Here is a 57,671-nt window from a genome sequence, read left to right on the forward strand (position 1 = left end):
CACGTCGGCACCGGTCTCGTCGGGGGTCGCGAAGTTGCGGAAGAAGTCCTGGGTTGCCTGACGAATCGTCAGCGTCGGGTCCAGTACGGCCATGCACACGCCCTGCCGGTCGGACGGCGGGCGCATGTCCCGCCGTACCGGAGCGGCGGCCGTCGCGACCGCGCCGGCCGCACTCCGGCCTGTCGAAATCTGCGGGGAGTCCACCAGAGCAGAAAACTTCAAGGGACCGACATCCTTTCCAACCCCCGTCTGTAACCAGAAGTGCACGAGCAATCGAGCGAGGTGGAGAAATCCGGAGAATGAAACACCCCGGACCGCGGAAGGTCCGGTAGCTGCGGGAGAGAATTCCGACCTCCCCGACACATTCGACACTAGGGAGAGGTCCAGACAAGCGTCAACGTCCACCCGGCCCGGTACGGCTAAACCTGTGGTCGCCCTCCGGAGGGGTACGGTCCCGCACCGCTCTTTCGGTCCCCCCGAACACCCCGTACCGTTTACCGCCGGTAAGCCGTACGCGCCACGGCGGACTCAGCCCGCGGCGAGCATCGCGCCCGCACTTCGGGCCACCGGCAACTCGCGCCGGCCCGCCACGCCCAACTTCCGGTAACACGAGGTCAGGTGCTTCTCCACCGCCCGGGTACTCACTCCGAGTTCATCGGCGATTTCCTGATTGGTCAGTCCCTTGCCCACCAGGGACACCACCTTGCGTTCGCTGTGGGTGAGCGACGCGTCCACGCTCGGCGCGGTGGTTCCCAGGGCCGCGTAGGCGCGTTCGGCCACCCAGGGGGCGCCGCAGGCGGTGGCGAGGTCCGCGGCCTCGCGCAGTACGGCCTTGGACTCCTTGCCGCTCTCCAGCGCCCGGCCCAACTGGAGCAGCGTACGCGCCCGTTCGAGGGTGTTGGCGGACTCGCGCAGGACATCGGCGGACTCGCGCAGGGCGGAGACGCCCCCTCCCCCGGGCAACAGGGCTCTCAGCCTCAGGGCCCGGCCCAGCGAGGCGGGGGCCGCCCACTGCCGTGCCCAGGCCAGCTCCTCCTCCGCCAGGGCCAGGGCCGCGCGGGGCTCGCCCAGGCGGTGGTGGAGGGCGATGGCGCGGGGGCGCCAGGGGTAGAGGGCGGAGTTGCGCCAGCCGGCCGCTTCCAGCTGACGCCCACAGCCCAGCAGGGATTCCAGCGCGTGGACGCCACGGCCGCGACGCGCGTCGAGCGAGGCCTTGAGGAGTTGCAGCATGGCCGTCAGCGCGAGGCCGCCCGACCAGCGCTGCCCGGCGTCCCGGAGGAGGTGTTCGATCAGCTGGACGTCGCCGGTCTCCATGGCCACCGCGGCCCGGACGGCGGTGGTGGATTCCCGCCAGTCCGCGTCCGCCAGTTCGGCGGCCAGGTCGGCTTGTTCGCGGGCCTGGGTCAGGCGGCCGCAGGCGAGCTGGACCAGGGCGTTCTCGGCGTGCACGACCGCGTCCGGGCGGCCGGCGTGCTGCTCGCCTGACAGGCGGGTGTTCAGGCCCTCCACGGTGTCGGCGGCGTACAGGGCCACCGCGACCAGCGGGAGCGCTATGCAGGCGCGCGCGGCGGTCACCGGCTCGCGTTCCAGGATCTTTCCGGCCAGGGCGGCGACGTCCGGTGCGGGCAGGGCGCTGGAGAGGGTCGCCGCGTTGGTCAGCACGGCCGCCAGTTCGCGGTCGCCGCCGGTGTCCAAGGGGGGCGGGGTGCCCAGTGCGCGCAGGCGTTCCACCGCTCCGGTCAGTTCCGTCGGGTTCTCGTGCCCGGCGTGCCAGAGCCGCGCTTCCAGGCGCAGGGCGATCTCGCGGGCGGTGCCCCGGTGCGCGGCCGTGGGGTCGAGGTCCTCGGACGCGCGGCGCAGCAGGTCCACCGCCGACGCGGGTGCCTCGCCCAGGAAGGTGGGCGGGATGAGCAGGGTGGCAGCGGCCCGGTCGATAGCCGACGGCAGGAGGCGTACGGCCTGGCCGATGTGGCGTTCGCAGGCGGCGGGGTCGGTGCCGCGTTCGGCGCCGGCCAGCTCGATCAGCAGGCGCGCGCGCTCGAAGGAGCCCGTACTGCCCAGCAGAGCACGCTGGAGATAACGGGCGGCGGTGTCCGGTGCGCCGCGGCGCAGCGCGGCCTGCGCGGCGGTCCGAAGCACCGCCACGGCCCACGGGTGGTGGCTGGCGGTGACGGTCATCAGCAGGTCCGCGACGTGTTCGGCGGGCCGGCCCGCCTGGTGCAGGAGTTCGGCCGCGGCCTCCCGGGAGCGCTCGCGTTCGGCGACGGTGAGGGCGGAGTCGACGGCGTCGCGGACCACGGGGTGGATGAAGTGCGGGGTGTCGCGCGGGGCGAGCAGCCCGAGGTGGTGCAGGGTGCGCAGGGCCTGCTGGTAGCCGACGGTGTCCAGGCGCGCGTGGCGCCGGAAGAGGTCGGCGTCGCCGTGGTCGCCGAAGGCGGCGATGGCCGCGGCCAGGTCGCGTACGGGGCCGGGCTGGGTGGACAGGCAGCCCGCCAGCCGGTCGCGGAACTGGGCAGGGCCCTGCGCACGGACCTCGTCGGCGTGTTCGGCGGTGGGGCGGTGGCCGGCCAGGGCCAGATCGCGCAGCACGGCTTCGAGGAAGAGGGGGTTGCCCTCGCAGGTCTCCTGGCAGGCGCGGGCGTAGGCATCGTCGGCGGGTTCGCCCAGGTGGTGCTGGATCATGGCCCGGGTGCCGTCGGGCGAGAGCGGGGCGGGGCACAGGATCTCGGCGGCGTCCGCGAGGTCGCGGATGAGCGGGTGCTGGGCGCGGGGGTCGCCGTCGCGCAGGGTGCACACGAGGGCGACGCGCAGCCCGTACGGGCGCCGGACCAGGTAGGCGAGCCAGCGCAGCGAGGGCACGTCGGCCCACTGCAGGTCGTCGACGAGGAGGAGTACGGGTGCGGAGGCGCCGGTTTCGGCCAGGACGGAGCGCAGGTCGTGCAGCACGGCCTCGGAGGCGGGGGTGTCCTCGCCGGGGGCCGGGAGGCAGCTGGTGGGGCACGGCCGGGCGGCGCCGTCCGCGCCCGCCCCACCGGGGCCGGTGGAGTCGGCGCACAGGGCGGGCCCCAGGAGCTGGTGGACGATGCCGTAGGCGAAGTCCTGTTCCATGGGTGCGGCGTTGGCCCGCAGCACCCGTACGGTGTCGGGGGCCTGGGCGCCGGCCTCCTGGAGGAGCGTGGACCGGCCGATGCCCACGGGGCCGGTGAGCACCAAGGCACCTGGACGGCCCGCCTCCGCCCGGCGTACTGCGGTATTGATGCGGGCGAGTTCGGACTCCCGCTCATACAGCATCCGTTACGTCCCTTTCCGTCGACCGGCTCCGCGCGCGGAGTTCCTTGCGTGAGGTGATACGCAATTTCCTGTAGGTACTGCTCAACCGGTGCTCGACGGTTCTGCGGCTCACCCCGAGCTGCTCCGCGATCTCGCGGTTGCCCAGGCCGCGGCGGGCCAGTTCGGCGGTCCGCCGCTCGGCGGGCGACAGGGCGGCCCATCCCTCGGGAAGGGCGTCCTCGTCGAGTGCGGCGGGCTGGTCCAGCTGGGCGGTCAGCCACCGGACGCGTTCGGCCAGCCGGCCGGAGGTGCGGGTGACGGTGAGGCGGGACAGTTCGGACAGCAGGCGGGCCGCGGTGGCCCGCTCGCCCTTGGTGACCTCCTCGGTGACGAGGTCCGCGAGGACCCAGGCGTAGGCGAGCCGGGTGGGCAGTTCGCCGAGGTCGCGCAGGGTCCCGTGGGCGCCGTCGGCCGGGTCCTGGTGATCGACGCTCTCGGCGCCCAGCTGGGCCAGGCCCAGTGCGCTGGGGGCGCCCCACTGGCGCGCGAGGGTGAGTTCCTCACGGATCAGGCGCTGGGCCTGGTCCTGGTCGCCGAGCGCGAGACAGGCCCGGGCGGCCATCGAGCGCCAGGGCAGCACGATGGGGTTGGCCCACTGCCGGCGCAGCAGCCAGCGGCCGGTCTCCTTGAACAGTTCGGCGCCCTCGGCCCAGTGCCCTTCCTCGATGGCCACGCGGGCGCGGGCATACAGCAGATAGGGCCAGTAGACGCCGTATTCGGCGCCGGGCGGCATGGGGGTACGGGCCAGGGCGCGGGCCTCGTCGCACCGGCGGTCCTCCTGGGCGATGGTGCTGCGTACGGCGATGAGGTGCGAGGCGGCCAGCGGGTGCCAGGCGGCGACGGGCAGGACCCGTTCGGCGTCGTCCGCGGCGCGGTCGGCGGCGTCCAGACGGCCCCCGCGCAGGTGCAGTTCGGCGGACAGGGCCAGGGCACGGGCCAGGGTGGGGTGGCTCTGACGGCGGCGCAGTTCGGCGATGACGGCGGCGAGCCGGTCCTCGGCCTCGGTGGCGGCGTCGGTGAACCACAGCGCCCGGACAGCGACCAGGCGGGGCAGCGCGGGGGCGGCGTTGCCCGCGTCCAGGGCGCGGCGGGCCAGCTCCGCGACCCGGGCGCGGTGCCGGCCGCGGGCGGCGAGCTGCCAGGCGCGGATGCCGGCCTGGGCGGGTGACAGCGGGTGTTCGGGCAGCGCGGGGAGGTCGGGGGCGGGCAGGTCACAGACCTCGGGAGCGCTCTCAGCGGCATACCAGTACAGCGCGATCAGGTCGTCGCGTTCGCTCCCGTGGGCGATGGCGAGGGCGTGCGCCGCCGCGCAGCGGCCCCAGGCGTCGTCGCCGCGGGCCAGGCCCATGTCCACGGCCCGTACGCGCAGCTGGGCCCAGGGTTCGCCCTCGTCCGGCGCTTGGACGAGGGTGGTGAGCCTGCGGTCGCAGGCTGCGGGAGCGGCCACGGCTTCGGCGCCGGCCAGGTCGAGGCTGATGTGGGCGTGTTGCAGGGGGTCCTGGGGCTCGTCCAGGGCGCGGCGCAGGTAGGTGGCGGCGCGGGCGAAGTCGCCGCGGCGCAGGGCGGCGCCGGAACCGCCGCGCAGGGCGTGCACCGCCCAGGGCTCGCCGACGGGCGGTGCTTCCAGGAGGAGGCGGGCGATGTCCTCGTCGTCGGCCACGATCTGGTAGGCGAGGTGGGCGGCGCGCGCGTGCAGGGCGGCGCGCTCGGCGGCGGGCATGTCCTCCAGGATGCGGGTCCGGACGATGGGCATGCACAGGCGTTCGTAGGAGCCCTCGGGGACGGTGAAGCCGGCCATTTCCAGGGCTGCCCGCAGCCGCGATTCGTGGACGCTGCGCAGCCCGGCCAGGGAACAGATCAGGGGGAAGTCCAGCAGGTCGCCGCCGACGGCCAACGCGCGTAGCACGGCGGTGGCCTCGTCGGTCAGTCCGCGCAGGGCGCGGCCCGCGCGGTCGCCGATGATGCCGGTGATCAGGGTGTGCAGCTGCGGGACGCGGTCGGCGGTCGGCCGGTGGCCGGCGTCGGCGAAGCAGTGCAGGGCCGCGTGCAGGACGGCGGGGCTGCCGTGGGCCGCCTGGGTGGCCGTGGCGGCGAACGCCTCGTCGCAGGAGGTGCCGCAGATCCGCTCGGTGAGGGCGGCGACCGCGCGGGGGCTCAGGGGGCGGACGGTGAGGTGGTGGGTCAGCCGTGGGGAGGGAGCGGCTTCGGCCAGCCAGTCGGGGCCGTACGGGTACAGCCCGGTGCGTCCGACGAGCAGGACGAGGGGGACGTCGTTGGACAGACGGCGCACCAGGGCCTGCAGCCATTGCACGGAGGCCGGGTCCAGCCACTGCGCGTCCTCCACCGTCACCAGCGTGGGTGTGCGGCGGGCGGTGTGCAGGAGCTCGGGCAGGCCCGGCAGGCCGGCCGGTTCCTGGCGCCCGCGCAGGTCCCGCAGCGAGCGTTCGGCCACCTCGCCCAGCAGGCCGAGCAGTTGGGTCACCGCTCCGTGGCGCAGGTCGCGTTCGGCCAGGGAGCCGCTGACGCGCAGGACGCGCAACGAGCGCTCCTCCGCGAGGCGGCCGGCCCAGCGCAGCAAGGCGTTGTGGCCGAAGCCGGGGCGGCCGGTCACGGAGACGACGGCGGGGCGGCCCTCGCCGAGCGCGGCCACCACCCGTCCCAGTTCTGCCTGTTCTTCCTCACGTTCGAGCAGGGGCGGGTCGGCGCGCAGCCGTCCCGCCCGTATGAACCCCGCGTATAGATGCTCGTCCTTCAGCCCTGCCACCGACATCACCCCGGCCGCCTCAGCGCTGTCCGCGCGGCCGCGACGCCTGCCGCGGCACCCGCGCCCCGCGGACGCCCGGGGTGCGCAGGACCGCGGCGAGCTGGGCACGCTCGGTGATACCCAACTTGCGGTACACGTTCGTCAGATGCATCTCGACCGTGCGCACGCTGACGTGCAGCGACTGGGCGATCGAGCGGTTCCTGGCGCCCCCGGCGGCGAGGCCGGCGACCTTGCGCTCCATGCTGGTGAGCAGGTCCAGGGGCGAGCCGGTCATCTTGCGCATGCGGCCGCCCGCCGCCAGCAGGGCGCCGCGGGCGTTCTGTCCCAGCGTGAGGGCGCCGCAGCGCTGGGCGAGGTCGGCCGCGGCGCGCAGGTGCTCGCGTGCGGCACGCCGGTCGTCGGCGGCCAGCAGGGTCTGCCCGAGGACGAGTTCGGCGCGGGCGTGCTCCACGCGGGCCGGCGAGGCGGACAGTTCCCGTACGGCCTCGCCCAGCAGGGCCACGCCCTTCTCGCCGGGGGTGGCCACCCCGCGGGCCAGGGCGGCCAGGCCGAGGACGCGTGGGGTGCCCCAGCGACGCGCGAGCCGGGTGCCGTGCGCCGCGAGGGGCCGGGCCTCCTCGGCGCGGCCGAGTTCCGCGAGCACACAGGCCGCCTCCGCCCACCAGGGCAGATACAGCGCGTTGCGCACTCCGGCTTCTTCCAGGGACCTGCCGCATTCGAGGAACAGTGCCAGCGCGCCCTCGGGATCCCCCAGGGCATGACGGGCACGGCCATGGGCCATCAGGTACCGGTAGAAGGTCCACACGTACTGGTCACGCCAGACGGGATCGATGCTGCTCAGCAGTTTTTCGGCGCGCGTGGCCTCGCCCCGGTCCACCAGCACCCCGGCCAGGGCCAGGCGCGGCAGGGCCACCGTCTCGCTCCACCGTTCCGCGTCGCTGATCTGCACCGCCCTCCGGGCGTCCGCGAGCGCGTCCGGGAGGGAGCCCAGGCCGTGCAGGACCAGGGAACGGATGGACAGGGCCAGGGAGTAGGTCCACACGGCGGAGTTCTCCCGGCCGTGGCGCAGGAGCCGGTCCAGCGCGCGCAGCGCGTCGTCGGTACGGTCGGCGAGGGCCAGGACGAAACCGGAGTTGATCAGGGACCAGTTCTTCACGGGCAGCTGCGGCGAGCGGGCCGCGCGCAGGGCGCACTGCACCGCCGGTTCGGGGTCCGCCACGTCGTCGAGCACCCTCAGTACGGCCATCGCCCCCAGCTTCTGGCGCTGGGCGGGGGTGTCGCCCTCGGGTACGGTCATCGCCGCGGCCCGCTCACGCGCCCCGGCGAACGTACTGCGGCCCTGGGCGCCGACGATCAGGAGCACCGACTCCACGAGCGTGCGCAGTTCCCGGTCGGCGGGCAGCGGGTCGGGGCCGAGTTCGGCGTCGAGGCCGTCCAGGACCTCTTCGAGCATGCGCAGGGCGGCGAAGTTCTCGCGGGCGGCCAGGCAGGTCGTACCGAACTGCGCGGCGATCCGCGCCCTGGTGCGGATGTCCACGCTGGGCGCCAGCGCTCCACGGAGCAGGCGCATGGCCTCGGGCGGGTCGGTCTCGGCGAGCGCCGCGGCCAGCCGGACACGGATCTCCACGCTGCCGGGGTCCACTTCCAGTACCCGGTACAGGTAGCGGGCCGCGGCCTCCGGGGCGCCGCGCGCCCCGGCCCGTACGGCGGCCTCGCGCAGGACGCCGGGCATCCAGGGTTCGGAGATCGAGGGCAGCGCCAGGAGGTGACCGGCGACCTCTTCGGCGGGCCGGCCCGCGTCGCTCAGGAGCAGGGCCGCCCGCGTGCGCAGGCACACCAGGCGGTGGGCCTCCAGTGGTGCCAGCACCTCCGCGCGCACCGTGCCGTCCGCGAAGTGACGGCCGCCGGGCGGCAGCAGCCCGGCCCCGCGCAGCACCGTCAGGGCGTCCTCGACGACATCGGCGGGTACGGCGGCCAGCGGGCCCACGAGGTCGGCGCCCTGCTCGCCGAGGACCGCCACCGCCCGCGCGACCTCGCCGACCCAGGGCGGCCGCCGGTCCAGGAACGTGCGGGCCCAGCGCGCCAGGACGCGCCCGCCGACCTCGGAGATCCGGTCGGCGCCGACCACGCCCGAACCGGCGCCCTCGGCCCGCAGTTCCCGCAGCAGGTGGTCCAGGAGGCACGGGTTGCCGCCGGTCACGGCCCAGGCGCGGGAGACGAAGACGGGCGCGGCGGGTGCCGGGAAGGACTGCCGTACGGCCTCGGCGACATCCGCCTCGGTCAGCGGGCGCAGGCGCAGCGTCGTGGTGCGGCGGTGGGCGGTGAGCTCCACCAGGGCCCGGTGGGCCGGGGCGCCGCGCGCGAGGGCGGTGCCCTCGGCCTGCTGGGTGAGGACGACGAGCAGGGGCAGGCCGTCCGCCCGGCGCAGCAGGAAGTCCAGCCAGCGCAGCGAGAGCTCGTCGCAGTGATGGACGTCGTCCAGGGCCAGGACGAGCGGGCGGCGGTTCAGCTCGTTCGCCGCGAGGCGGTACAGGTCGTGGAACGCGCGCTGGACGGCGGGAGCGTGCGGGGGCTCGTCCGCCAGCGCGCCGGGGGTCAGGGCGAGGAGGGCGCGGCAGGCGGTGTCGTCGCGGGAGGCGTCCCGTACGGTCGGGTCGAGCAGCATGCGCACGGCGGATAAGGAATCGCCCGCGGTGCTCTCCTCACAGGCGCCGCGCAGAACCGTCGCGTGCCGGCAGGCGTCCCCGTCCAGGAAGGCGCGCAGGAGGGCGGTCTTGCCGACGCCGGCCGAACCGGTCACGACCGCTGAGCCCGCGGTTCCCCAACGGGCCTCGCGGGCGAGCCGGTCGAGGGCCCCGATGTCCTCGGCCCGGCCGACCAGGGTGCTGTCCGTGCACGATGTGACGCTCCGGTCTTGCACCATAGAGTTCCTCGCACCTCAGAGACACAACAGATGCGACGGGGCGTCACCACACCGTGTTGTAAATCACCCTAAAGAGTGATGTCCGACGTGCGCCACAGTACATGATCAACAGACTTTGTGGCCAGGGTACCCTTAGCGGGTGAACTCCTCCCCGCGGGCGAGGTGTTCACGCAGCAACGCCAGGACGGCGGGCGCCTGCGAGCTCAGGAAGAAGTGGCCTCCCGGGTACACCTTCAGGTCGAACGCGCCCGTGGTGTGCGCGCGCCAGTCCCCTGCCTCCTCCAGCGTGGTCTTGGGGTCGTCGTCCCCCGTCAGCGCGGTGATCGGCGCCTTGATCGCCGCCCCCGGATCGCAGCGGTAGGTCTCCACCGCGGTGTAGTCGCTGCGGATCGCCGGGAGGATCATGCGCAGCAGCTCCTCGTCGCCGAGCAGTGCGGCATCCGTACCGGACAGCAGCTTCAGCTCGGCGACGATGCCCTCGTCGTCGCGCCGGTGGACGCTCTCCGCGCGGTAACGGGAGGGGGCCCGCCGCCCCGACGCGAAGAGGTGCGTCAGCTCACCGCCGTCGGCCTCCAGCCGCCGGGCCACCTCGAAGGCGACCATCGCGCCCATGCTGTGCCCGAAGAACGCCGTCGGCCGCGAGCGGAGCCGGTCCTTCAGCGCCGCGTACACCAGATCGGCCATGGTCCCGATGTCGTCGGGGCTGGCCTCGGTACGCCGGTCCTGGCGGCCCGGGTACTGCACCGACAGCACCTCCGCCACGGGCGCCAGCTGTGCCGACACGGGGAAGAAGAACGAGGCCGAACCGCCCGCGTGCGGAAAGCAGACCAGTTGGCGCGGGCGGTCCGGCGCCGGGTGGTAGCTCCGGGCCCAGAGGCCGTCCGCCGTGGTCGTCGTCATGGTGCTGGTTCCTCCTCCTCGCGATGGCACCGGGCCGGCGCCGGTGTGCGGCAGCCGGAACCGGCCCGGTGGTCCTCGATGACATTCCACCGTCGGGAACACGGGAAATCACCTAGTCTCCGCGCTCCGCGCGACGGCGCTCCCGCCGCCCCGGAGCCGTACGGGACACCCACCGCCCGGGGGTGTCCCGTACGCCCGGCTACCAGCTGGCGGCGAGCAGCAGGTCGCCGTACTCCCGCTCGCGGGAGGCCTGGCGCAGGTCGGAGTCGACCATCATGCGCATCAGCTCGGGGAAGTCGACGCTGGGCTCCCAGCCCAGCTGGGTGCGGGCGCGCTCGGCGTCCGCGCACAGGATCTCCACCTCGGCCGGGCGCACCAGCGAGGGGTCGATGCTGACGTAGTCCTCCCAGTTCAGGCCCACGTGCTCGAAGGCGATACGGACCGCGTCGCGGACCGAGTGCATCTCGCCGGTGCCGATCACGTAGTCGCCCGGCTCGTCCTGCTGGAGCATCAGGTGCATGGCGCGGACGTAGTCCCCGGCGAAACCCCAGTCGCGTACCGCGTCGAGGTTGCCCAGGGACAGCTTGTCCTGGTAGCCGAGCTTGATGCGGGCCACCGCGAGGGAGATCTTGCGGGTCACGAACTCCGCGCCGCGGCGCGGCGACTCGTGGTTGAACAGCATGCCGGAGACCGCGTACATGCCGAAGGACTCACGGTAGTTACGGGTGATGAAGTGCCCGTAGGTCTTGGCCACGCCGTAGGGGCTGCGCGGCCGGAAGATGGTGGTCTCGCACTGCGGGGTCTCGGCGACCTTGCCGAACATCTCCGAGGAGGACGCCTGGTAGAAGCGCATCTGGCTGCCGTCGGCGCTGCGCGAGCCGTTCAGGCCGCTGACCATGCGGATCGCTTCGAGCATGCGCAGCACGCCCATGCCGTTGATCTCGGTGACGAGTTCGGCCTGCTGCCAGGACATCGGCACGAAGGAGATCGCGCCGAGGTTGTAGATCTCGTCGGGCTGCACCTTGTCGACGGCGGAGACCAGGCTGGCCTGGTCCATCAGGTCGCCGTCGACGAAGTTCAGCTCGGAGACGAGCCGGCTGACCCGCGACTTGCGGGGATTCGCCTGCCCCCGCATCAGCCCCCATACCTGGTACCCCTGCCCGAGCAGGTGCTCGGCCAGATAGGAGCCGTCCTGCCCGGTGATTCCGGTGATCAGCGCACGCTTGGACATCTCATTCCTCTCCTCAGCATGGAACACACCGCCCAAACGCAGAGCCGAGTCGGCTGCTTGACCTCTTGGCTGCTGGGACCCGAAAGGGCACCGGATGACATCGGATATGCCGTGGTCCCGGACGCTGGGTAATCGGCACGTTGGCAAGCGGCCGGTCGCAGTGTCAAGGAATTCCGGGCACTCTAGGGAATTCCCGAGTGCCGCCCACCGGGCGTTCGGAAGCCCTCGTCACCCGGCGCCACCGGCCCCGGCTCGGTTTGCGGCACCCGGCCGGCCGGCACACTAGGGATTTTCCGGTGGGCGGTGCGCTGCACTGTCCGGGTGTGCCCCCTCCAGGCCCGGCCGGCGCTCTCATCCCTGGTGCCGGCCGGGCCTGCCCGTCTCCTGGAGCGTCGTCCGGTGCTGCTCAGCCTCCTGCGAATCCATCTGCGGCCCCACCGGCGTTCCGTCGCGCCGGCGGGACTGCTGCAACTGGCGCAGGCCGCGGCCGCATTGGCCATGGCGACGGGCCGTGATCTGTGCCCGGCCGCCTTCCGGCACATGCCGGACTTCGGTTCCCGGATGGCGCTTCGGGCTCATTCTCGGACGTACGGATCCCTTCTGCGCCCGTATGCAGAATTACCTGGGCCACCTGGATCACCTGGACCGCGCGGGCGGTCTGCAGCGCGAACACAGCACCGGAGTCCGCGTCGTGCGGGCTTTTGTGCGCGATACCCGTTAAGGCGCAGAATTCGGCCGCGCCCATTCCGCATCACATGACATCCCACGGCGCGTCGGCCGGCTGCCGGCGACCGCCGTGCCCGCCCCGCCGTGCCCACCGTGCTGCTGGTCCTGATGCCGGTGCGCGGCGGCGACGCCCGAGCCCGTACGCACCCCGCACGTGTCTCCGCGCCGGCCCGGTCCCGAAAAATTCTTCCGGGGAAGTGCCCCAACCGACGCCTCCCCGCGCCCTCTTCCTTCGACCGGCTCTCACCCCGAGCAGACGAAGGAGAAGGACCATGAAACGACGGCTGGTGCCGGGCGCGGTGCAGGTGGCACTGCTGGGCCCGGTGATGGCTCTGGCGAACCTGTTGCTGCCCCCGGGCACCCCCAGGGACCTGCTGGTGCTGTGCGCCGACGCCCTCGTCGGCGCCCTCGCTCCCCGTCCGCGCCCCCTGCACTACCATGCGCCGTACGTGCCCGCCCGTGCGCCCCGCCCGTGGCGGCTCGCCGTACGGGCCCGCGTGCGACGCTCGTGCTCCGGCCGCGGCCCGGAGCAGACGAACGGGGTGGAACAGTGACCGTACTGTCCGGCATCAGCACAGCGGCCACCGACGAGGACGACGCCACCCTGGTCAGGCGCTTCCAGTCCACCACCGACCCGCAGGCCCGCGGCTTACTCTTCGAGAAGCTCTACGCAGCTCATCGCCAACGTCTGTACGGCTTCTGCCTCAAGCGCTTGCTTCCCGACCGGGACGCGGCCCGGGAAGCGTTACAGGAAACCTTCCTCACCGCCTGGGCTCAGCTGGACAAGCTGGAGCATCCGGAGGCCCTGGAATCCTGGCTCTACCGGATCGCCTGGCGGCGCTGCGCCCAGCAGCGACGGAAGCAGGGCCTGGCCACCGGGGTCCCGGTGGACGGCTGGGAGGAGTCCACCGGCCGGAAGACAGCTCACCGTCTGCGGCAGATCGCGGCGGACGATGCCGACTTCGCGGCCCGGCGCCGCCGTGTCCTGGTGCTCGTCCGGAACATCGCGGCGGCACAGGGCCCCGGCAGGCAGCGCTTCCTCGATCTGTACGTCGGTGAGGAGCTGACCGGCGACACGCTGGCACACCGGCTCGGGCGCGCCACCGGAGCCACCAAGGAGGACAACGAGGCGCTGCGGGCGGCATTCAGGTCCACTGTGCTGGCCACGGACCCGCGCAACCGGAAGGCGTGCGGCCGGCTGGCGGGCATTCTGGCCACCGCGGTGACGTACTGGACCGCGCAGGCGGCGTCCGAACAGCGGGCCGGTCACGCTGCGGCAGCCGACCGGGCGCGGCGGATCAAGGAAGCTCTGGAACGCTTCCTCGCCGATACGGACCCCGACAGCACCAAAGCCCTGCCGGAAGTCGTGTGTCGCACCGTCACCCGGCATACCGGCCAGTGCCCCACGTGCCGGGGCAACGCCGAGCGCAGCGTCGCCCGCTGGTTCCCGGCGGTCGCGCCGTTCGCGTTCACCGATGTGATCATGGACGTGGTCCGGGACGGGTTCGATCTGGTTTCCGCTGACGCACCCGCCGATGGCGGGGCCGTGACGGAGGTCAAGGGCGGGGAGAACAGCCGGACCGTAGGTCGGGCCAACGGTCGCTCCGGAGGTTCGCCCGGCCGCCCGGGCAGGCCGAGCCGTTCGCCGGGCATCGGGCGCCGCATCACGGTGAACACTTTGGTGGCTCTCGCGCTGAGCCTGGGCGTCGTGTACGGAAGCGGCGGCGCCGACCTCCCGATGGCGCAGCTCCTCTGGAGTTCCCCGGCCCCGTCGGGGTCGGACGAACAGCGCGGCACTGGCCCGGTATCCGGCGCCGACCCGGCACGCCGTACGCCTCCCAGCCGTACGAATTCAGCGCATACCGACCCCGCGCATACCGACCCCGCGCGTACCGGCTCCGGGCAGCGGCCGAACAGCTCAGCCGCTACGAGCCCCGCGACCCGGCCCGCCCCGGCGTCGGAAGAAGCGGCGGACCCGGCCACCGGACCGGCGGACCTCTCCCCTCCCCCGGCATCGACGCAAGCCGTCACCGGGCCGCCACCTGCGGCCGACGCTCCCGCCGGGGAGCAGGTGCCGGACGAGGAGCCGACGGGCACCCAGCCGTCCGGACAGCCTCCGACAGACCCGGACCCGGGTTCTGGTTCAAGTTCTAATTCAGGTTCGGGTTCTGGTTCTGGATCTGGAAACGGGAGCGCGCAGATGCAGGCGACGCAGTCCCAGTCGTCATCGTCCAGCCCGTCCGGCACCGGCCCCTTCGTCCAGCATCCTTCCGCCTACCAGGGGCTTCTTTCCCCGTCGACGTCGGCCACCGACGACGAGCCCGGGTAGCGGACGAGCCCGGCTCCGGTGACGGAGCCGGGCCGCGTTCGTCAGCAGTCGGTACGTACGTCAGCAGGAGCCGATGTCCTGCCAGACGCCCCACTCGCCCGTACTGCCGGGCTCTTCGCCCGTCGTCCACCACTTGGCCTTCCAGGTGTGGCCCTTGTGCGACACCTGCTGGCCGGCGGTGTAGACGGTGCCGGCGGCCCAGGGCGCGGCCGTGCACTGGCCGCCGCTGCCGCCGGTGATGGTCAGGGCGTACGTCGCCGTGTGGCTGCTGGAGGGCCCGGTGCCGGTGACGGTGATGTGGTACGTACCGGACGCCGCCGCGGCGGTCGTGGCGAGGGTCAGGGTGGCGGAGCCGCCCGCCGTGACGGAGTCCGGGCTGAGCGAGGCGGTGACGCCCGCGGGCACGCCGCTGACGGTCAGGTTCACCTTCTGGGCCGCGCCCGCGGTCACCGCGGTCCGCACCGTGGTGGTGGCCGTGGCGCCGGCGGTCACCGACCCGGTGGCGGGTGCCGCCGTCACCGAGAAGTCGTTCTGCGGGGTGGTGGAGCCGCTGGTGAACGGGGCGAAGATTCGGGTGAAGTCCCACGGCTGCTGCTCGATGCCGGAGCAGTTGTCCGAGGCCGGGCCGCCGGGGCAGCCCCCGTTGTCGCGCTGGAGCGCCCAGAACGACAGGGTGTTGATCTTCTTGGCGGTGGCCCAGTCGTAGACCTGACGCGCGTTGGCCAGGGTGAACGTCTCGGCCGGACCGAAGTCGTCGACCCCGGGCATCTCGGTGACGCCGATCATGCCCCAGAGCTGGGCGTCGCTCTTGTCCGGGTAGAGGCGCGCGAGCTGATCGTGCAGGCCCTGGGCGGCGGTTTCGGTGTCGTTCGCCATGTTGTGGGCGGCGTTGTCGTAGTAGTCGAACGTCATCAGGTTGACCACGTCGACGCGGGCGCCGTTGCTCACCGCGTTCTTCAGCAGGGCGATGCCGTTGCCCGCCGGGCCGCGGGTGGTCGTCGGCAGGGTGTAGGAGATCTCCAGCTTCCGGCCGTTGGCCGCCGCCCAGTCCTGGACGAGCTTGATGGCCTTGTTGCGCCGGTCGATGCCCGCGGTGTTGTCCAGCGCGTCGACCTCGATGTCCATGTCGAGCCGGCTGACGTCGTAGGTCGTGACGACCTTCTCGTACGCGGCGGCGATCTGCTGGACGTCGGTGCAGCTGTCGGCGATCTCGGTGCCGGTGGTGTCCGCGGTGTACCCGCCGAACGAGGGGATGACGTCGCCGCCCCTGGCCTGGATGGTCTTGATGTCGTCGCCGAAGGTGGCCGGCGAGATCGGCATGCTGGTGCTGCCGTTCCACAGGGGCGTGCAGGAACCCTTCTGGGCTGTCTGGATGAACGCCATCGTCAGGTGCTTGGCGCCCGACTCGGCGGCCATCGCGGCGGGGCTCTGGCCGGTCCACGCCTCGAAGTAGGGCGCGAAGACATGGGCCGGGAGGGGTGTCGCGGCCGATGCGCCGCCGGCACCGGTCACGGCGAGGCCGAGCGCCGCGACCGCGGTGACGGCGGCGGTGAGTGCCGCACGCAGGGAGGGGATGCGTCTCATGGGTGTTGTGTCCAACCGACGAGGGGGGTGACCACTGGTCCCGTACGGGAGACGGGGCCGGGAAGAAATTCCCGCACGGGCAGGAGCATGTCAATGGTCTGGACCAAGATGGGACTAGACCAATTGACCCGGGTCGCCGCCGGCCGGCCGGGACACGCCCGCGGGACAGGCTTCCCGTCTGCCCGCGGAGGCACCGCCGCGTCATACGCACCGCCTGGACCACGTGTTCCACTCACCGGCCCTCCCCCGGTTCGCTACCTCCGGAGTAATCGACGGTGTACGCCGCGCCGGCCGAAAGTCGCCACCACGCAGCAACACCTCACAGCAATCGCACAGCGAGAACCGCACCCCTACCCGGCCCCGGGGCGACACGCCCCGGGGCCGGTCCGGTTCGCCCCGCCGTCAGTTGGCCGAGGCGGCGAACATGCCGGGCTCGTAGGAGCCTCCCCGCTGGTGCACGATCACGGCGAGCCGGTTGGCCGCGTTGACCATGGCGACCAGAGAGACCAGTGCGGCGATCCGGTCGTCGTCGTAGTGCTCGCGCACCTGGGCCCAGGTCTCGTCGGACACGCCGGTGTGGGCGTCGGCAAGCCGGGTGCCTTCCTCGGCGAGCGCCAGCGCGGCTCGCTCGGCCTCGGTGAACACGGTGGCCTCGCGCCAGACGGCGACCAGGCTGAGCCGGACCGCGGTCTCACCGGCGGCCGCCGCCTCCTTGGCGTGCGCGTCCACGCACCAGCCGCAGCCGTTGATCTGGCTGACGCGCAGCGCCACCAGCTCTTGCGTGGACTTCGGCAGCGTCGACTGCTGGATCAGCAGGCCGGTGTTGGCGAACCGCTTGGTGAACTTGGCGGCGAGCTCGTTCTCGAACAGGTTGAACCGGGCTTCCATGATGTCGTCCTCACTCGTGGCGTCGAACCGAACGCCCACAAGATGCCGACGCGCCGCCCCGTGTGACGGGACGGCCGTGTGACGTGCGCCACTGGACAGGTCACTCCCTGCGCCCCCGTGTCACAAAGCCACGGAACCCGGCGTCTTGTGCGCGTAGAACGTCAAGAGCTGGCGTGAGATGGACAGGCAGGAGCACCCCGTGAAGAGCGAGCACAGCGAACGCGTAGCGAACCCGGCCGGTCGGCCCACCGGTGAGGCGGGCGTGGACCCGGCCACCGAGGCGTTCGTCGCCCACCGCAATCTGCTGTTCACCGTCGCCTACGAGATGCTCGGTTCGGCCGCCGACGCGGAGGACGTCCTGCAGGAGACCTGGCTGCGGTGGACCGGGGTGCAGCTCGACGCGGTACGGGACCGGCGCGCGTACCTGGTGCGGATCACCACCCGCCAGGCGCTGACCCGGCTGCGTACGCTCGGCCGGCGCAAGGAGTCCTACGTCGGCCCCTGGCTGCCCGAGCCGCTGCTCACCACGCCCGACGTGGCCGAGGACGTCGAACTGGCCGACAGCGTCTCGACGGCGATGCTGCTCGTACTGGAGACGCTCGCGCCGACCGAGCGGGCGGTGTTCGTGCTGCGCGAGGTGTTCGCCCTCGGGTACGACGAGATCGCCGAAGCCGTCGGCAAGAGCCCGGCCGCGGTCCGGCAGATCGCCCACCGGGCCCGGTCCCATGTCGCGGCGCGCCGGCCGCGCGGCGCCGTGTCCACGGCCGAGGCCCGGGGCGCTCTGGAGGCGTTCCGACGGGCGGCCGAAACGGGCGATCTCCAGGGCCTGTGCGACCTGCTCGCGCCGGATGTCGTCTTCCTGGGCGACGGCGGCGGGGTCAAGCAGGCCGCCCTGCGGCCCGTCGTCGGGTCCGACAAGGTGGCCCGTCTGCTGGCCACCGGACTGGGCCGTGTCGCCGCCGTGGGGTCGCTGCGGCCCACCCAGGTCAACGGCCACCCGGCCCTGATCCTCCGGCTGGACGACGCGATCGACACCGTCGTGACGGTGCGCATCGACGACGGCCTGATCACCGGCCTCTACGCCGTACGCAACCCCGCGAAGCTCTCGCACATGCACCAGGAGACCGCCCTGCGCCGCTGAGTCCGCCCCGGCGGGCACAGATACCGGCGACCCGGCGTACCGCCCCCGTGCCCGCCTAGTTCACCCCTTCGCTGAGTTCGAAGAAGAGCCGGCTCGCTGCCGGAGACGTGAACTGGCGCTCCAGTTCCGCCCGGGCGATCCGCTTGCGGAACTCTCCTTCGTAGGAGGCGTCGCCGGCGTTGTGCATGACCTCGGTGATCCACGCCGCGTATGCCTGGTAGTTCCAGACGTGGCGCAGGCAGGTCTCCGAGTAGCTGTCCAGCAGGCCCGTGTCGCCCGTACGGGCCTGCTCGATGACGGCGCGCGCGAACACCTCGGCGTCGTGGAGAGCGAGGTGGATTCCCTTGGCGCTCATCGGCGAGACGATGTGCGCCGCGTCTCCGAGCAGGTAGAGCTTGCCGTGGCTCATCGGGTCGTGGACCACGCACCGGAGAGGTACGAGCTGCTTGTCGACGATCGGGCCGGTCGGAACGGTGGTCGCGAAGCGTGCCTCCAGTTCGCTCCAGACACGCTCGTCCGGCCACTGCTCCAAGGGCTCGTCGGCCGGGCATTGCAGGTAGATGCGGCTGGCGTGCGCGCCGCGGGGGAGCATGCCCGCAAGACCACGGGAGTGGATGGCCATACCGGACGGGTTCGCCGGGACCTCGGCCAGGACGCTGAGCCACGAGTAGCGGTACTCCTGGGAGTAGCGGGTGAGGGCGCCGGCCGGGACGGATGCCCTGGTGACACCGCGGTAGCCGTCGCAGCCCGCGATGAAATCGCAGCTCACGGCCAGCGTCGAACCGTCGGCTTGCCGGTGGCGCACGGTGGGGCGTTCGCCTCGGAGGCCCTCCAGCGTGACGTCCGCGGCCTCGAAGCGGAGGTCTCCGCCGCCCTGGAGGAAGGTGTCGGTGAGGTTGCGGACGAGAACCTGCTGCGGGCAGAAGATGCTCTCCCTGGCGTCCTCCCCCAAGTCCATCGGGTGGCGCACGCCGTCGATCCAGAAGCCGCTCTCGATGTCCGGGGAAGCATCCTGCTCCACGACGGCTCCGAGCCCCCACTCGCGGAACATGCGCACCCCGCGGGCGTCGATCGTGCCCGCTCGCTGCCGCTTCTCGACGTACGCGCGGCTGCGCCGCTCCACGATGACGCAGTCGATGCCGTTGCGCAGCAGGAAGTTGCCGAGGGTGAGGCCGGCGACTCCGGCCCCGACGATCACGACGGTGGTGTTCTCCCGTGTTTCAGCCATGTGCTGGTGCGACCTTTCTTGACGGTGGCGATGACCGGACACGTCAGGGCGTGCCGGCCTGCCGCTTCGCGGGCGGCGCGCCGACCACCACTGTCGGCCGGACGACACCACGTCGCCCACCGGTGAATGAACACGGAATACGGAAAAGCCGCCAACTCGGAGGGCTACTGCGTGCCGCCCCGCAGATTCGCCTGATAACGGCCGGGAGTCTGGCCGACGACTTCGGTGAAGGCGTCGATGAAGCTGGAGGGGTTGGACCAGCCGCACTCCACCGCCGTCCCGGTGACCGACCAGCCGTTGGTGAGGTGGACCAGGGCGTGGTGGATCCGCAATGTGGTGCGCCAGCGGTGGAAGCTCATCCCCAACTCGGTGTGGAAGAGCCGGCTCAGGGTGCGCTCGCTCGCGCCCGCGATCCGTCCCAGCTCCACCAGGGTGGCGGCCCGGCCGGGATCGGCGTGGAGCAGATCGGTGACGGCGCGCAGCCGGTCGTCGCGTGGTTCCGGCAGGTGCAGGGACTGTTCGGGCGATTCGGCCAGCTCGTCGATCACCACGGCGAGCAGCCGGTCATGGGCGCCGGGGCGGGCCTCGTCCCGGTCGGTCAGCGCCAGAAGCACCTCGCGCAGCAGGGGGCTCACCGCGAACACGCTCGGTCGTGCCACGAGTTCGCCGCACCGGTCGGCCGGTACGGCGATGAGGCGGGCGTCGGTCCTCCCGTACATCCGGTGGGAGTGGACGAATCCCGGGGGCGTCCAGGTCACCCGGTTGAACGGCGCGACCCAGGTACCGCGCTCGGTCGTGGTGGCCAGGGCGCCGGCGGCCGCGTACACCAGCTGTCCCTGGGCGTGGGAGTGCGGGGTGAGGTGGTAGCCGTGCGGGATCCAGCCACCGCCGCGGGGTTTCGCCGGCCATCGCGGCGGCGGTTGGCGGGTTTCCGGCATCGGGCGTCAGCCTACCGGTCGCTGGGGATGTGCGGTGTCCCCGAGAAGCGCCGCGTCACTTGCCATGGGTGTCGGCTGCCTTGTAAATGCTCCGGTACGCGTTGCCGATGTCACGTATTCCTTTGAGGATCTCGTAGAGGGAGGCATTGAAGAGCCGTTCGCGCTCCGCAGGTGTACGGGGTGGACCGCCCTCGGGCGGGATCGTGACCGCTTGGCAGTTTCCGGCTCCGTGGCGCAGTCGGCTCAGCGCTTCCGACCATGGCTTCTGCAAGTCCGGTACGGGTACGGGGAAATAGCCCTCGGCCTCTTGGGAGCGCTTTCCCAAGGTGCCGCACAGGCGGTTGAACGCCTTCTCGTCCGCACCGACCTTTCCGTTCGCGTTCCGTTTCTTCGCGGCGGTCTTGAGGATTTCGGCGTTCAGGGCCAGAGCCGCGCGGGTGACCTGCTGTGCGTGCACGGCGCCGCCGTTGTTCAGCCAGGACCAGGTTTGCCAGGAACGCAGCTTGGGCGCCTCGGAGTTCGGCGGGGCGCGGTCCGGTTCCTTCGTGCCCGGCCGCTTGTCCGGCTGTTTGCCCGGCTGCTTGGCCGACTCCGTCGATTCCCGGAGGAGCTGGTTCGACATGGCCGAAGACGTCGAGGTGGTCATCACGACAGCGGCCAGGAGCACGGCCGGGACGCCGAGCGTCAGGACCGTACCCGCGCCGAGGAGCGCCGAGCCCCGGCGCAGCGGTACGACCGTCGCCCTGACGGGACCGCCCGCAGCCGCCCGCCGCCCCCGCATCCGTCGCACTGCCCCCGCCGCTCCCACCCCCGCCAGAGCCGCGCAAGCCGAGCCGAGAACGGTGCTGACGAAGGTCAGGAGGATGACCGCGCGACCGACGTTCGAGCCGTTGTCGGTATGCCACTGACAGCGGTCGAACACCGTGTTCACGGGCCCGAGGCAGCCGTCGGACGCGTACAGGAGGAACACTCCCGCGTACGCCGTCAGTTGGGTGACCTGCGCGGCGATCAGTGCCCGGACCAGTTGGTGCCGCCGGGAGAAGGCCGCTACGAGTGCGGCGGTCAGCAGGCAGGCCGCCATCACCGCCACGATCGTCCACCACATATGGACGACGAGGAAGGGACCGGTCCGTTCCTTGGGCGTGCCGGGCCGCTGGAAAGAGAGCATCAGCGATGCCAGGGCCACGCCTGCCCAGGCCATGAGTCCGCCCGCGAGGCCGGCGCCCAGCGTCCACCGCACCCGTGGGCGCGTGCCCGCGCGCTGCATGAGCAGCAGAACCAGCGGTACGAGCCACATCAGGATCGTCGCGGCGCCGGCCGGTGGTTCCCGGTGCAACGGCGTGATCAGCGCCAGTCCCCAGGAGAGGCCCGACAGGTCCATGGTGTAGTCGTGCCAGAAGCCCGGGACGGTCCTGGCGTAGTACTTGGCCAGTCCTCCCCCGCCCATGTCGCCGCCGCCCAGCGCGATACGGCGGCCTCCCAGCTCCCACCACCACAGACCGCTCCACAGCACCGCGGCGGTCACGACCGCGCAGAGCACCGCCGCGGCCCGGCGCTGCACCCGCTTGGGCAGGCCCAGGCACAGGCGCAGGGTCTGCGACCACCACACCGTGGGGACGGCCGCGATGAACAGGAACGCCAGCAGGTACTGCGGCTCCGGCAGGAACCAGTCGACCCGGTAGCGTCCGCTTTCGACCAGCTCGCCCACGAGCAGCCCGCAGCCCAGCCAGAGACCGGCGACCACACCGGAACCGGCGCGCCCGGCCGGGGTGTGCCGCGCCCGTACGACCGGCGCTCCCAGGATGAGACAGATCACCGGAGTCACCAGCGCGACCGCGAGCCACAGGGACGTGCTGCCCGCGCCCAGGAAGGTGAGCGTCCCGAGCGAACTGGCCAGCAGCGCCGCCGAGGCACCGGTCAGGAACATCTCCAGCGGGCCGACCCGGGAGAGGCGGCCGGTGTCGGCGAGGACCCGTCGGCGTTCCGCCCAGCCCGGATGGGTGCGCAGCGGCGTGGTGAGGCGGTACAGCAGGGGTACCACGGAAGCTGTACCGGGCGGGTCGGGCCGGTCCCAGTTCGCGGGGTGGGCGCCCCACTCCACGGCCTGGACGTCGGCGTGGAGTTCGCGCCGCCGCAACAGATCGGCCCGGGCCAGGTGGACCAGTCCAGCCAGCAGCAGGCCGGCGCCGGCGGATGCGAAGATCACGGTCGCGGCGTCGGGCCACCACGGTGAATCGGTGCCGGACAGGGCGAGAACGGTGATCCAGGCGTCCACGGCGAAGGTGGGCAGCAGGGCGAACAGGACGAAGACCCGCCACAGCGCCGTGCTGGCGTAGGCGTAGTCCACGTCGCGGTGGTGCACGTGGGCGAGCTCGTGGAGGACCACGGCGCGGAAGCCCTCGGGGTCGGTGCCGCGCCGGGCCAGCAGGCCCGCGTGCAGGCAGACGGTGTAGCTCCCGGTACGGCCGTAGACGCTGGCCCCGGACGTCATGCGGGCCGGGTCGACACGGAAGCGCAGGGCCGGGCGGATTCCGGTGCGCTCGTGCAGCGCGGCCAGCTCCGCGCCCAGTGTGCCGTCGGCGTCGACCTCGCCGACGGCCACGGTCCGGCGCCGCCGGTCGCGTACCGCCGGCAGGAACCAGTACACCAGCGCGGCCAGGACGAACAGCGCCAGGGTCGCGAGCAGCCCGGGGTAGGGCCCTTCCGCGTGCTCCGCGAGGCACTGCGTCAGGAGCCCGCCGCGCCGCATGGTCGCCTGGAGGTTGTCCAGGTCGCTTCCTGTCGGGTCGAACCCCGCCGCGTACAGGCAGCCCATGGTGCCGCGCAGCTGGGACGCGCCCTGGTCGTTCCGGTCCCGGATGTTCGACACGAGGATGTTGAACATGGGCACGCTCGATGCCGTCACCAGCACCATCAGCAGCGCGAAGCGGGCCCCGGTTCCGGTGAGGCTCCTGGGCGCGGTGACGGACCTCATGCGACGTCGGGCGGCCGGGGGGCGTCCGGGGCAGGGGGTGCGGCGGGGCCGTCGGCGACCGCCGGCTGTTCCCCCTCGCCCGTGGCGATGCGCGCCACGACGCTGTCCGCGAGGGCCTCCGCCTCCCGGAGGCCGATGCCACGCTCGGCCGCCCGCTCCAGGATGTGCCGCCGTACGAGCGCCAGCTCGGCGGGTTCCAGCCCGGCCAGCTCGCGGTCGGGAGCGGCCGGGGCCCGCGTTCCCGTCCGGCGGAGCAGCCGGCGCATTCCCGCGCGGCCGCGCGCCGTCGCGCTCTCCATGGCCGCGTCGACGGTACGGCGGGCCGCCTGGTCGAGAACCAGCCAGACCACGGGGGTGACCAGCGCGGCGAGTTCCGCGTACCCGAAGCCGAGCGGTTCCCGTTTCCGTCCCCGGCCGGTGAGGGTGCGGATGACCCGGTCGTCGTCGAGTTTCCGCAGGCTGTCGACGAGCGGCAGCTCGTGCGCAGCGTGCTCCGCCACCACTTCGCGCACCAGATCACGTACGTACACGGTGAGCAACCCCCGGGACTCAGCAGCCAGTTGTGACCATTGGAGCAGTACTTCGCCACAGGGGAAACAGCCCGGAACTCATTCCCGGGCCGTGGCTCGCGCACCGGCTCGCGCCCGCCGGCCGGTCACGGCTGCCAGCCCGGCGACGGCCGACACCACGACCAGGGCCGTCCGGCTTCCTTCCGTGGCCGCGATCTGCGCGGACATCGCCGCCCCCACCGCCGCCCCGGCCATGTCGAGACCGGAGAGCCAGGACATCGTCTCCGTCACCCGGCCGGGCGGGGCGAGGTCGCCACCGATCGTGCGTACGGCTCCGAACGTGGCGCCGATGGCCAGGCCCGCCAGCGGGCACACCACCATGACGGCCGTCGGCGAAACCCAGGCCGCCGCGGCCAGCGTCCCGGCTCCGAGGGTGAAGACGCCGAGCAGTACGGAGAGTCTGGAGCCCCGCGACAGCAGAGCGGGTAAGGCGCCGAGCAGCAGACTGCCCAGGACGCTGCCGACGGACAGGGCGGCGAGGTACAGCCCGGTGTACGAGGCCGCGCCGTGCTCCGTCGCGTAGACCGGCAGGACGACATCGATGGAGATCACCGCGGCGACGAAGAGTCCGTTGGCCGCCAGCAGGCGGCGCAGGGGCGCGGAAGCCGGAATTCCGGCCCGGTGTCCGGACGGGCGGTCCGCGTCGGTGCGCAACGGCATGAAGGCGGGCAGCAGTACGACGACGCAGGTGGTCAGAGCGGCGATGACCACGAACGGCGCGGTCGCCGACCGGGACGCGCTCAGCCAGCCGGCCAGCACCGGGCCGGTGATGAGCGCGACGCCTGTCATGGCAGAGTCGACGGCCATCGCGGTGGCACGTGTCCGCGCGTCGGTCAGCGGCTGCCAGACCGCACGCATCATGACGGCGACGGGCGGGACGGTGGCTCCCGAGGCCGCGGCGAGGAACAGCACCACAGCGGTGGGCTCGTGCCGGAGCACCGCCAGGACCAGCAAGGTGGTGGCTGTCAGATACCCGGCGAGGCAGCCCAGCAGGACCACCCGCGGAGCATGCCGGTCGACGAGCCGCCCGCGCGCCGGGGCGGTCAGCCCCTGGCCGACCGTCAGGCAGCTCACGGCCAGCCCGGCCGTACCGTAGGAGTGGTTCCGGCCGACGAGCAGCAGCAGGCTCAAGGTCAGCATGCTGCCGGGGAGCTTCGACGCCATGCCGAGCGCCGTGATCGGCCAGAAGCCGGGCACCTTGGCGAGGTCGCGGTAGCCGGCGAGAAGCCGGTGCGGTGGTGTTCCGGGCAGCGGTGTGCGTGAAGCGGTGCGCACGGGTTCTTTCCTTACCGGTGTTCGGGGTGGTGGCGGTCCGGCGGTCAACCGGCCGCTGAGGGCGTATGTGCACGCAGGGCACGCACGCTCCAGTCCAGTGCCGGCGCCAGGCTCTCCGGCGCGGGCCGGCCGTTGAGCACCGCGAGGAGTTGCAGGTACCGGTCCCTGCGCGGGTCGTCCATGCTCTCCAGGTGAGTCGCCAGCCGCCGGCGCAGTCCAGGGTCGTCGGCCCGGCCCACGATGTGCGCATAGTGCGCTGCCAGGGCCGAGATGACCGGCTCCGCCCGGTGCGTACGCGGATCGATGCCGGCGGCCAGCGCCGGTTCGACCAGGCACCGTACGGCCTCCGCGAGGACACGGGGCAGGCCCGTGGTGCCGTCGGGCGCCCGGTCGGTCGCCAGGTCCTGGGCCATTCCCCGCATGCTCGCGCGGAAATCGGCGTCCCGGAACAGGCCCGCCAGCTCCACCCATGCCTGGATCTGCGCCATCGACGGGTCGTCGGGCAGCTCGGGCGTCAGGGAGGACATGACCGCCGTGAACGCGGGGTGGGTGTCCAGCCCGTCGAAGACGGTGTCCAGGAACTCACCGGTCAGGCGCCGGCGCTCGTCTTCGGAGAGCGTGGCCAGCTGGTGCATGAGGTCCAGTTCCTCGGGGGTCGAGCCGCGTTCCGCCGCCGCGATGAGCAGCGACCGCTGCAGGCGCAGCGTCTGGATCTGTACGCCCAGCGCCTCGGCGTGTGTCGCGGCGACCCGGGGCAGGGAGACCTCCTGGTCGAGGATCTGCCGGACGGTCGGCAGGTCGAGTCCGAGTGCGCGCAGGGTCCGTATGAGGGCCAGCCGGGCGACGGCACCGTTGTCGTACAGCCGGTATCCGCCCGGGCTGCGGCCGGCCGGCGTCACGATCCCGGAATCGGAATAGAAGCGGATCGCTTTGACCGTGAGGCCGGTTCGCCGGGCCAGTTCACCGATCGGTATGGAGGTGTCGCCGTTCATGGCCTCATCCTTGTGTCTCCCCCTACGGGAGACACAAGATTCATGTCGGATGAGGGGCGCCCGCCTCGCGTCGGCGGGTGCCCCCGGAGCGGAATCGGCCTGTCGGCTAGGAGGCGTGGTCATGCGTATCCCAGGACCTGAACCCCGGGCGGACGGCGGGGTGGGAGCTGTCGCGGCGGCGGGTGGGCTGCACCGGTATCAGCTGTGGCTGCATGCCGAGTACGGGCCCGTGGTGCGGTTCCAGCTGCCGGGGGCGGAGTCGGCCGTTTCGGTGGCGGATCCGGTGCTGCTGGAGGCCACCGCGCACATCGACAAGCGGCCGGAGCGGCTGTTCGAGTTTCTGGCGCCGCTGTGTGAGGCGGGCAACTTGCAGGTGCTGCCGGCCGAGGAGCACACCCCGTGGCGTCGGGTGCTGCTGTCGGTACTGGCCGGACGGCCTTCGCACGAGCGGCACTTCGGGCGGTTCACCGAGCTGGCGACATCGCTCGCGGACCGGTGGGCCGGGCAGGGCGGACATGAGCCGGTCGCGTTGCAGAAGGATCTGACCGCGCTGTCGTTGCGGATGATCGGCGCGTACGCGTTGGGGGGCGATGCGGCGGATCCGGAGAAGGTCGTCGTGGCCTTCGAGGAGGTGCTGACCGAGTATCTGGGGCGGCTCTATCAGGTGCCCGTGCCGGGTACGGAGGAGGAGCGTGCGCGGCGGGCGGAGCAGGCCCTCGCCTATCTGCGGGCGACCGTCGACCGGATGGTGGCGGCGCACGGCCCGGACAGCGGTAGGGACCGGAGCGATCTGATCGGGGCGCTCGTGGCGGCCGGTGAGAGTCCGGCGCGGATCCGTGACACCGTGTTGGTGACGATGCTGGCCGCGCACCACACGACCGGGGTCGCCGTGTCGTGGACCCTGCATCTGCTGGGGCGCCATCCCGAGGTGGCCGGACGCGTCATCGAGGAGCTGGACCGCGTACTCGGTGACCGTACGGTGCCCGACTACGCCGACCTGCGGCGCCTCACGTATCTGGGCATGGTCCTCAAGGAGGCGATGCGGCTGTTCCCGCCCGGTCCGTACGGTGCGCGGGAGACGACCGGGGCGCTGGTCCTGGGCGACTACGACATTCCGGCCGGGACGGTGATCTTCTACCCGTTCTGGGCCGTCCACCTGAACCCCGATCACTGGCCCGAGCCGGAGAGGTTCGTACCCGAGCGGTTCCTCCCGGACGAGGTGGCCAAGCGGCCGAGGCTGGCGTACATCCCGTTCGGGTTCGGGCCGCGCAGTTGTGAGGGCGCCGCTCTGGCCACGGTCGAGGCCCAGCTGGTCCTGGCCGTGCTGCTCAGGCGCTTGCGGTTCCGGCCCGTGCCGGGGCACGAGGTGACGCCGGTCGAACGGTTCGTGCTGTGGGCGGCCGACGACATCCGGATGTTCGTGAGCCCGCGGGGCGCGGGGGCGGGGAAGCCGTGAGCCCGCGGGGCGCGGGGGCGGGAAAGCCGTGAGTCCGCGGGTCCCCGCCCCCGTACCGCTCAGCTCTTCTTCGCCAGGGCCTTCTCGACGTCCGTGAGGACCGCCGCTGCCGCGAGCGGGCCGCCCGAGCTGTTCCAGGCGGAGCCGTCGATCACCACGACGTGGTGCTTCTCGACGGCCTTGAGCTTGGCGAAGTTCGGTACGGCAGTGGCCTCCTTGAGGGCCTTGTCGCCCGCGGCCCGGTCGCCGAGCGCGCCGACGAAGAGCCAGTCGCCGTCGATGGTGTCCAGACGCTCCAGGCTCACCGGTTCGCTGTGGCCGGAACTCGCGCCCTGCTGGCCCTGAGGCCGCTTGAGGCCGAGGGCGGCGAGGGTGTCGCCGACGTGGCCCTTGCCCTTGCCGACCACCGAGGGCGCGCCGTTCTGCCAGCGGATGACGCTGGTGACCGCACCGGCGTCGGGCCCGAGCCCGTCCTTGACGGTCTTGAGGCGGCTGTCGAAGGTGGTGAGCCACTTCTCACCGTCCGCCTTCTTGCCGAGGGCGTCGGCGGTCGCGGTGAAGGCGTCCCGCCAGGGGGCGTTCAGCTTGGCGGTGAGCACGGTGGGGGCGATGCGGCGGAGCTTGTCCTGTACGCGCTTGGCGCCCACCGTCTCGTCGAGCAGGATCAGGTCCGGGCGCAGGGCGGCGAGCTTGTCCAGGTCGGGTTCGGCGGTGTTGGCGACGATCTCGGCGGACCCGGCCTTGGGGGCGAGGTAGCCGGCCACGCCGGACTGGCCGCGGCCGCTGGTGGCGCCGATCGGCCGGGTGCCGAGGGCGAGCGCGGCGTCGAGGGTGGGCTCGCTGAGCGTGACCACCTTCTCGGGGGCGGCGGGCACCTTCACCTTCTCGCCGTTGGCGTCCGTGACGGTACGGGTGCCGGAGCCACCCGCCTTGCCGTCGGCGCCGTCCTTGCCGCCGTCGGCTCCGTCCCCGCAGCCGGCGAGGGTCAGGGCGCCGGCCAGGGCGACGGCGAGCAGGGCGGCGGGTCGGCGGTAACGCATCGGGGGTGCTCCTTGGGTGTGCGGAAGGGATGGGGTCAGTGGGGTCTGCTGGCCGAGGAGGTGCCGGTGGGTGCCGGTGGGGCTCCCGGCCCGAGGAGGGCGATCAGCCCCTGGGCCAGGGCGATGGACCAGCAGGCATAGTCGTGGCCGCCGTTGAAGTCGGTGCCGGTGACGGTGTGGCCGCTGTCCCGGAGGGATCGGCGCAGGTCACGGGTCTGTTCGAGCATGCCCCACTCGTGGAGCCCGACGTCCAGGTGCAGCCGCAGTCCGCGCGGCGCCCCTTCGGCGTAGCGCCGGGTGATCCACGCCGTCTCCCCGGCCTGCTCGCCCGGCGGGTGCCACCACAGGGAAGCGGACTGGGACAGGACGTTGCCGAAGCGGTGCGGCGCGGCGTACCCGGCGTACAGGGCGGTGAGCCCGCCCAGGCTCTGGCCCGCGACGACCGTCCGCGCCGGGTCCGTACCGACCGGCAGATGTCCGGCGGCCCAGGGCAGCAGTTCCCCGGCGAGGAATTCGACGTACGCCGAGTGGCCGCCGAACTCCCGGGCGCGGGTGGCGTTGTCGACGGCGTGCGGGGCGAGCACCGTCAGCGGCGGGACCGCGCCGTCGGCGATCAGGCCGTCCAGGATGTCTTCCAGGCGCAGCTGGCCGAACCACATGTCGCCGTCGAGGAGGACGAGGGTGTGCCCGTCGGCGCGCCCCGCTTCCGGCACGGCCGGCTCGTACGTCCACACCTCGCGTTCCCCGCCGAGCACCGCGCTGGGCACCCGGTGGAGCCGGACCGTACCGCGCGGCGTGCCGGGCCGCGGAGGGACGGGCCAGGGGCGGGCAGGGGCGTCCGGGAGCTCGAAGACGGAGCCGGGCGGGCCGTGCCAGCGGGTGGCGATGGTGTGGGGGTTGAGGGGGTCGCGGACGCCGGTGGCGGCCAGCCGTCCGAGGTCGCCGGGCGGCCGCCCCTCGGCGTCGGGGGCGATGCGGTACGAGCCGCGGTGGTCGGCGCGCAGGCGGTAGGTCAGGTGCCACACATCCGTACCGGGCAGGTGCCGCATCAGGCTCGTGGTGAGGTCGGTACGGTCCATCAGCCGGTTGACCAGCAGCAGCACCTGACGGGTCGCGGTGTCGCCGCGCCACAGGAAGGTGACGGCGCGGTGCCGGGGGTCGCCGTCGAGCGGTTCGACCAGTGGGGTGCCGGTGGCCGCCGCCTCGGCCCAGAACCGGGCCAGTTCGGCGGCGTGCGCGCGGGGTGAGCCGGCCTCGGCCAGCTCGGTGGCCAGGCGGGTCAGTCGCGGGCTCTCCGCGGTCTCGGCCGGGTGGGGCCGGGGCGTACGGGGTGGTGTGGCCGGGGTTGCCGAGGCGATGGGGACAGCGCTTGCGGTACCCACCGCGCCTTCCGTCACGCGCCCCCTCACGTCGCGCCCTCCGCCATAGCCAGTTCCACCAGCCGGTGCACCGTGTCCGCCGGGCTGGGCATGGCGGCCATTTCCTCGGCCGTCTCGCGGGCGGCGGTGGCCAGTGCCTCGTCCTCCAGGAGGCGCCGGACCAGCTCGCGGCCGGGGCGGTCGGGGCCCGCGAGGGCGGACGGGTCCGGCGGGACCAGGCCGCAGCCGCGGGCCTGGACCGCCGCCGCGTTGGCCGGCCGGTCGGCGCCCTCGCCGAGGACGAGCTGCGGCAGGCCGGAGTCCAGGGCGGTGAGGGTGGTGCCGGCGCCGCCGTGGTGGATGGTGGCGTCGCTGCCGGCGAGCAGCGCGCCGAGCGGGGTCCACTCCACGGGGCGTACGTTCTCGGGCAGCGGGCCGAGCCCGGTCAGGTCGGCGCCGCCGAGCGCGAGGACGAACTCGGCATCGGTGACGCGCGCGGCGTCGATGACCCACTCGATGGGCGAGACGCCGTCCACGACCGGGCGGACCGTGCCGAGGGTGACCGCGATCCGGGGGCGTTTGCGCGCGCCGAAGAGCCAGTGGGGCAGTTCGCCGCCGCCGTTGTACGGGACGTAGCGCAGGTAGCGGCGGTGCGGCTCGGCGGTGACGCTCATGCCGGGCGGGGTCACGTCGAGCCAGGCGGCGACCGGTCCGGGCCCGCCGAGGCCGTGGCGGGCGTACCCGTCGGCGAGCGCGTCGTTCATCATCGCGACGTGCCGGCCGGTGTGGCCGAAGCCGACCGCGTGCAGGACCGAGGGGATGCCGAGCGCGGCGGCCACGAGCTGGCCGGCCACTCCGTTGGGGGTGTGCACGACGAGGTGGGGGCGCCAGTGGCGAGCGATGTCGACCATGGTGTCGGCCATCTCGTCGCTGAAGAAGGAGAAGCCCTTGCCCTTGGGCGGGGTGTTCTTCTCCCCCGGGGCCGGCGGCTTGCCCTGCCGCCCCTTCTCCATGGCGGTGTACAGGGCGTCGGGGTCGATGCCGGGCGCGCAGTCGACGGCCGGCAGTCCGGCCGCGGCAGCGTGGCCGACGGCCCGTCCGCAGGTGGCGACGAGGACCTCGTGGCCCGCGGCGCGGAACGCCTGGGCCAGCGGGACCATCGGGTAGAGCAGCCCGAAGAAGGGCGGCCCGGCGAACAGGACACGCATCGACAACCTGCTTTCCTCCCCGACGGGCCGTCAGGCGGCGCCCGGGGGACGGGTGGTGCGGCAATGTGGCGTGGGACGGCGGGTCACCCGGCGGGTGTGGGGCAGGTCACGTGACCGGGGTGGCGACCCGTACTAAGGTAAGCCTAAGCTAACCACGTGCTCAGCAGATCAACAACGTCCCCCGGCTGGCTGCGCAGGCTCGGTGCCGCGTGCCGCCACCATCCGCGACTGCTCTTCGCGGTCGCCGTGAGTTCCGTGTGCGGTACGGGACTTGAGGCGGTCGGACCGCTTCTGGCCCGGCTCGGTGTCGACGACGCCGTGGCCGGGCACACCGGCCGCATCGGCTGGCTGGCCGCCGCGATGGCGGGCCTGGCCCTGGTCCAGTTCGGCGCCGAGTTCACCCGCCGGTACGCCGCCGGGAAACTCGCCCTCGGCGTCCAGCACCGGCTGCGTACCGAGGTGTTCGACTCCCTCCAGCGGCTGGACGGCGTCAAACAGGACGCGCTGCGCACCGGCCAGGTGGTCTCCCGCGCCAACAGCGACCTGACGCAGGTGCAGATCATGCTCGGGATGCTGCCGATCCCGCTGGGCACCTCGGCCCTCTTCCTCGTCGCCATCGGCGCGATGCTGTGGCTGTGCGCCCCGCTCGCCCTGGTCGCACTGACCGTGGTGCCCGCCACCGCGTGGGCCGCCGCCCGCAGCCGGGCCCGGCTGGTCCCCGCCACCCGCGACGCGCAGGCGGGCGCGGCGCACCTCGCCGAGCAGGTCGAGGAGGCCGTCACCGGCGTCCGGGTGGTCAAGGGCTTCGGCCAGGAGGACCGCGAAGTGGGCCGGCTGGCCCGCGCGGCCCGCAGCCTGTTCGGACGGCGGATGCGGGTGGCCCGCATCCAGGCCGGCGCCACCGCCACGCTCGCGGCGCTGCCCGCGCTCGGCCAGGTCGGTGTCCTCGCGTTTGGCGGCTGGCTGGCGCTGCGCGGCACGATCGGTCCCGGCACCTTCCTCGCCTTCGCCGCCTACCTGGCCCTGCTGGCCGGACCGGCCCGGCTGTTCGCGAGCTTCCTGGTCACCGCCCAGCAGGCGCGCGCCGCCGCCGAGCGGGTCTACGAACTCATCGACGCCCGGCCCGACATCACCGAACCGTCCGCCCCGGTCGCCCTGCCCGACGGGCCGGCCGGCCTGGAACTGCGCGACGTCCGCTTCGGGTACGCGCCCAGCGACCCGGTGCTCGACGGCCTGTCCCTGACCGTACGGCCCGGGGAAACCCTGGCGCTGGTCGGCCCGTCTGGCTCCGGCAAGTCCACCGTCTCGCTGCTGCTCCCCCGCTTCTACGACCCGCAGAGCGGCTCCGTACACGTCGGCCCGCCCGGCGCGGCCCCCGACGTACGCGACCTGTCGCTCACGGACCTCCGCTCCACCCTCGGCGTGGTCTTCGAAGAACCCTTCCTGTTCTCCTGCTCGGTCCGCGACAACATCGCCTACGGCCGGCCGGACGCCACCGATGCGCAGGTCAGGGCGGCTGCCGAGGCCGCCGAGGCACACGAGTTCATCGAGGCGCTGCCGGACGGCTACGCCACCGCGGTCGGCGAGCGCGGCCTGACCCTGTCCGGCGGGCAGCGGCAGCGCCTGGTGCTGGCCCGCGCCCTGCTGGCCGACCCGCGGGTGCTGATCCTGGACGACGCGACCTCCGCCGTGGACGCCGGTACGGAGGCCGCCATCCACCGCACCCTGCGCGCCGTCACCGGCGACCGTACGACCCTGCTGATCGCACACCGCCGCTCCACCCTCCAGCTCGCCGACCGCATCGCCGTCCTCGACGAGGGCCGCGTGGTGGACACCGGCACCCAGGAGGAGCTGACCGAGCGCTGCGCACTGTTCCGCGAGCTGCTGGCCGGGCCCGGCGACTCCCTCGACGTACGGGTCACCGCCGCCCCGGACGCCACCGACCGGGGCGTCACCCCGGAGCTGTGGCCGGAGCCCCCGGCCGGTGCGGCCCCGGACGCCGCGGCGGACGAGACCGCCGAGGACCCGCGCCTGGACGAGGCCCGGCTGCGCGCCCCCGACCCCGACGCCCGCTTCCGGCGGCTGCTCGCGCCCGTACGCGCCGCCCTGCTGCTCGGCCTGCTGCTCGTCGTCGCCGACTCCCTCGCCTCCCTCGCGCTGCCCCTGCTCGTACGGCACGGTCTGGACGCCGGGGTCGGCGCGGGCGACGGCGCCGTGCTCGCCGCCACCGCCCTGATCGCGCTGCTCGTCGTCGCGGCCGGCTGGGGCGTGCTGACCTGTCAGGCGCGTGTCACCCGGCGGGCCGGGGAGCGGGTGCTGTACGGACTGCGGGTGAAGACCTTCGCCCATCTCCAGCGACTCGGGCTGGACTTCTACGAGCGGGAACGCGGCGGCCAGATCATGACCGCCATGGTCAACGACATCGACGCGCTCTCCGCCTTCCTCCAGACCCATCTGCTGACCTCCGTCGCCGCCCTGGCCACGCTGTGCGGCGCCGTCGTGGCGATGCTCGCCGTCGACCTGCCGCTGGCCCTGACCGCGCTCGCCCTCGTCCCGCTGATCGCGGTGGCCACCGCTGTCTTCTGGCGGCTGTCATCGGCGGCGTACACCGACGCGCGCAAGCGCATCGGCGAGGTCAACTCCAGCCTCCAGGAGAACGTCTCGGGGCTGCGTGTGGCCCAGGCGCAGACCCGCGAGAGTGAGACGGCCGAGGCGTTCGGCAAGCTCTCCGAGAACTACCGCGCCGCCCGGCTGCGGGCCCAGCGCTACGCCGCCGTGTACTTCCCGTGCGTCAACCTCACCGCCGAACTCGCCAAGGCCGCCGTACTGCTGACCGGTGCGTACCGCGTCGCGGACGGCGCCCTCAGCCCCGGCGTCCTGGTCGCGTTCACGCTCTTCCTCGGCATGTTCTTCTCCCCGATCCAGCAGCTGTCGCTCGCCTTCGACAGCTACCAGCAGGCCTCGGTCGGCCTGCGCCGCACCCTGGCCCTGCTGCGCGTGACGCCTTCCGTACGGCCCGCCGCCGCGCCGGAGCCCGTACCGGACCGGCTGCGCGGCGCGATCGAGCTGCACGAGGTCACCCACCGCTACCCGGGTGCCGAGCGGCCCTCGCTGGACCGGGTCAGCCTGCGGGTCGCGCCAGGCGAGACGGTCGCGCTGGTCGGTGCCACCGGGGCCGGCAAGTCCACCGTTGTCAAGCTCCTCGCCCGCTTCTACGACGCCACCGACGGCCGGGTCCTGGTCGACGGCACGGACGTCCGCGCCTACGACCCGCCCGCCTACCGGCAGCGGCTCGGCGTCGTCCCCCAGGAAGCCCACCTGTTCACCGGCGACATCGCCGACAACGTCCGCTACGGCCGCCCGGAGGCCACCGACCGCGAGGTCGAGGAGGCCGTACGGGCGGTGGGCGCGCTGCCCGCGGTGGCCGCCCAGCCGTACGGCTTCCGCCAGCCCGTCGGCGAGCGCGGCCAGCACCTGTCGGCCGGACAGCGCCAGCTGATCGCGCTGGCCCGCGCCCACCTCGTGGACCCCGGGCTGCTGCTCCTCGACGAGGCCACCGCCGCCCTCGACCCGGCCACCGAGCGCGCGGTGCTCGACGCCGGGGACCGCCTGGCCACAGGGCGTACCACCGTCCTGGTCGCGCACCGCCTGGCCACCGCCGCCCGGGCCGGCCGGATCGTCGTGCTGGACGGCGGGCGGATCGCCGAGGAAGGCACCCACCAGCAGCTCCTCGCCGCCGGCGGCCCGTACGCCCGGTTGTGGCACCACCACTCGTCCGCCGAACCCGCGCCCCTCACCCCCCAAGGATGACCCGCTCATGAAGGCACTTGTCCTCTCCGGAGGCACCGGCAGCAGACTGCGCCCCATCACCCACACCGCCGCGAAGCAGCTCGTCCCCGTCGCCAACAAGCCGGTGCTCTTCTACGGCATCGAATCCCTGGTCGCGGCCGGTGTCACCGACATCGGCATCATCGTCGGGGACACCGCCGCGGAGATCCGCGCGGCCGTGGGCGACGGCTCCCGCTTCGGGGCCCGCGTCACCTACCTCCCCCAGGAGCAGCCCCTCGGCCTCGCGCACGCCGTCCTGATCGCCCGCGACTGGCTCGGCGACGACGACTTCGTGATGTACCTCGGCGACAACTTCGTGGTCGGCGGCATCACCGAACTGGTCGCGGAGTTCCGGCAGTCGCGCCCGGAGGCGAGCATCCTGCTCACCAAGGTCGCCGATCCCAGCGCCTTCGGCGTCGCCGAACTCGGCCCCGAGGGGGGCGTGCTGCGCCTGGAGGAGAAGCCGCGCGAGCCGCGCAGCGACCTGGCCCTGGTCGGTGTCTACCTGTTCACGCCCGCCGTGCACGAGGCCGTACGGGCCATCCGGCCCTCGGCCCGCGGCGAGCTGGAGATCACCGACGCCCTCCAGTGGCTGGTCGACGCCGGGCGCACCGTGCGGTCCACCGTCATCTCCGGCTACTGGAAGGACACCGGCAACGTCACCGACATGCTGGAGGTCAACCGCACCGTGCTGGAGGGCCTGCCGTCCGCCGTCCTGGGCGAGGTGGACGGCGACAGCGAACTGGTCGGCCGGGTCCGCATCGAGGCCGGGGCCAGCGTCGTACGGTCCCGGATCGTGGGCCCGGCGGTCATCGGCGCGGGCAGTGTCGTCCGCGACTCCTACATCGGCCCGTCCACCTCCGTCGCCGACGGCTGTGTGATCAGCGGCAGCGAGGTGGAGTTCTCCATCGTCCTGGACGACTCCCGGATCGAGAACGCCGGCCGGATCGAGGGTTCGCTCATCGGCCGGATGGTCCGCATGAGCGGCGCCGCCCGCGCGCCCCGCGCGCACCGCCTGGTGCTCGGCGACCACAGCCAGGTGCAGATAGCGCCCTGACCCGCGCGTCCACACACCCCCGTCCCCCCTTCCTTCTTGGACTGACGCCTTGAGAATCCTCGTCACCGGCGGAGCCGGCTTCATCGGCTCCCACTTCGTCCGCACCCTGCTCGGCCCCGAAGCCTCCGAGGGCCCCGGCAGCGGGCCGTACGTCACCGTCCTGGACGCGCTGACCTACGCCGGGAACCGCGCCAGTCTCGCCCCCGTGGAGGGCGACCCGCGGTTCTCCTTCGTCCACGGCGACATCCGCGACCGGCCGCTGGTGGACTCCCTGCTGGCCGGGCATGACGCGGTGGTGCACTTCGCCGCGGAGTCGCATGTGGACCGGTCCATCGAAGGCGGCACCGAATTCGCCGCCACCAACGTCCTGGGGACGCAGATCCTCCTGGAGTCCGCCGTCCGGCACCGCATCGCCCGCTTCGTGCACGTCTCCACCGACGAGGTGTACGGCTCGATCACGGACGGCTCCTGGACCGAGGACGAGCCCCTGGCCCCCAACTCGCCGTACGCCGCATCCAAGGCCGGCTCCGACCTCCTCGCCCTGGCCCACCACCGTACGCACGGCCTGGACCTGTCGGTGACCCGCTGCTCCAACAACTACGGCCCCTACCAGCACCCCGAGAAGGTCATCCCGCTGTTCACCACCCGGCTGCTGACGGGCGGGCGCGTGCCGCTGTACGGCGACGGGCTGCACGTCCGCGACTGGCTGCACGTCGACGACCACTGCCGGGCGCTGCGCCTGGTCCTGGAAGGCGGCCGGCCCGGCGAGGTCTACAACATCGGCGGCGGCACCGAACTGAGCAACCGGGAACTCACCGAACGGCTGCTGACCGCCTGCGACGCCGGCTGGGACCGGGTCGAGCACGTCACCGACCGCAAGGGCCACGACCGGCGCTACTCGGTGGACTGGACGAAGATCCGCACCGAGCTGGGCTATGTCCCGCGGCACTCCTTCGAGGACGGGCTCGCCGAGACCGTCGCCTGGTATCGCGACCACACCGACTGGTGGGCCCCCGCGGCCCCGGTCCTGGGAGGTGCGGCCCGGTGAACCGCTGGCTGATCACCGGCGCGAGCGGGATGCTCGGCCGCGAGGTGTGCCGTCTGCTGGCCGCCGAGGGCGAGTGCGTGCTCCCGCTGGACCGCGGGTCCCTGGACCTGACCGACACCCGCGCCGTGGAGTTCACCCTGCGGCGGGCCCGGCCGACCGTGGTCGTCAACTGCGCCGCCTATACGGACGTGGACGCGGCCGAGACCCACGAGCAGCAGGCGTGGCGGGTCAACGCCGACGCGGTGCGCGGGCTGGCGCTCGCCTGCGCCCGCCGCGGTGCCCGGCTGCTGCACGTGTCCACCGACTACGTCTTCGCGGGCGACGCCACCACGCCGTACGCGGAGGACGCGCCGACCGGCCCGCGCACCGCGTACGGCCGCAGCAAGCTGGCCGGCGAGCGCGCCGTGCTGACCGCGCTGCCGCACACCGGCACGGTCGTGCGCACCGCCTGGCTGTACGGCGCGCACGGCCGCAATTTCGTGCGGACCATGGCCGACCGCGCGCTCCGGGGCGCCACCGTCAACGTCGTCAACGACCAGACGGGGCAGCCCACACCGGCCCGCGACGTGGCCGAACGGCTGCTCGCCCTGGGGCGCGGGCCCGTCCGCCCGGGCGTCTTCCACGCCACCGCAGGCGGGCTGACCACCTGGTACGACCTGGCCCGCGACGTCTACCGGCTGGCGGGCGCCGACCCGGACCGCGTCCGGCCCACCGGCAGCGCCGCCCTGGACCGTCCCGCCCGCCGCCCCGCCTGGAGCGTGCTGGGTCACGACCGCTGGGCCGCCGCCGGGCTGCCCGCGCCCCGGCACTGGCGCGTCGCGCTCGCCGACGAGTTCGCCGCGGTGACCGCCACGCTGGAAGGAGCCGTATCGTGCGCCCGCTGAGCATCGAGGGAGCCTGGGTCCGGGAAGCGCGCGTCCACCGGGACGACCGGGGCTCCTTCCACGAGTGGTTCACCCGGCCGGAGTTCAGCGGCGCGACCGGCCTCGCCCCGGTGCTGGCGCAGGCCAACTGCTCCGTCTCGCGCCGCGGTGTGCTGCGCGGCGTGCACTTCAGCGAGGTGCCGCCCGGCCAGGCCAAGTACGTCACCTGCGTACGCGGTGCCGTACTGGACGTGGTGGTGGACCTGCGGACCGGCTCCCCCACCTACCGCGCATGGGAGGCCGTGCCGCTGGACGGGGACGGGGCGAGCGCGGTGTACCTGTCCGAAGGGCTCGGGCACGCCTTCATGGCCCTGAGCGACGACGCCACCGTGGTGTACCTGTGCTCCACCGGCTACCAGCCGCAGCGCGAACACGGAGTCCATCCGCTGGACCCGGACCTGGCCATCGACTGGCCGACCGGTGCCGGCCCGGTGCTGTCCGCGAAGGACGCCGCCGCGCCGACGCTGGCGGAGGCCGAGCGGCTGGGACTGCTGCCCTCGTACGAGGAGTGTGTGCGCCACCGGACCGCCCGGGAAGGCAGCGCCGCGTGACGACGACCGCGACCGCGCCGCGCACCACCCCGCCCGTCCCGCCCGCCCTGGCCGCGCCGCCCGCCGGGCGCCGGGCGGTGCGGGCCGGCGGGCTGCTGCTGGGCCTGGCGCTGCTGGCCGCCGTGGTGCTGGCGAGCATCGCCGTGGGCGCCAAGGCCATCCCCCTCGACCAGGTGTGGCACGGCCTGTTCGGGTGGACCGGCACCGCCGACGACCGGATCGTGCGGGAGCTGCGGCTGCCGCGTACGGCGCTGGGTGTCGCGGCGGGCGCCGCGCTCGGGCTGGCCGGCGCCGTGATGCAGACCCTCACCCGCAACCCGCTGGCCGACCCCGGGCTCCTCGGCGTGAACGCGGGCGCCTCGGCCGCCGTGGTCACCGCGATCAGCGTGCTGGGCGTCACCTCGTTCACCGGCTACCTGTGGTTCGCGCTGGCGGGCGCCGGTGTGGCGGCCGTCCTGGTCAACGCGCTCGGCGGCAGCCGGGCGGCCACCCCCGTACGCCTGGCCCTGGCGGGCACCGCCGTCAACGCCGCCCTCTTCGGCTACGTCAACGGGCTGCAACTGACCGACCTGGGCGCGCTGGAGACCATGCGGCACTGGTCCGTCGGCACGCTCGCGGGCCGACGCGGCGACCTGCTGCTGACCGCGCTGCCGTTCCTGCTCGCGGGCGCCGTCCTGGCACTGGCGGTGGCCCGCCCGCTGAACGCCATGGCCCTGGGCGAGGACACCGCCCGGTCCCTGGGCGCGCGGCTGGGCCGGACCCGGGTGCTGTCCATCGTGGCCATCACCCTGCTGTGCGGCGCCGCCACCGCCGTCTGCGGTCCGATCGGTTTCGTCGGCCTGATGATCCCGCACGCGGTCCGCGCCTTCTGCGGTCCGGACACCCGGTGGCTGTTCCCGTACTGCGCCGTCTTCGCGCCGGTCCTGCTGCTGGGCTCCGACATCGTGGGCCGGGTGCTGGCCCCGCCGACCGAGATCGAGGTCGGGGTGGTCACCGCGTTCTGCGGCGGCCTGGTGTTCATCCATCTCGTCCGGCGGCGCAAGGTGGCCCAGCTGTGAACGTCGTCCGTACCCCCGCCGTACGCCGTACCGCACCCCATCCCACCGTGCTGCGCACCCGTGGCGGGCTGTCCCTGCGGCTGGGCCGCCGCGCCTTGCTGGTCTGCGGGCTCCTGGCACTGACCGGCGCCGTCGTGGCCGTCCTGTCCCTGGGCATGGGCAGTTACCGCCTCACCCCCGCCGAAGTCCTCGCCACCCTCTTCGGCGACGGCCCGCCCGGCGCCGACTTCGTCGTGACGGACCTGCGGCTGCCCCGGGTGCTGGACGGCCTGCTGGCCGGCTTCGCCATGGGCATGAGCGGCGCGGTCTTCCAGTCGCTGGCCCGCAATCCGCTCGGCAGCCCCGACGTCATCGGCTTCGGCAGCGGCGCGTCGGCCGGTGCCCTGGTCTCCGTGATCCTCCTGGAGGCCGGGACCGCGCAGATCGCCCTCGGCGCGGTGCTCGGCGGCCTGGCCACCGCCGCCGCCGTCTACCTGCTGGCCTGGCGGCGCGGCGTGCACGGCTACCGGCTGGTGCTCGTCGGCATCGGCGGCTCGGCGGTCCTCGGCTCGCTGACCAGCTATCTGTACGTACGGGCCGACCTCGGCAAGGCCGCCGAGGCGGCCACCTGGATGATCGGCAGCCTCAACGGACGCGGCTGGTCCGACGTGGGCGTGGCCGCGCTCGGCGTGGCCGCCCTGACGCCCGCCGTACTGGCCATGACCCGTCGGCTCACCCTCCTGGAAATGGGCGACGACACGGCGGCGGCACTCGGCGTGGCCCCCGAACGCAGCCGCCTGGCCCTCCTCGCCACCGGCACCGGCCTGACGGCCCTCGCCGTCGCCGCCGCCGGTCCCATTCCCTTCGTCGCCCTCGCCGCCCCCCAACTGGCCCGCCGCCTCACCCGCTCCCCCGGCCCCAACGTCCTGCCCGCGGCGTGGATGGGCGCGGTCCTGGTCACCCTCGCCGACTGGACGGCCCAACGCGTCTCCGGCACGGGCATCCTGCCGGTGGGCGTGATCACCGGAGTGGGCGGGGGCGCGTACCTGGCCTGGCTGCTGTTCCTGGAGCGGAGGGCGGGGAAGCTGTGACGCGCGGGATGGCCGGAAAGGGGAGCGGTGCTCCGGCGCGGGCGGTGCGAAGGTGTGCCGGTGTACCCCGGTGCGGGGCCGGGGACTGCTCGCCGGGGGGCGCCATGGGTGGCAGGAGACGTACGGGCCTCGGAGCCGCGCTGGTCGCGGTACTGGTCGCGGCAGCCCCGGCCGGAGCGGCCGCTCAGCGGTACGCCGGCGATCCGCCGCGCATCGACCGGATCAGCGTCGCCGCGAACGGCGCCCAGGGAGACGGCAGTTCGTACGCCCCCTCCCTCAGCGCCGACGGCCGCATCGTCGCCTTCGCCTCGCAGGCCACCAACTTCGCGCCGGACAGCAAGAAGTACCGGCCGCAGGTCTTCTGGAAGGACCTGCGCACCGGCTCCCTGCACCGGGTCGGCGCCCAGCACGCGGACGCGTGGACGGACGAGCCCGCGCTGAGCGCCGACGGCCGCCACCTGGCGTTCGCGTCCGTCTCGCACACCGACGACGGGCGGCCCGGACCGCCGGGCGAGGTCGCGGACGTGTACGTACGGGATCTGCGCACCGGCCGTACCGTCAAGGCGAATGTCGGCCTGGACGACGGCTACGGCATCGTCTCCCGGAGCCCGTCCCTCAGCGCGGACGGCCGCTTCGTGGTCTTCGTGGCGGATGACGAGCCGTGGTACCCGCTCGGCGTGCGAGGTGAAGTGCGCATCTACGTCAGGGACTTGGTCAAAGGGGTCACACAGCGGGTGAGCGCCCCGCCGGCCGACTGGGCCCGGGCCGCCACCGACCCGAAGATCAGCGCGGACGGCCGCTTCGTGGCGTACGGGATGTACGTCTCGAAGGTGTCCGGGCCGCCGGTGCAGGACGTGTACGTCACCGACCGGGAGACCGGGCGGACGCGGCAGGTCGACGTACCGTACGACGGAGCCGGGCCCTCGGACCGGATGTCCACCCTCACCGGCATCGGCCCCGACGGCCGATACGTCCTCTTCCAGACCCGCTCCGACAAGATCACCCCGGGTGACACCAACCAGGGGTACAACGTCTTCGTCCGCGACCTGCGCCGCGCCACGACCTGGCGGCTGGACGCCACCGGGCCCGGCGGGAGCACGTCGGCGGGCACCTTCAGCGCCGACGGCCGCCACCTCGTCTTCCGCGACGGTACGGGGATCAGCGTGCGCGACCTCGGAACGGGCCGCACGCGGCAGGTGGTGGCCCCGGGGACCGGGCGGCACGGGCCGCCCGCACCCGACGCGCACGCCCGGCGGATCGCCTTCTCCTCCTGGGCCACGGACCTGGTGCCCGGCGACACCAACGACACCGAGGACGTGTTCCTGCTGAGCCGGTGACGCTCGCCTCCCCCGCAGGCGAGCGGCCCCGGATCACCTTTTCCGTACGGCTCGGAAGCGGAACCTCCCCTTCGTTACTGTGATGTCGACCTGCCCGAACCCGGCGGCGCGCAGCCGGCCCGGCAGCGTGTCCGGCGGTACGGGCACGTACGTGTCGCCCAGGTGCAGCAGCCGGAACTGCACACTCGCGCAGCCGTCGCAGCCCGCGAAGACGCCGCCGGGGCGCAGCACCCGCCCGGCCTCCGCGAAGAGGCGGTCCTGCTGTTGTGGGGACGGCACGTGGTGCAGCATGGTGAAGCAGACGACGGTGTCGAAGCCGCCGTCGGGGAACGGCATCGACGTCCCGTCGCCGTGCACGACCTCGACCCGTTCCCCGTACGTCTCCTGGAGGTCCTTCGCGAAGTCCGCGTCGACTTCCAGGACGCTGAGGCGGCCGGGCACGCGCCGTTCCAGCACACGTGTGGTGGCGCCGTAGCCGGGGCCGATCTCCAGGGTGGCGGCGCCGGGCTCCACCCCGTCAAGAGCCCACGGGAGCAGGCGCTGTTCGACCCCGCGGGCCCATTTCCCGGAACTGCAGATCCATTGGTGCAACCGATTCATGGAGGTCATGCGGCGATGCTAAAAACCCCGGAGGACGTCCACCACGAGGTAGGGGGACATGTCCTGTCGCGATACGGACAGCTGACGCCGCGCGCCGGATATCCGCAGGCCGCCGTCGTCGTCGGCAGCCACGCGGTCGACGACGGCCAGTGGTACGGGCGGCACTGGCACACCACCCACCAACTGGCCTGGGCCGAGCGCGGGGTAATCGCCGTACGCGCCCGGGGCAACACCTGGGTGCTGCCGCCGACCATGGCGCTGTGGATACCGGCCGGCACCGAGCACGCGACCGGCGCGTCCGGCCCGGTGCTGGGCCGGAGCCTGTGGTGCCGGCCCGACCGCTGCCCGGTGGACTGGTCCGTGCCCACCGTGGTGGGCGTCCCGCCGCTGCTGCGCGAGCTGATCACGCATCTGGCCGACGACGGTCTGAGCGCGGGCGCCAGGCAGCGGGCCGAAGCGGTCGCGCTCGACCAGTTGGCGCCGCTGTCGGTGGCGACCGTACTGGCGCCGCTGCCCAGGGACCCGCGGGCGCGCCGCGTCGCGCGTGCGCTGCGCGCGTGTCCCGCGGATGACCGGACGCTGGCGCGGTGGGGCGCCGAAGTGGGCGCGAGCGCGCGGACGCTGGCCCGCGCGTTCGCCGCGGAGACGGGGCTGACGTTCGGGCAGTGGCGCACCCGGGTGCGCCTCCAGGCCGCGATGCCGCTGCTGGCGGGCGGCGCGACGGTGGCGGCCACGGCCGCGCGGGTCGGCTACGCGTCACCGAGCGCGTTCGTGGCGGCGTTCCGGCGGGTGGTGGGGGTGCCGCCGGGGGCGTACTTCTCGCCGTGACGGTCGCGTCGTAACGGTCCGGCCGTGACGCTCCGGCCGGGTCACGGCATCAGGTGCAGGATCGCCTCGGCGGTGGCCCGCGGCGCCTCACGGGGCGGGAAGTGCCCGACACCGGGCAGCACAACGCGTTGGTAGGGGCCGGCGAACAGGTTCTCCTGCCCCTCGGTGGTGTCGGGGCGGTTGTCGCCGTCCTGCTCGCCGTGCAGCACGAGCGCGGGGACGCGCACGGGTGGCGGGTCGGCGAGGCGGTCCTCGATGTCCTGATAGGCCGGGTCGCCGGGCGCCTCGCCCCAGCGGTGCAGATAGGCGTGCACGGTGATGTCGGCCCAGTCGGGGTTGTCCCAGGCCGCGGCCGCCTGCCCGAAGTCGGTGTCGGCGAAGTCCCACCCGGGTGACCAGGTGGTCCACAGGTAGCGGCAGAAGCCTCGGCGGTCCTCGGTCATCGCCCGGCGTCCCCGGGCGGTGGCGACGTACCACTCGTACCAGTAGGCGTGGGCCAGCGGGTACGGCACCGCGCTGTCGGGCCGGTTGGTCGAGTAGCCCGCGGAGATCGCGACGAGCGCGCTGACCCGGTCGGGGAACAGCGCGCCGACGACGTATCCGGCGCGGGCTCCCCAGTCGTGCCCGGCCACCACCGCGTCGTGCAGGTCCAGCGCCTCGACGAAGTCGGCCAGGTCGCGGCCGAGCGCACCGATCTGCCCGCTGCGCTGCCGCTCGGCGGAGCGGAAGCGGGTGGGCCCGAAGCCGCGCAGGTACGGCCGGTACACCCGGCAGCCGGCCCGGTGCAGGTACGGCAGCACCGCGTCCCAGCAGTGGATGTCGTCCGGCCAGCCGTGCACCGCCACCACCGGCCGCCCGTCCGCCGGGCCGCTGACGTCGTAGGCGATCCGCAGGGTGTCGGTGTCCGCGTAGTCGTTCATCCCGGGTGGGTAGCCGGAGCGGTCCGCCCTAAACGGCGGGCGGTGGCGGGTCCGGAGCGGTCACCCGTCCGGGCGCGGGGCGCGGAGTTCCCAACTGGGCCCGCCCGGCCGCCGCGTGGGTGACGAGGCCAACCCGACCCCGCCCGCCGCCGAAGATCATCGGGGTGCAGAATGACCCGTATGTCGATAACGAACACGCCGACGACGGCGACGCTCGACGATGCCCCGATGATCAGTCGCACCCTGGCCCGCGCCTTCGACGACGATCCGATGATGCACTGGTTCCTGCCCGGCGAGGACGCCCGCGAGGAACGGCTGGGCCGCTACTTCACCACGATCTTCACCAAGCAGTACGCCCAGCACGGCGTGTGCGAGCGCACCGGAGCGGCGGCGGCGTTCTGGGTGGCGCCGGAGGCGCGGGACAAGGCCGTTCCCGGCGAGGAGACACTGCGGGAGCTCGATGGCCTCCTCGGCGACCGCGGGCCCATGTTCCGGAAGATCGCCGGAGCCGCCGCCGAGCACGCGCCCCAGGAGCCGCACTGGTATCTGGCGGTGATCGGCGCCGACCCGGCCGCCCGGGGCCAGGGGCACGGGGCCGCCCTGCTGCGCTCCGGCCTGGCCAAGGCCGACGCCGCGGGCCTGCCCGTCTACCTGGAGTCCTCCAAGGCGTCCAACCTGCCCTTCTACGAGCACTTCGGCTTCACCGTGCTGCAGGAGGTGCAGCTGCCGGAGAACGGGCCGACGCTGTGGATGATGCGGCGCGCGGAACGATAGGACACGAAACGATAAGGTAAGGCTCGCCTTACCTTATCGACCGTCCAACCACCCGCGCCCCGGACACGGAGACCGCCCCGATGACCGCAGCCGCCCCGCCCGCCGACACGCCGCGCCACCCGCCCCGGGTGCCGCGCCCCTCCCCCGTGCCACGCGTCACGGACGAGCGTGTCGTCCGCCGGGCGGCCGGAATGTCCGGGGCGGACTTCTGGCGGGCGGTGGAGCGGGACGGCACGCCGCTGGTCGGGCCGGATCCGCGGGGCGCGGCGGACCACGCGCTGGTCACGTTCCTGTGGCGCGGCTCCGCCGCCACCCGCGCGGTCCTGGTGTCGCCCAACAAGCTCGCCGATCCGCGCGACCCGGCCGGCAACCTCATGGACCGCGTCCCCGGCACGGACGTGTGGCACTGGTCCGTACGGATGCGCCGGGACTGGCACGCCACGTACACGCTGTGTGTGGACGAGGGCGACGGTCCCGCCGCCGACGACGAGGCGTACTGGCCGTGGCTCCGCGGGCAGCGGCGCCTCGACCCGCTCAATCCGCGGACGCTCACGAGCCGTTGGGGCGGGCCCCCGGCCTCCTGCGTCACGCTGCCCGATGCGCCGCGCGGCGAGGAGTGGCGGGAGCGGCCGGGCGTACCGCGCGGCAGCGTCTCCGTGCATACGGTCCACAGCGACCGGCTCGGCAACGCGCGCCGGGTATGGCGGTACGCGCCTGCGTCCGGCGCGGAACCGGGCGCGGAGCTGCCCGTGCTCGTCCTCCTGGACGGCGAGATGTGGCAGCCGGGGCTCGGGGTGGCAACCCTGCTGGACAACCTCATCGCGGACGGCCGGATCCCGCCGCTGGCCGCGCTGCTGCCGGAGTCCCTGGGCGCGGACACCCGCTGGGCCGAGATGACCTGCGATCCGCGGTTCGCCGGGTTCCTCGCGGACGAGCTGCTGCCGTGGGCCGCCGCGGACCTGCCGCTGACCGCCGACCCGGCCCGTACCGTCGTGGCGGGCCAGAGTCTGGGCGGCCTGACCGCCGCGTACGCCGCGGTGACCGCGCCCGGCCGGTTCGGCTGCGTCCTGGCGCAGTCCGGTTCCTTCTGGTGGCCGAACGGGCCGGACGCCCAGTGGCTGACCGGCCGGATCGCGGCGTCCCCGAGGCTGCCGGTGCGGTTCCGGCTGTCGGCGGGCGAGCAGGAGTGGGTCGCCCTGCCCGCGAACCGCCGGCTGCGCGACACCCTGGCGGCCAAGGGGTACGAGGACGCGGTCTACCGCGAGTACAACGGCGGCCACGACTACCTGTGCTGGCGTACGGAGCTGGCCGACGGGCTCTGCGCGCTGCTCGGCCCGGGGGCGGCGGCCGGGTCCGCCGACGGCTGACGGGGTTGCGCCGGGGCCGCGTACAGCACCCGTAGGTGGCGGACCAGGGCAACCGAGGCGAGAGCCGCCGCAAGCGCGCACACGCCCCACCACCCGGCCCGGCCCCAGGCGCGTACCCCGAGCCAGGAACCCGCGCTGCCGCCCAGGTAAGCGCAGGTCATGTAGGCGGTGTTGAGCCTGTTGCGGGCGTCGGGGCGCAGTGCGTAGACCCGGGCCTGGTTGGCGACCATGCCGGATTGCATCGCGACGTCGAGGAGCAGGGTGCCAAGGACCAGCGCGGCCAGGCCCGGGGCGCCACCGACGGCGCCCACGGCGAGGATCGCGACCGAGACCAGGACGGCGACCAGGCACACGGCGTTCACCGGGTCGGGGCCGCGGCGGTCCACCAGGCGGCCGGCGAGCGGGGTGCAGAACATGGTCGCCGCGCCGACCAGGGCGAGCATGCCGACGGCCGGCGCGCCCAGCCGGTAGGCCGGACCGGCGAGCAGGAGCGCCAGGCAGGTCCAGACGGCCGAGAATCCGGCGAAGACGGTCGCCTGGTACAGGCAGGAGCGGCGCAGCTCCGGCTCGGTGCGCAGCAGGCGCAGCGGTTCGGCCAGGAGCGCGGGGTAGGACTGCCGGGAAGCGGGCGGCGTAGCGGGCACCGCGAACGCCAGGACGGTGGCGAGGAGCAGGGCCAGAGCCGCGGCCACCAGGTACGGGGCCCGCCAGCCCAGCCATTCGCCGAGCGTGCCGCTGAACGTGCGGGCCAGCAGCATGCCGCCGGTGGAACCGCTCAGCAGGGTGCCGATCACCGCGCCCCGGCGGTCGGGAGCCACGAGACCGGCCGCCAGTGGGCCGACGACCTGCGCGGCCACCGTCGTCAGGCCGACGAGGGCGCTGAGCGCGACGAGGGGTTGCAAGGCTGGTGCGCAGCCCGCGGCGAGCAGGGCCAGCCCGGTGAGGACGAGCAGGACGACGAGGAACGAGCGGTGCGCGACCCGGTCGCCGAGGGGCACCAGCAGGACGATCCCGGCCGTGTAACCGATCTGCGTGGCGGTCACGGCCAGGGCTGCCGCGTCGGACGGCACGTGCAGTCCGGCCGCGAGCAGCGGGGTGACGGCCTGCGGGAAGTAGATGTTGCCGACGGCGACGGCGCAGGTGACGGCCAGGAGCAGGACCATTCGGCGGCTCACCGGCCGGCCCCGGGGGTATCGCCGGGGGTATCGGAAAGCGTCATGGCCCGCAGTCCACGGCACCGTCGGCCCGGCGCCCATTGATGTAGCGTATGGCTTAATGATCAGCTTCGCGCTCGGCGTCGAGGACCTCGCGGACACCCGGTTCGCCATCTCGCCCCTGAGCGAAACCGTGTTCAGCCTGCGGGTCCTGCACAGTCCGGGCCTCTTCGCGCTGCACCTCCCGTGGCGCCGGTCCGTGCTCGGCCGCCTCGGCACGATGGACACGGAGCTGCTGCTGTCCCTGGTGGCGCGCAGGCTGACGCTGCCGGACTTCCTGACACCCAGGCCCGCGGGCTTCGCCCCGGCCTTCGAAGAGGAACTGGCCCGCGTCCGCGCGACTCCCCCGGACGAGGTGCGCCGCGACCTGCTCGCCACCCACGCGCCGGACCCGCTCCCCGAAGCGCTGCGCGATGCCGCCTCGGCCGGCGACGCGCCGGTCGTCCGGCTGCGGGACACCGTCTGTGATCTCCTGCGGGACTACTGGGAGATCGCCGTGCGGCCGTGGTGGCCGCAGCTGCGGCTCGTGGTGGAAGCCGACATGACCTACCGCGCTCGGCAACTGGCCATGGGCGGCGCCCGTCTGCTGTTCGCCGACATGCACCCCAACCTGCGGTGGTGCAACGGCGTGCTGCACATCGACAAGATGATCAGCAGGCACCACGCGGCGGCCTCGGGCCGGGGACTGCTCCTGCTGCCCTCGGTGTTCGCCCACAAGCCCGCGCCGCCGGTCAGCCCGGAGGCGCCCCCGTCGCTGGTCTACCCCAGCCGCGGAGTGGGGACGCTCTGGACGGCGGCGCCCACCACCGACACGCAAGCTCTCGCGTCCCTGCTCGGCGCCCCCAGAGCGAGGCTGCTCGCCCTCCTGGAGGAGCCGCTGCCCACCGTCGAACTCGCCCGCCGCCTCCGGGTGACGCCCAGTGCCGTGTCGCAGCACCTGCGCGTCCTGCACGCGACCGGACTGGTCGCACGGGCACGCCACGGACGGCAGGTCCTGTACCGGCGCAGCTCCCTCGGCGATCAGCTGACGGGTAACACCCGGCAGCGGTGAAGGGCCGGGCGGTTGCCACCGCCCGGCCCGGACCTCAGCGCGAGCGGGTGAGGCTGATGCGGTGCATCGAGTCGACGCGGTCCGCGCCGGCCGCGGACTTGTCCACGACGTAGGCCGTGCCGCGGCGGACCGTGACGTGGTTCGGGTTGGGGCCGGTGGCCAGGTCGGCCAGAACGGTGCCCTTCTTCGGGTCCACGACGGTCGTGGTGCCGCTGCCCCGGTTGGCGACGAAGACCCGGCCGGAGCGGTGGTCGGCGGCGACGGAGATCGCGCCGGCGCCGGTGGTGACGGTCCGGGTGACGGTGCCCTTGCGCAGGTCGACGACGGAGAGGGTGCCCGCGGCCTGGTTGGCGGTGTAGGCGGTGCGGCCGTCGGCGGACAGGTCGATGCCGATGGGGGCGTCGCCGGTGGGGATGAAGCGCGGCTCGGTCTTGTACGGGCTGACCGCGATGATCCGGTCGTTGGTCAGGTCGGTGGCGTAGGCGGTGCCGGTGTGCGTGTCGACGGCGAGTCCGGCGGTGCCCGCGCCCTCGACCTTGACCCGCTTCTTCTCCTTGAACGTACGGGTGTCGAAGGCGACGACCGAGCCGTCGCCGAAGCCGCTTGCCCAGGCGAGGTCGTGGCGCTTGTCGACAACGATCTCGCGGGCGTGGGCGACGCTGGGCAGGGTGGCGAGGTGCTTGCCGGTGCGCTGGCTGTAGACGGCCACCGAGTTGTTGCGGGTGTTGGTGGTCCACACGGTGTCGTGCTCATCGTCGACGGCCACGCCGTAGACCGCCTCGACCGCGCCGGTCGCCTGGTCGGTGACCGGCGGCGTGTACGCGGCCTTGACCTTGAGCGACTTCGGGTCGACCTTCAGCAGTCTGGACTGGGTGACCGGGGGACGGCCCACGGCGGTCGTCGCCCACAGCACGTGGTGCCGCCCGGAGTAGGCCGACTGGTAGAGCCCCGTGGCCAGTTGGGCGGTGTCCACGCGGTACGGCGCCTGGTGCGCGGTCCCGCCGTGCGGGTGCCGGTCGTGCGCGACGGCGGTGCCGCTCACCGCCAGGACGCTGCCCGCGGCGACGGCGAGGGCCGTGGCGCGGCGGACGAGGGGACGGGAAAGGCGGCGGGACTGGGGCGACTTGAGGGCGCTCATGGTCATCACTCCTCGTGGAGAGGCAGGCGGGAGGGAGGCCGGGGGCATCCCCTCGGCACGATCACAGGTTAGCTTAGCCTTACCTAAGTTGCGCACTACGGGCAGGGGCCCCACCCGGAGCCGCGCCACCGTCAACGCCCGTACGGTTCGGCACCGTTGAGCAGCCCAGCGCGTCCAGACGCGCCGCGACCACCGCCGCGATCCCGTCCATCCAGCGCGGCTGCGTCATCTGCGGGTGCAGGCAGTCCACGTCGCGGTTGGCCAGCTCGCCCTTGACGTACGGCGTCCACGCCTCGCGGGTCAGCCAGTCCTCGGCGCGCGGGGCGGCGGCGGTGAAGAACAGCACGTCGCCGGTGAACACCCGGTGCCGGTGTTCCCGCATGAGGCGGGCGTTGTTGACGACGATGTCCACGACGGCGGACAGCGTCCGGTCGGACAGCCCGGCCAGCGCGCTGCCCTCGCGGCGCAGCGTCTCCAGGACGTCCTCCCGCGTCAGCTCGTGCGTCCGCTCGAAGCCCGCCATCCGCAGCAGGGCGGTCAGCGCGTCGGCCTCCTCGGGTACGGCCTGGTCGCGCCATTGGTCGGAGGGGTAGGCGTCCAGCAGGGCGAGGAATTCGACCTCCTCCCCCGCCTCCTGGAGCTGCACGGCCACGGTGTGCGCCAGGACGCCGCCCACGGACCAGCCGAGCAGCCGGTAGGGGCCATGTGGCCGGACGGTGCGCAACTGCCGTACGTAGTCGGCGGCCATCTCCTCCATCGTCGCCGGAAGGGGTTCGTCGCGGGCCAGGCCGCGGGCCTGCAGGCCGTACACCGGCTGCGCCGGATCGAGCCGGGACAGCAGGCCCGAATAGCACCAGCTGATGCCGCCCGCCGGGTGCAGCACGAACAGCGGTACGCGGTCGCCTGCCGGGCGCAGCGGCAGCAGGACGTCCAGGGCGTCACCGCCCGCCCCGTCGCCGTCCAGGCGGGTGGCGAGCGCGGCCGGAGTACGGTCCTGGAAGAGCGCCCCGATGGCCAGTTGCGCGCCGAACGTGTCGCGGATCCGCGCCATCAGGCGGGCCGCCAGCAGTGAGGTGCCGCCCAGGTCGAAGAACGCGTCGTCCACCCCGACCCGGGGCAGGCCCAGCACCTCGGCGAACAGCCGGGTCAGGGTCTCCTCCCGGTGGGTGCGCGGGGCGCGGCCTTCTCCCGTGGTGAAGGCAGGGGCCGGGAGCTGCTTGCGGTCCAGCTTGCCGTTGGGACTGAGCGGGAACGCGCCCAGCACGAGCACGCTGTTGGGCACCATGTGCTCCGGCAGCGTGCGGGCGAGCGCGTCACGCAGTTCCTCCGGGTCGGGCGGGGGCGCGTCGTCACCGCTCCCGGGCGTGACGTAGCCGGTCAGCCGCTGGTCACCGGGCCGGTCCTCGCGCACCACCGCGCAGGCCGCGCCGACGCCGGGCAGGGCGGCCAGCGCCTCCTCGATCTCGCCGAGTTCGACGCGCTGGCCGCGCAGTTTGACCTGGTGGTCGGTGCGGCCGAGATAGAGCAGTTCGCCGTGGTCGGTCCAGCGGGCCAGGTCGCCGGTGCGGTACATCCGGCTGCCGGCGGGCCCGTACGGGTCGGCGACGAAGCGGGCCGCCGTCAGGCCGGGCCGCCGCAGGTAGCCGTCGGCGAGCTGGGTCCCGGCGAGGTACAGCTCGCCGGGGACGCCGGGCGGGCAGGGGCGCAGGGCCGCGTCCAGGACGTACAGGCGGGTGTTCCAGACGGGTGCTCCGATAGGCACCGGGCCCTGGTCGTCGGGCGCGCAGGCATGGTGGGTGACGTCGACGGCCGCTTCGGTGGGGCCGTACAGGTTGTGCAGTTCCACGCCGGGCAGCGCCGTCGCGAAGTCCCGGGCCGTCTCGCGCGGCAGCGCCTCGCCGCTGCAGAACACCCGGCGCAGCCCCGTACAGGCCGCCGCGTCCGGTTCGGCGAGGAACACCTGGAGCATGGACGGGACGAAGTGGCACGTGGTGACGGCTTGTTCGCGGATGACGCGGGCCAGGTAGGCGGGGTCGCGGTGGCCGCCGGCGTCGGCGACGACCAGCGTGGCGCCCTGGCGCAGCGGCCAGAAGAACTCCCACACGGACACGTCGAAGCCGGAGGGCGTCTTCTGGAGCACCCGGTCGCCCGGTTCCAGACCGTACTGCCCCTGCATCCAGCGCAGCCGGTTGTCGATGGCCCGGTGGCCGACCACGACGCCCTTGGGGCGGCCGGTGGAGCCGGAGGTGTAGATGACGTACGCGGGGTGGTCCGGCGTGAGCGGGCGCGGCGGGACGGTGCCGGGGTACGCGGTCAGGTCGAGGCCGTCCAGGACGACCACCGGCACCTGCCCGTCGCCGGGTACGCGGTCCTCCCGGTCCGTGATCACGCACACCGGCCGGGCGTCGTCGAGCATGTACGCGAGCCGGTCTGCGGGGTAGTCGGGGTCCAGCGGCAGGTAGGCGCCACCCGCCTTGAGTACGGCGAGCAGGGCGAGGACGAGGTCGGCGGAGCGCGGTACGGCGACGGCGGCCAGTGCGCCGGGGCGCACGCCCAGGGACGCCAGGTGACGGGCCAGCCGGTTGGCGCGGGCGTCGAGTTCGGCGTAGGTCCACGCGGTCTCCCCGTGGACCAGCGCGATGGCACCGGGGGTGCGGAGGGCCTGGGCCTCGATGGGGCCGATGAGGGTGGTGGGCGGCAGGGGACGGGACGTGGCGTTGAACGTCTCCAGCACCCGGGTCCGTTCGGCCGCCGTGGCGATGCCGTGCGCGCCCAGGGGCTCGTGCGGGTCGGCGTGCGCCAGCCGGGAGAGCAGGTCGAGGAACCGTTCCTGGTGGCGGTCGAGATCGACCTCCTCGTACAGCGCGGGGTTGGCGTCGTAGTCGAGGCGCAGGCCGCGGCCGTCGGCGCGGTCGTAGACGTTGACGGTCAGCTCGTCCACCGGGCCGGTGGACAGGTTGTGCGCGGTGGCCGGGGCGCCCGCGAAGTCCAGGCCGTAGTCGAACGGCATCACGTTGACCAGCGGTCCGACCAGCGCCCGGTCCGCGCCGAGCAGTCCGAGGTCGCGGCGGATGTCCTCGTACCGGTAGCGCTGGTGGCGGCGGGCCGACCGGATGCCGAGGACGACCTGGCGGGTCAGTTCGGCGAAGGTGGCGGCCGGGGGCGCGGTCAGCCGCAGCGGCAGTACGTTCATGACCATGGCGGGGACGCGCAGCGCCACCGAGCCCATCCGGCCCATCATCGGCAGCCCGAGGACGACCTCCTCGGCGCCGGTGGCCCGGGACAGGTACAGCGCCTGGGCGGCGAGCAGCACGTCGGGCCAGGTGGCACGGACCGAGGAGGCCAGCTCCTTGAGCCGGTCGGTGGCCTCGGGACCCAGGTGCGCGGTGCGGCGCAGGTGGGTGCGGGAGGGCAGGGCGGTGCGCCCGGCCAGGTTGACGGCCTCGGGCCGGTCCGCGAACGCCTCGTTCCAGTGCCGCCGGTCGGCCTCGTACGCGTCCGAGGCGCGGTACGCGGCGTCGTCGGCCACCAGGTCGGCCAGCCGCCCGAAGGGGCTCGGTCCGACGGGCTCGCCGGCCGCGAGCGCCGTGTAGGCCTCGGCGGTGCGGCGGGCCAGCAGCGAGTAGCCGAAGCCGTCCATGACGACGTGGTGGACGCGCTGGTACCACAGCCAGCGGTCCTCGCCGACCCGGAACAGCGCGTGCGCGAACAGCGGCCCGGCGGCCAGGTCGAACGGCTCGGCCAGGTCGGCCCGCATCCAGGCGCGCGCCGCGCCGTCGGGGTCGTCCTCCGCGCGCAGGTCCGCCAGGTGCAGCGGCAGCGGCGCGGGGCCGGTGGTCAGCGGGAGCTGGCGGGGGCCGTCGTCGGTCTCGACGATCCGGACCCGCAGCGCGTCGGCCTCGGCGACCACCTGGTGCAGCGCGTCGGAGAACAGCGCCGGGTCCACCGGCCCGTGGATCTCCAGGTATTCGGCGGTGTTCTGCGCGGGGCTCGCCGGGTCCAGGGCCTGCGCGTACCACAGGCCGGTCTGCGCGGCCGTCAGCGGCAGGCCCTCGGCGGTGCCGCGGCCGTCCGCGCCGGTGCCCGTGCCGTGGTGCGCACCGGTGTCCGCGCCGGTGTCGAGCAGCGCCGTCACGAGGCGACGCCCAGGACGCGGGCCCACGCCTCGATGGCGGGCTGCTCGGCGAGGTCCACGAAGCCGGCCCGGGTGTCGTGCTCGCGCCGCCATCGTTCCAGGAGCGCCATGATGCGGACCGAGTCCATGCCGTAGTCCACGAGGTTCTCGTCCACGGGGATGTCGGCCGGGTCCTCGCCGAGCACGTCGGCGACGTCCGCGCGCAGGTGGTCGATGGTCAGTGCCATGGCGTGTCGTTCTCCTTGGGCGTGTGGCCGGTGGGGTGGTGGGGCCGGCCGGGAAGGGGCCGTACGTCGGCGGACGGCCGCGGGGCGGGCATCCGGCCGGGCGCTGTCCCGGCCGGTGGTGGCGCCGTCCGTTACCCGGCCATGGCCTTCTGGATGTCCTCCAGGACGGACATGGCCGCCAGACCGCCGCCGAGGCTGGTCCACTTGGAACCGTCGATCTCGGTGGCGTGGCCGTCGCGGACGGCGCCGAGCTGCCGGTAGGCGGGCTTGTTCTTCAGCTCGGCGAACAGGTCGGCGTCCTTGCCCTTGGCGGCGAGGGTGCCGATGAACAGCCAGTCGCCGTCGATCTGCTTGATGTCCTCGTCGCTGATGGGGGTGGAGTGGCCCTGGCCGCGCTCGTTCTGGATGCCGGGCCGCTTGAAGCCGAGGTCCTTCAGGACGTCGCTGATGAAGACGCCCTGCTGCATCACGGCGGTGCCCTTGGCGGAGTAGCGGGCGACGGAGACGGTGCCGCCGGCGTGCGCCCCCAGCTTCTTCTTCAGCTCGGCGGCCTTGGCGTCGTAGCCCGCGACGAAGCGCTTGGCCTCGTTCTGCTTGCCGAGGGCCCGGCCGGTGAGGTCGAGCGCCTTCTTCCAGTCCTTGTCCTTGCCGATGGTGACGACGGTCGGCGCGATGGCCTTCAGCTGCTGGAGCACCTTCTGGTCGGCGAGCTGCCCGGCCAGGATGACGTCCGGCTTGGCGCGCAGCACCTTCTCGATGTCGGGGCCGGTGACGGCGCCGACGACCGGTATGTCCGCGGCGCGGCCGGCGAGGTATTCGGGGGCGCCCTTCTGGCCGCGGCCCGCGGTGAGGCCGATCGGCTTGACCCCGAGCGCCAGCGCGGAGTCGAGGTCCATCTCGCTGAGCGCGACCACCTTGGCCGGCTTGGCGGGCACCTCGACCTCGGCGCCGGTGGCGTCGGTGACGGTGACCTTGCCGCCGTCGCCGGTCTTCGCCTTCTCCGAGCCGCCGCTGTCCTTGTCCCCTCCGCAGGCGGTGAGGGCCAGCGCCAGGGCGGTGGTGACGGCGGCCGCCACGGTCAGGCGGACGCGCGGCGAGGAGTGCGTGGACATGTCTGTAGTCTCCGAGAGGTGAAGTCCGGCGCCGGAGCGGCGTTTGACGGAACGGTTGTTTCGGGGCATGCCGGAAATACCAAGGCGTTCGGTCCTGTCGGGCGACAGAAGCCCCGATCGAGCCTTAGGTTAGGCTAACCTTATGTTGGTTGCGCAAGAGACCGGGGCCCCCGTGGGCGGCACCGAGCCCCCGTTGTCCCGGCCGCCCGGACCCGGCAGGCGCTTCCTGACCGCCGCCGTCGCCCTGACCGTGCTGCTGGCCGTCCTGGCGGTGCTGTCCCTGCTCATCGGCACCGGCTCCAGCCCCGTCGCCCGCGCCTGGGACTTCCTCATGGGCGACCCGTCCGCGCGCGCCGACGCCCAACTCCGGCTCGCCGTCCTCGACGTACGGCTTCCGCGCACCCTCGCCGCCGTCCTCGTCGGCATCTCCCTCGGCGCCGCGGGCTGCCTCCTCCAGGCCGTCACCCGCAACCCTTTGGCCGAAACCGGACTGCTCGGCGTGAACTCGGGAGCTGCGCTCGGCGTCGTCATCGGCCTCACCTACTTCGGGGTGCAGTCCTCGTACGCACTGCTGGGCTGGGCGCTCGCCGGGGGCATGACCGCCAGCGCGGTGGTCCTCCTCCTGGCCGCCTCGGGCCGGGCCGCGGCGTCACCGCTGCGGCTGGTGCTGGCGGGCTCCGCGCTCGGCGCCACCTTCCACGGCATGACCTCCTACGTCCTGCTCAGCACCCAGTCGACCTTCGACACCTTCCGCTACTGGACCATCGGTTCCCTGGCCGGCATCAAGACCTCCGACACCTACCCGCTGATCCCGCTCATCGTGGCCGGCCTGCTGGTCGCCTTCGGCTCCGCCCGGCCGCTGGCCGCGCTGGCGCTCGGTGACGACGGCGCGCGGGCGCTGGGGCACCGCCCGGGCCTGATCCGGGTGGTCGTCGCCGGGGCGGTGACGCTGCTGGCCGGGTCGGCGGTGGCGATCGCCGGGCCCATCGCCTTCCTCGGCCTGCTGGCCCCGCACGCCGCCCGCGCCGTCACCGGCCCGCGCATGGCCGCGCAGCTCGCCCTCTCCGCCCTGATCGCCGCCGACGTGATGATCGCGGCGGACATTTTCGCCCGCGTCGCCATCCGCCCCTGGGAGACCCCCGTGAGCGTCCTCCTCGCCTTCGTCGGCGGGCCGTTGCTGATCTGGATCGCCCGCTCCCGGCGGCTGTCCACGGCGGGAGGCACGGCATGACGGACCCGACGGCGGAGAGCCGGGCGGCCGTCCCTCCCCCCTCCCCCACACCGCACGTCACTCCGCCTTCCGCACCGCACATGGTCCCGGACGTCACCCCGCCCGACAGCCTCGTCCTGCGGACCGGTGCCTTCTCCTGGCTCTTCCCGCGCCGCGGCTCGCTGGTCGCCGTGGCGCTGGCGGCGCTGATCCTGGTCCTCATCGCGCTGGGCACGTTCGCCAGCTCCACCGGCATGGGCTTCTCCGAGACGCTCTCCGGCCTGTTCGGTACGGGCGACCCCGCCACGGTGATGCTGGTCCAGGACTTCCGGCTGCCGCGGATCGCCGTCGGCGTCATGGTCGGCGCGGCGCTGGGCATCGCCGGCTGCCTCACCCAGACGCTGGCCGGCAACCGGCTCGCCACCCCCGACATCATCGGCGTGAACGAGGGCGCCACCGCGGCCGTCGTCGCCTCCGTCGTCGGCTCGTCCACCGGCATGATCGGCGAGTGGTGGCTCGGGCCCGTCGGCGCGGTGCTGGCCGCCGCGCTGGTCGTGCTGTGCGCGGGCGGCGCGGGCCACCGGGGCCACCGCGTCCTCGTCGTCGGCATCGGCGTCTCGACCGTCGTCGGGGCCGTCACCGACCTCGTGATGTCCCGCCAGAACGACAACACCGCGGGCGGCGTCTTCCTGTGGACGGTCGGCAGCCTCAGCGGGCGCGACTGGTCGGTCGGCACACCGCTGCTGCTGGTCCTGCTTGTCCTGCTCCCGTTCGCCCTCGCCGCCGGGAACCGGCTGCAACTGCTGCGCTTCGACGACGACACGGCCGCCGGGCTCGGCGTGCCCGTCCGCCGGATCCGCGCCCTGGCGCTGGCCCTCGCGGTGGTGCTCTCCGGCGCGGCCGCGGGCATCGGCGGCCCCATCGCCTTCGTCGCGCTGGCCGCGCCCGTGCTCGCCGACCGCCTCGGCGGCCGGTCACGGGTACCCGTCCTGGCCTCGGGGCTGGTGGGCGGCGCCCTGATCGCCGGGGCCGACGCGCTGGGCCGGGTGATCGCCCCCGTCGAGATCCCCGTCGGCGTGGTCACCAGCGTGCTCGGCGGCCCCTTCCTGCTGTGGGTGCTCTTCCGCCCGGAGCGGGGGACGGACCGGCGGTGACCCGGCGGCGGCCGGACATCGCCGTACGGGCGGACATCACCGTACGGCTGGGAACCACCCCACGGATGGGAACCACCCCACGGATGGACACCGCCCTCAGAACCCGAGGTCGTCCCACCACCAGGCGACCGACGGCAGCGGCAGCGGCGCGCCGCTGGGGTCGGACGGGCGGTCGGCCAGGGTGATGTGTGCGGGCGGGGAGATGGCGCCCGGCC

At 73.5% G+C, this 57,671-nt stretch carries 43 protein-coding genes (2 of these 43 cut by a window edge); 18 read left to right on the forward strand and 25 right to left on the reverse strand.

Annotated features, from left to right (window positions below; translation table 11 throughout):
- The 6 genes from IH45_RS0107620 to IH45_RS0107645 form a co-directional block, all read right to left on the reverse strand.
- A protein-coding gene (locus IH45_RS0107620) for a LuxR C-terminal-related transcriptional regulator (RefSeq protein ID WP_078897330.1) crosses the window boundary here: on the reverse strand, nt 1-222 show its beginning. 537 nt of this gene lie to the left of the window's left edge; only the first 222 of its 759 coding nucleotides appear in the window; the start codon lies at nt 220-222; the stop codon falls past the left edge of the window.
- Between the two features lie 306 nt (nt 223-528).
- Entirely contained in the window at nt 529-3,291 is a 2,763-nt protein-coding gene (locus IH45_RS0107625; protein ID WP_030663382.1) for an ATP-binding protein, read from the reverse strand.
- Nucleotides 3,281-6,094, reverse strand: coding sequence for a LuxR C-terminal-related transcriptional regulator (locus IH45_RS0107630; RefSeq protein ID WP_234440449.1), 2,814 nt, complete (start codon nt 6,092-6,094; stop codon nt 3,281-3,283). Before IH45_RS0107630 ends, IH45_RS0107625 begins: the two co-directional genes overlap by 11 nt.
- Before the next feature lie 19 nt (nt 6,095-6,113).
- Entirely contained in the window at nt 6,114-9,017 is a 2,904-nt protein-coding gene (locus tag IH45_RS0107635) for a helix-turn-helix transcriptional regulator (protein ID WP_030663388.1), read from the reverse strand.
- Between the two features lie 132 nt (nt 9,018-9,149).
- Complete coding sequence (locus IH45_RS0107640; RefSeq protein ID WP_030663391.1) at nt 9,150-9,917, reverse strand: thioesterase II family protein; 768 nt, start codon at nt 9,915-9,917, stop codon at nt 9,150-9,152.
- A 199-nt stretch (nt 9,918-10,116) separates the two neighbouring features.
- Complete coding sequence (locus IH45_RS0107645) at nt 10,117-11,148, reverse strand: GDP-mannose 4,6-dehydratase (RefSeq protein ID WP_030663394.1); 1,032 nt, start codon at nt 11,146-11,148, stop codon at nt 10,117-10,119.
- Nucleotides 11,149-12,146: 998 nt separating this feature from the next.
- Between IH45_RS0107645 and IH45_RS1000000148630 the strand changes: the two genes are divergently transcribed.
- Together IH45_RS1000000148630 and IH45_RS0107660 are read left to right on the forward strand one after the other, a co-directional pair.
- Entirely contained in the window at nt 12,147-12,428 is a 282-nt protein-coding gene (locus tag IH45_RS1000000148630; protein WP_030663396.1) for a hypothetical protein, read from the forward strand.
- The gene (locus IH45_RS0107660; protein WP_030663399.1) at nt 12,425-14,203 is read left to right on the forward strand and encodes a sigma factor; all 1,779 of its coding nucleotides are present in this window, start codon (nt 12,425-12,427) and stop codon (nt 14,201-14,203) included. The genes IH45_RS1000000148630 and IH45_RS0107660 overlap by 4 nt, the downstream gene beginning before the upstream one ends.
- Nucleotides 14,204-14,263: 60 nt before the next feature.
- On the opposite strand, the gene IH45_RS0107665 is transcribed toward IH45_RS0107660, so the two are convergent.
- A complete protein-coding gene (locus IH45_RS0107665; protein WP_030663404.1) occupies nt 14,264-15,787 on the reverse strand; it encodes a chitinase in 1,524 nt (507 codons plus the stop codon).
- 402 nt (nt 15,788-16,189) lie between these two features.
- The gene (locus IH45_RS0107670) at nt 16,190-16,675 is read right to left on the reverse strand and encodes a carboxymuconolactone decarboxylase family protein (protein ID WP_030663407.1); all 486 of its coding nucleotides are present in this window, start codon (nt 16,673-16,675) and stop codon (nt 16,190-16,192) included.
- 199 nt (nt 16,676-16,874) lie between these two features.
- On the opposite strand from IH45_RS0107670, the gene IH45_RS0107675 reads away from it, so the two are divergent.
- Nucleotides 16,875-17,816, forward strand: coding sequence for an RNA polymerase sigma-70 factor (locus IH45_RS0107675; protein ID WP_030663410.1), 942 nt, complete (start codon nt 16,875-16,877; stop codon nt 17,814-17,816).
- A 55-nt stretch (nt 17,817-17,871) separates the two neighbouring features.
- On the opposite strand, the gene IH45_RS0107680 is transcribed toward IH45_RS0107675, so the two are convergent.
- From IH45_RS0107680 to IH45_RS0107705, 6 genes are all read right to left on the reverse strand, one after another.
- Complete coding sequence (locus IH45_RS0107680; RefSeq protein WP_030663413.1) at nt 17,872-19,044, reverse strand: 4-hydroxybenzoate 3-monooxygenase; 1,173 nt, start codon at nt 19,042-19,044, stop codon at nt 17,872-17,874.
- A 164-nt stretch (nt 19,045-19,208) separates the two neighbouring features.
- A complete protein-coding gene (locus tag IH45_RS0107685) occupies nt 19,209-19,982 on the reverse strand; it encodes a helix-turn-helix domain-containing protein (protein ID WP_030663415.1) in 774 nt (257 codons plus the stop codon).
- 55 nt (nt 19,983-20,037) lie between these two features.
- The gene (locus IH45_RS0107690) at nt 20,038-22,956 is read right to left on the reverse strand and encodes a M48 family metalloprotease (RefSeq protein WP_030663417.1); all 2,919 of its coding nucleotides are present in this window, start codon (nt 22,954-22,956) and stop codon (nt 20,038-20,040) included.
- Nucleotides 22,953-23,486 carry a hypothetical protein gene (locus IH45_RS1000000149240; protein ID WP_063762956.1) on the reverse strand — a complete coding sequence of 178 codons (534 nt, stop codon included), beginning with the start codon at nt 23,484-23,486 and terminating at the stop codon, nt 22,953-22,955. The genes IH45_RS0107690 and IH45_RS1000000149240 overlap by 4 nt, the downstream gene beginning before the upstream one ends.
- A gap of 78 nt (nt 23,487-23,564) precedes the next feature.
- Nucleotides 23,565-24,800 (reverse strand): MFS transporter, encoded by a 1,236-nt coding sequence (locus tag IH45_RS0107700; protein ID WP_234440450.1) that lies wholly within the window; start codon nt 24,798-24,800, stop codon nt 23,565-23,567.
- 44 nt (nt 24,801-24,844) lie between these two features.
- Complete coding sequence (locus IH45_RS0107705) at nt 24,845-25,792, reverse strand: helix-turn-helix domain-containing protein (protein WP_030663425.1); 948 nt, start codon at nt 25,790-25,792, stop codon at nt 24,845-24,847.
- A 121-nt stretch (nt 25,793-25,913) separates the two neighbouring features.
- On the opposite strand from IH45_RS0107705, the gene IH45_RS0107710 reads away from it, so the two are divergent.
- The gene (locus IH45_RS0107710; protein ID WP_030663428.1) at nt 25,914-27,248 is read left to right on the forward strand and encodes a cytochrome P450; all 1,335 of its coding nucleotides are present in this window, start codon (nt 25,914-25,916) and stop codon (nt 27,246-27,248) included.
- 59 nt (nt 27,249-27,307) lie between these two features.
- Here the strand turns inward: IH45_RS0107710 and IH45_RS0107715 are convergent, their stop codons facing one another.
- The 3 genes from IH45_RS0107715 to IH45_RS0107725 are packed head-to-tail and all read right to left on the reverse strand — an operon-like array spanning nt 27,308 to nt 30,854.
- On the reverse strand, nt 27,308-28,288 hold the full coding sequence (locus IH45_RS0107715) for an ABC transporter substrate-binding protein (RefSeq protein ID WP_030663430.1): 981 nt from the start codon (nt 28,286-28,288) through the stop codon (nt 27,308-27,310).
- 35 nt (nt 28,289-28,323) lie between these two features.
- A complete protein-coding gene (fes, locus tag IH45_RS0107720; RefSeq protein WP_050514625.1) occupies nt 28,324-29,670 on the reverse strand; it encodes an enterochelin esterase in 1,347 nt (448 codons plus the stop codon).
- 23 nt (nt 29,671-29,693) lie between these two features.
- Nucleotides 29,694-30,854 (reverse strand): nucleotide disphospho-sugar-binding domain-containing protein, encoded by a 1,161-nt coding sequence (locus IH45_RS0107725; RefSeq protein WP_030663435.1) that lies wholly within the window; start codon nt 30,852-30,854, stop codon nt 29,694-29,696.
- A 156-nt stretch (nt 30,855-31,010) separates the two neighbouring features.
- Here IH45_RS0107725 and IH45_RS0107730 point away from each other — a divergent pair, with 156 nt between their 5' ends.
- The 8 genes from IH45_RS0107730 to IH45_RS0107765 all read left to right on the forward strand — a co-directional run bounded on the left by IH45_RS0107730 (nt 31,011) and on the right by IH45_RS0107765 (nt 41,726).
- Complete coding sequence (locus IH45_RS0107730) at nt 31,011-34,664, forward strand: ABC transporter ATP-binding protein (protein WP_050514626.1); 3,654 nt, start codon at nt 31,011-31,013, stop codon at nt 34,662-34,664.
- A gap of 7 nt (nt 34,665-34,671) precedes the next feature.
- Nucleotides 34,672-35,739, forward strand: coding sequence for a glucose-1-phosphate thymidylyltransferase (locus IH45_RS0107735; protein ID WP_030663441.1), 1,068 nt, complete (start codon nt 34,672-34,674; stop codon nt 35,737-35,739).
- Nucleotides 35,740-35,788: 49 nt separating this feature from the next.
- Entirely contained in the window at nt 35,789-36,787 is a 999-nt protein-coding gene (gene rfbB / locus IH45_RS0107740; RefSeq protein ID WP_030663444.1) for a dTDP-glucose 4,6-dehydratase, read from the forward strand.
- Nucleotides 36,784-37,671, forward strand: a complete 888-nt coding sequence (rfbD, locus tag IH45_RS0107745; protein ID WP_030663446.1) for a dTDP-4-dehydrorhamnose reductase — start codon at nt 36,784-36,786, stop codon at nt 37,669-37,671. The genes rfbB and rfbD overlap by 4 nt, the downstream gene beginning before the upstream one ends.
- Nucleotides 37,659-38,261, forward strand: a complete 603-nt coding sequence (locus tag IH45_RS0107750) for a dTDP-4-dehydrorhamnose 3,5-epimerase family protein (RefSeq protein WP_030663449.1) — start codon at nt 37,659-37,661, stop codon at nt 38,259-38,261. Before rfbD ends, IH45_RS0107750 begins: the two co-directional genes overlap by 13 nt.
- On the forward strand, nt 38,258-39,319 hold the full coding sequence (locus IH45_RS0107755; RefSeq protein ID WP_107058587.1) for a FecCD family ABC transporter permease: 1,062 nt from the start codon (nt 38,258-38,260) through the stop codon (nt 39,317-39,319). The genes IH45_RS0107750 and IH45_RS0107755 overlap by 4 nt, the downstream gene beginning before the upstream one ends.
- Nucleotides 39,316-40,389, forward strand: a complete 1,074-nt coding sequence (locus IH45_RS0107760; protein ID WP_030663455.1) for a FecCD family ABC transporter permease — start codon at nt 39,316-39,318, stop codon at nt 40,387-40,389. Before IH45_RS0107755 ends, IH45_RS0107760 begins: the two co-directional genes overlap by 4 nt.
- A gap of 104 nt (nt 40,390-40,493) precedes the next feature.
- Nucleotides 40,494-41,726 carry a TolB family protein gene (locus IH45_RS0107765; protein ID WP_030663458.1) on the forward strand — a complete coding sequence of 411 codons (1,233 nt, stop codon included), beginning with the start codon at nt 40,494-40,496 and terminating at the stop codon, nt 41,724-41,726.
- Nucleotides 41,727-41,759: 33 nt separating this feature from the next.
- Here the strand turns inward: IH45_RS0107765 and IH45_RS0107770 are convergent, their stop codons facing one another.
- Nucleotides 41,760-42,335, reverse strand: a complete 576-nt coding sequence (locus IH45_RS0107770; RefSeq protein ID WP_078897334.1) for a class I SAM-dependent methyltransferase — start codon at nt 42,333-42,335, stop codon at nt 41,760-41,762.
- Between the two features lie 6 nt (nt 42,336-42,341).
- On the opposite strand from IH45_RS0107770, the gene IH45_RS0107775 reads away from it, so the two are divergent.
- Complete coding sequence (locus IH45_RS0107775) at nt 42,342-43,154, forward strand: AraC family transcriptional regulator (protein ID WP_234440451.1); 813 nt, start codon at nt 42,342-42,344, stop codon at nt 43,152-43,154.
- A 41-nt stretch (nt 43,155-43,195) separates the two neighbouring features.
- Here the strand turns inward: IH45_RS0107775 and IH45_RS0107780 are convergent, their stop codons facing one another.
- The gene (locus IH45_RS0107780; RefSeq protein WP_030663468.1) at nt 43,196-44,074 is read right to left on the reverse strand and encodes an alpha/beta fold hydrolase; all 879 of its coding nucleotides are present in this window, start codon (nt 44,072-44,074) and stop codon (nt 43,196-43,198) included.
- Between the two features lie 171 nt (nt 44,075-44,245).
- Here IH45_RS0107780 and IH45_RS0107785 point away from each other — a divergent pair, with 171 nt between their 5' ends.
- Both IH45_RS0107785 and fes (IH45_RS0107790) read left to right on the forward strand, forming a co-directional pair.
- Nucleotides 44,246-44,848, forward strand: a complete 603-nt coding sequence (locus IH45_RS0107785; RefSeq protein WP_030663471.1) for a GNAT family N-acetyltransferase — start codon at nt 44,246-44,248, stop codon at nt 44,846-44,848.
- An 80-nt stretch (nt 44,849-44,928) separates the two neighbouring features.
- Nucleotides 44,929-46,215, forward strand: coding sequence for an enterochelin esterase (gene fes / locus IH45_RS0107790; RefSeq protein ID WP_030663473.1), 1,287 nt, complete (start codon nt 44,929-44,931; stop codon nt 46,213-46,215).
- Here the strand turns inward: fes (IH45_RS0107790) and IH45_RS0107795 are convergent.
- Complete coding sequence (locus tag IH45_RS0107795) at nt 46,131-47,378, reverse strand: MFS transporter (protein WP_032916962.1); 1,248 nt, start codon at nt 47,376-47,378, stop codon at nt 46,131-46,133. The two genes, fes (IH45_RS0107790) and IH45_RS0107795, sit on opposite strands and share 85 nt — an antisense overlap.
- 112 nt (nt 47,379-47,490) lie before the next feature.
- Between IH45_RS0107795 and IH45_RS0107800 the strand changes: the two genes are divergently transcribed.
- Nucleotides 47,491-48,480 (forward strand): ArsR/SmtB family transcription factor, encoded by a 990-nt coding sequence (locus IH45_RS0107800; protein WP_030663478.1) that lies wholly within the window; start codon nt 47,491-47,493, stop codon nt 48,478-48,480.
- A gap of 34 nt (nt 48,481-48,514) precedes the next feature.
- On the opposite strand, the gene IH45_RS0107805 is transcribed toward IH45_RS0107800, so the two are convergent.
- The 4 genes from IH45_RS0107805 to IH45_RS0107820 form a co-directional block, all read right to left on the reverse strand.
- Complete coding sequence (locus IH45_RS0107805) at nt 48,515-49,618, reverse strand: YncE family protein (protein ID WP_030663482.1); 1,104 nt, start codon at nt 49,616-49,618, stop codon at nt 48,515-48,517.
- 79 nt (nt 49,619-49,697) lie between these two features.
- A complete protein-coding gene (locus tag IH45_RS0107810; protein ID WP_394298661.1) occupies nt 49,698-53,753 on the reverse strand; it encodes an amino acid adenylation domain-containing protein in 4,056 nt (1,351 codons plus the stop codon).
- The gene (locus IH45_RS0107815) at nt 53,750-53,980 is read right to left on the reverse strand and encodes a phosphopantetheine-binding protein (RefSeq protein WP_030663488.1); all 231 of its coding nucleotides are present in this window, start codon (nt 53,978-53,980) and stop codon (nt 53,750-53,752) included. Before IH45_RS0107815 ends, IH45_RS0107810 begins: the two co-directional genes overlap by 4 nt.
- 131 nt (nt 53,981-54,111) lie before the next feature.
- A complete protein-coding gene (locus IH45_RS0107820; protein ID WP_030663491.1) occupies nt 54,112-55,092 on the reverse strand; it encodes an ABC transporter substrate-binding protein in 981 nt (326 codons plus the stop codon).
- 142 nt (nt 55,093-55,234) lie between these two features.
- Between IH45_RS0107820 and IH45_RS0107825 the strand changes: the two genes are divergently transcribed.
- Both IH45_RS0107825 and IH45_RS0107830 read left to right on the forward strand, forming a co-directional pair.
- The gene (locus tag IH45_RS0107825) at nt 55,235-56,323 is read left to right on the forward strand and encodes a FecCD family ABC transporter permease (RefSeq protein WP_234440452.1); all 1,089 of its coding nucleotides are present in this window, start codon (nt 55,235-55,237) and stop codon (nt 56,321-56,323) included.
- Complete coding sequence (locus IH45_RS0107830) at nt 56,320-57,456, forward strand: FecCD family ABC transporter permease (protein ID WP_050514627.1); 1,137 nt, start codon at nt 56,320-56,322, stop codon at nt 57,454-57,456. The genes IH45_RS0107825 and IH45_RS0107830 overlap by 4 nt, the downstream gene beginning before the upstream one ends.
- 96 nt (nt 57,457-57,552) lie before the next feature.
- Here the strand turns inward: IH45_RS0107830 and IH45_RS0107835 are convergent, their stop codons facing one another.
- Nucleotides 57,553-57,671, reverse strand: partial view of a terpene synthase family protein gene (locus tag IH45_RS0107835; protein ID WP_030663498.1) — the 3' end only. It continues 961 nt past the right edge of the window; 119 of the gene's 1,080 nt are visible here — the last part of the coding sequence; its start codon lies off the right edge, out of view; the stop codon is at nt 57,553-57,555.

The sequence above is a fragment of the Streptomyces rimosus subsp. rimosus genome (assembly GCF_000720725.1).
Classification (GTDB): Bacteria; Actinomycetota; Actinomycetes; order Streptomycetales; family Streptomycetaceae; genus Streptomyces; species Streptomyces rimosus_A.

Coding starts and splice junctions, on each gene's coding strand:
- IH45_RS0107725 (WP_030663435.1), bottom strand. CDS start 30,854: ATGCGTGTCCTGTTCGCCGGGCCGCCCTTCTTCGGGCTGCTCTACCCG.
- IH45_RS0107635 (WP_030663388.1), bottom strand. CDS start 9,017: ATGGTGCAAGACCGGAGCGTCACATCGTGCACGGACAGCACCCTGGTC.
- fes (WP_030663473.1), top strand. CDS start 44,929: ATGACCGCAGCCGCCCCGCCCGCCGACACGCCGCGCCACCCGCCCCGG.
- IH45_RS0107680 (WP_030663413.1), bottom strand. CDS start 19,044: ATGGCTGAAACACGGGAGAACACCACCGTCGTGATCGTCGGGGCCGGA.
- IH45_RS0107800 (WP_030663478.1), top strand. CDS start 47,491: ATGATCAGCTTCGCGCTCGGCGTCGAGGACCTCGCGGACACCCGGTTC.
- IH45_RS0107645 (WP_030663394.1), bottom strand. CDS start 11,148: ATGTCCAAGCGTGCGCTGATCACCGGAATCACCGGGCAGGACGGCTCC.
- IH45_RS0107685 (WP_030663415.1), bottom strand. CDS start 19,982: ATGCCGGAAACCCGCCAACCGCCGCCGCGATGGCCGGCGAAACCCCGC.
- IH45_RS0107830 (WP_050514627.1), top strand. CDS start 56,320: ATGACGGACCCGACGGCGGAGAGCCGGGCGGCCGTCCCTCCCCCCTCC.
- IH45_RS0107690 (WP_030663417.1), bottom strand. CDS start 22,956: ATGAGGTCCGTCACCGCGCCCAGGAGCCTCACCGGAACCGGGGCCCGC.
- IH45_RS0107780 (WP_030663468.1), bottom strand. CDS start 44,074: ATGAACGACTACGCGGACACCGACACCCTGCGGATCGCCTACGACGTC.
- IH45_RS0107820 (WP_030663491.1), bottom strand. CDS start 55,092: ATGTCCACGCACTCCTCGCCGCGCGTCCGCCTGACCGTGGCGGCCGCC.
- IH45_RS0107710 (WP_030663428.1), top strand. CDS start 25,914: ATGCGTATCCCAGGACCTGAACCCCGGGCGGACGGCGGGGTGGGAGCT.
- IH45_RS0107640 (WP_030663391.1), bottom strand. CDS start 9,917: ATGACGACGACCACGGCGGACGGCCTCTGGGCCCGGAGCTACCACCCG.
- IH45_RS0107770 (WP_078897334.1), bottom strand. CDS start 42,335: ATGACCTCCATGAATCGGTTGCACCAATGGATCTGCAGTTCCGGGAAA.
- IH45_RS0107765 (WP_030663458.1), top strand. CDS start 40,494: ATGGGTGGCAGGAGACGTACGGGCCTCGGAGCCGCGCTGGTCGCGGTA.
- IH45_RS0107795 (WP_032916962.1), bottom strand. CDS start 47,378: ATGGTCCTGCTCCTGGCCGTCACCTGCGCCGTCGCCGTCGGCAACATC.
- IH45_RS0107665 (WP_030663404.1), bottom strand. CDS start 15,787: ATGAGACGCATCCCCTCCCTGCGTGCGGCACTCACCGCCGCCGTCACC.
- IH45_RS0107715 (WP_030663430.1), bottom strand. CDS start 28,288: ATGCGTTACCGCCGACCCGCCGCCCTGCTCGCCGTCGCCCTGGCCGGC.
- IH45_RS0107825 (WP_234440452.1), top strand. CDS start 55,235: ATGTTGGTTGCGCAAGAGACCGGGGCCCCCGTGGGCGGCACCGAGCCC.
- IH45_RS0107625 (WP_030663382.1), bottom strand. CDS start 3,291: ATGCTGTATGAGCGGGAGTCCGAACTCGCCCGCATCAATACCGCAGTA.
- IH45_RS0107735 (WP_030663441.1), top strand. CDS start 34,672: ATGAAGGCACTTGTCCTCTCCGGAGGCACCGGCAGCAGACTGCGCCCC.
- IH45_RS0107705 (WP_030663425.1), bottom strand. CDS start 25,792: ATGAACGGCGACACCTCCATACCGATCGGTGAACTGGCCCGGCGAACC.
- IH45_RS0107775 (WP_234440451.1), top strand. CDS start 42,342: ATGCTAAAAACCCCGGAGGACGTCCACCACGAGGTAGGGGGACATGTC.
- IH45_RS0107805 (WP_030663482.1), bottom strand. CDS start 49,618: ATGAGCGCCCTCAAGTCGCCCCAGTCCCGCCGCCTTTCCCGTCCCCTC.
- IH45_RS0107785 (WP_030663471.1), top strand. CDS start 44,246: ATGACCCGTATGTCGATAACGAACACGCCGACGACGGCGACGCTCGAC.
- IH45_RS0107815 (WP_030663488.1), bottom strand. CDS start 53,980: ATGGCACTGACCATCGACCACCTGCGCGCGGACGTCGCCGACGTGCTC.
- IH45_RS1000000148630 (WP_030663396.1), top strand. CDS start 12,147: ATGAAACGACGGCTGGTGCCGGGCGCGGTGCAGGTGGCACTGCTGGGC.
- IH45_RS0107670 (WP_030663407.1), bottom strand. CDS start 16,675: ATGGAAGCCCGGTTCAACCTGTTCGAGAACGAGCTCGCCGCCAAGTTC.